57 protein-coding genes, 9 tRNA genes, 1 rRNA gene, 8 pseudogenes and 1 riboswitch (1 of these 76 cut by a window edge) are annotated in these 57517 nt (G+C 40.7%); of the genes and pseudogenes, 16 read left to right on the forward strand and 59 right to left on the reverse strand.

All coding sequences use genetic code 11. From position 1 onward, the window contains the following. The 3 genes from WAX46_RS04405 to WAX46_RS04415 all read right to left on the reverse strand — a co-directional run. Nucleotides 1-123 (reverse strand): 16S ribosomal RNA (locus tag WAX46_RS04405); the annotation flags it as partial. 131 nt (nucleotides 124-254) lie between these two features. Then, nucleotides 255-328, reverse strand: a tRNA-Gly gene (locus tag WAX46_RS04410). 9 nt (nucleotides 329-337) lie between these two features. Continuing rightward, nucleotides 338-414: transfer RNA gene (locus WAX46_RS04415), tRNA-Arg, on the reverse strand. 369 nt (nucleotides 415-783) lie between these two features. Here WAX46_RS04415 and WAX46_RS04420 point away from each other — a divergent pair. Further along, nucleotides 784-1128 (forward strand): annotated as a pseudogene (locus WAX46_RS04420) (cation:dicarboxylate symporter family transporter); the annotation flags it as partial. A gap of 183 nt (nucleotides 1129-1311) precedes the next feature. Here WAX46_RS04420 and WAX46_RS04425 read toward each other — a convergent pair. Next, a pseudogene (locus WAX46_RS04425) lies at nucleotides 1312-2326 on the reverse strand (S66 family peptidase). Nucleotides 2327-2387: 61 nt separating this feature from the next. Beyond that, a pseudogene (locus tag WAX46_RS04430) lies at nucleotides 2388-2603 on the reverse strand (EamA family transporter); the annotation flags it as partial. A gap of 191 nt (nucleotides 2604-2794) precedes the next feature. Here WAX46_RS04430 and WAX46_RS04435 point away from each other — a divergent pair. Beyond that, nucleotides 2795-3520: an AzlC family ABC transporter permease gene (locus tag WAX46_RS04435; RefSeq protein ID WP_336493417.1), complete on the forward strand. Its 726-nt coding sequence runs from the start codon at nucleotides 2795-2797 to the stop codon at nucleotides 3518-3520. Continuing rightward, nucleotides 3517-3837 carry an AzlD domain-containing protein gene (locus WAX46_RS04440; RefSeq protein ID WP_226566655.1) on the forward strand — a complete coding sequence of 107 codons (321 nt, stop codon included), beginning with the start codon at nucleotides 3517-3519 and terminating at the stop codon, nucleotides 3835-3837. Before WAX46_RS04435 ends, WAX46_RS04440 begins: the two co-directional genes overlap by 4 nt. On the opposite strand, the gene WAX46_RS04445 is transcribed toward WAX46_RS04440, so the two are convergent. Both WAX46_RS04445 and WAX46_RS04450 read right to left on the reverse strand, forming a co-directional pair. Next, nucleotides 3781-3993 carry a hypothetical protein gene (locus tag WAX46_RS04445; RefSeq protein WP_226566667.1) on the reverse strand — a complete coding sequence of 71 codons (213 nt, stop codon included), beginning with the start codon at nucleotides 3991-3993 and terminating at the stop codon, nucleotides 3781-3783. The two genes, WAX46_RS04440 and WAX46_RS04445, sit on opposite strands and share 57 nt — an antisense overlap. An 80-nt stretch (nucleotides 3994-4073) precedes the next feature. Further along, nucleotides 4074-4622, reverse strand: a complete 549-nt coding sequence (locus tag WAX46_RS04450; RefSeq protein ID WP_226566654.1) for a dihydrofolate reductase family protein — start codon at nucleotides 4620-4622, stop codon at nucleotides 4074-4076. A gap of 582 nt (nucleotides 4623-5204) precedes the next feature. Between WAX46_RS04450 and WAX46_RS04455 the strand changes: the two genes are divergently transcribed. Genes WAX46_RS04455 through WAX46_RS04465 form a run of 3 tightly spaced genes read left to right on the forward strand, consistent with a single transcriptional unit; the run spans nucleotide 5205 to nucleotide 6051 of the window. Further along, nucleotides 5205-5600, forward strand: coding sequence for a VOC family protein (locus tag WAX46_RS04455; protein ID WP_226566652.1), 396 nt, complete (start codon nucleotides 5205-5207; stop codon nucleotides 5598-5600). Then, nucleotides 5597-5779: a GNAT family N-acetyltransferase gene (locus WAX46_RS04460; RefSeq protein ID WP_226566651.1), complete on the forward strand. Its 183-nt coding sequence runs from the start codon at nucleotides 5597-5599 to the stop codon at nucleotides 5777-5779. The genes WAX46_RS04455 and WAX46_RS04460 overlap by 4 nt, the downstream gene beginning before the upstream one ends. Next, on the forward strand, nucleotides 5767-6051 hold the full coding sequence (locus WAX46_RS04465; protein ID WP_336493418.1) for a GNAT family N-acetyltransferase: 285 nt from the start codon (nucleotides 5767-5769) through the stop codon (nucleotides 6049-6051). The genes WAX46_RS04460 and WAX46_RS04465 overlap by 13 nt, the downstream gene beginning before the upstream one ends. Here WAX46_RS04465 and WAX46_RS04470 read toward each other — a convergent pair. The 16 genes and pseudogenes from WAX46_RS04470 to WAX46_RS04545 form a co-directional block, all read right to left on the reverse strand. Then, on the reverse strand, nucleotides 6011-7210 hold the full coding sequence (locus WAX46_RS04470) for an MFS transporter (protein WP_336493419.1): 1200 nt from the start codon (nucleotides 7208-7210) through the stop codon (nucleotides 6011-6013). The two genes, WAX46_RS04465 and WAX46_RS04470, sit on opposite strands and share 41 nt — an antisense overlap. A gap of 35 nt (nucleotides 7211-7245) precedes the next feature. Beyond that, entirely contained in the window at nucleotides 7246-7848 is a 603-nt protein-coding gene (locus tag WAX46_RS04475) for a TetR/AcrR family transcriptional regulator (protein ID WP_226566648.1), read from the reverse strand. Nucleotides 7849-9097: 1249 nt separating this feature from the next. Then, nucleotides 9098-9301 carry a cold-shock protein gene (locus WAX46_RS04480; protein WP_226566646.1) on the reverse strand — a complete coding sequence of 68 codons (204 nt, stop codon included), beginning with the start codon at nucleotides 9299-9301 and terminating at the stop codon, nucleotides 9098-9100. A 258-nt stretch (nucleotides 9302-9559) separates the two neighbouring features. Next, nucleotides 9560-10249 carry an ABC transporter ATP-binding protein gene (locus tag WAX46_RS04485; protein WP_226566645.1) on the reverse strand — a complete coding sequence of 230 codons (690 nt, stop codon included), beginning with the start codon at nucleotides 10247-10249 and terminating at the stop codon, nucleotides 9560-9562. Further along, on the reverse strand, nucleotides 10246-11349 hold the full coding sequence (locus tag WAX46_RS04490) for an ABC transporter permease (protein WP_226566644.1): 1104 nt from the start codon (nucleotides 11347-11349) through the stop codon (nucleotides 10246-10248). Before WAX46_RS04490 ends, WAX46_RS04485 begins: the two co-directional genes overlap by 4 nt. Before the next feature lie 95 nt (nucleotides 11350-11444). Continuing rightward, nucleotides 11445-12824, reverse strand: a complete 1380-nt coding sequence (locus WAX46_RS04495; protein WP_226566643.1) for a HAMP domain-containing sensor histidine kinase — start codon at nucleotides 12822-12824, stop codon at nucleotides 11445-11447. Then, entirely contained in the window at nucleotides 12821-13495 is a 675-nt protein-coding gene (locus tag WAX46_RS04500) for a response regulator transcription factor (RefSeq protein WP_336493420.1), read from the reverse strand. Before WAX46_RS04500 ends, WAX46_RS04495 begins: the two co-directional genes overlap by 4 nt. A 284-nt stretch (nucleotides 13496-13779) precedes the next feature. Further along, nucleotides 13780-13863, reverse strand: a tRNA-Leu gene (locus WAX46_RS04505). A gap of 49 nt (nucleotides 13864-13912) precedes the next feature. Continuing rightward, nucleotides 13913-13995, reverse strand: a tRNA-Leu gene (locus WAX46_RS04510). Between the two features lie 7 nt (nucleotides 13996-14002). After that, nucleotides 14003-14078, reverse strand: a tRNA-Lys gene (locus WAX46_RS04515). 29 nt (nucleotides 14079-14107) lie between these two features. Further along, a tRNA-Gln gene (locus WAX46_RS04520) sits at nucleotides 14108-14182 on the reverse strand. 20 nt (nucleotides 14183-14202) lie between these two features. After that, nucleotides 14203-14274 (reverse strand) — tRNA-Glu (locus tag WAX46_RS04525). Between the two features lie 7 nt (nucleotides 14275-14281). Next, nucleotides 14282-14372: transfer RNA gene (locus WAX46_RS04530), tRNA-Ser, on the reverse strand. A 4-nt stretch (nucleotides 14373-14376) separates the two neighbouring features. Beyond that, a tRNA-Asn gene (locus tag WAX46_RS04535) sits at nucleotides 14377-14451 on the reverse strand. Between the two features lie 225 nt (nucleotides 14452-14676). After that, nucleotides 14677-14879, reverse strand: a pseudogene (locus WAX46_RS04540) (thiamine pyrophosphate-dependent enzyme); the annotation flags it as partial. A gap of 260 nt (nucleotides 14880-15139) precedes the next feature. Continuing rightward, nucleotides 15140-15613, reverse strand: a complete 474-nt coding sequence (locus tag WAX46_RS04545) for a SprT family protein (RefSeq protein ID WP_336493421.1) — start codon at nucleotides 15611-15613, stop codon at nucleotides 15140-15142. Nucleotides 15614-15712: 99 nt separating this feature from the next. Here WAX46_RS04545 and cmpA point away from each other — a divergent pair, with 99 nt between their 5' ends. Further along, nucleotides 15713-15847, forward strand: a complete 135-nt coding sequence (cmpA, locus tag WAX46_RS04550; protein ID WP_008346893.1) for a cortex morphogenetic protein CmpA — start codon at nucleotides 15713-15715, stop codon at nucleotides 15845-15847. 19 nt (nucleotides 15848-15866) lie between these two features. Here cmpA and WAX46_RS04555 read toward each other — a convergent pair whose 3' ends face one another. The 14 genes and pseudogenes from WAX46_RS04555 to acpS form a co-directional block, all read right to left on the reverse strand. Beyond that, a complete protein-coding gene (locus WAX46_RS04555) occupies nucleotides 15867-18026 on the reverse strand; it encodes a Tex family protein (RefSeq protein WP_336493422.1) in 2160 nt (719 codons plus the stop codon). Nucleotides 18027-18102: 76 nt separating this feature from the next. Further along, nucleotides 18103-18702: a PP2C family serine/threonine-protein phosphatase gene (locus WAX46_RS04560; RefSeq protein WP_226566639.1), complete on the reverse strand. Its 600-nt coding sequence runs from the start codon at nucleotides 18700-18702 to the stop codon at nucleotides 18103-18105. Beyond that, nucleotides 18702-19490: an RNA polymerase sigma factor SigB gene (sigB, locus tag WAX46_RS04565; RefSeq protein WP_226566638.1), complete on the reverse strand. Its 789-nt coding sequence runs from the start codon at nucleotides 19488-19490 to the stop codon at nucleotides 18702-18704. The genes WAX46_RS04560 and sigB overlap by 1 nt, the downstream gene beginning before the upstream one ends. Next, nucleotides 19456-19944, reverse strand: a complete 489-nt coding sequence (gene rsbW, locus WAX46_RS04570; protein WP_226566637.1) for an anti-sigma B factor RsbW — start codon at nucleotides 19942-19944, stop codon at nucleotides 19456-19458. Before rsbW ends, sigB begins: the two co-directional genes overlap by 35 nt. After that, on the reverse strand, nucleotides 19941-20270 hold the full coding sequence (locus WAX46_RS04575) for an anti-sigma factor antagonist (RefSeq protein WP_226566636.1): 330 nt from the start codon (nucleotides 20268-20270) through the stop codon (nucleotides 19941-19943). The genes rsbW and WAX46_RS04575 overlap by 4 nt, the downstream gene beginning before the upstream one ends. 59 nt (nucleotides 20271-20329) lie before the next feature. Beyond that, a complete protein-coding gene (locus WAX46_RS04580) occupies nucleotides 20330-21337 on the reverse strand; it encodes a PP2C family protein-serine/threonine phosphatase (RefSeq protein WP_226566635.1) in 1008 nt (335 codons plus the stop codon). 10 nt (nucleotides 21338-21347) lie between these two features. Continuing rightward, a complete protein-coding gene (locus tag WAX46_RS04585; protein WP_226566634.1) occupies nucleotides 21348-21749 on the reverse strand; it encodes an anti-sigma regulatory factor in 402 nt (133 codons plus the stop codon). Nucleotides 21750-21751: 2 nt separating this feature from the next. Beyond that, nucleotides 21752-22120 (reverse strand): RsbT antagonist protein RsbS, encoded by a 369-nt coding sequence (gene rsbS, locus WAX46_RS04590; RefSeq protein WP_226566633.1) that lies wholly within the window; start codon nucleotides 22118-22120, stop codon nucleotides 21752-21754. Further along, nucleotides 22080-22955 (reverse strand): RsbT co-antagonist protein RsbRA, encoded by an 876-nt coding sequence (locus tag WAX46_RS04595; RefSeq protein WP_264188597.1) that lies wholly within the window; start codon nucleotides 22953-22955, stop codon nucleotides 22080-22082. Before WAX46_RS04595 ends, rsbS begins: the two co-directional genes overlap by 41 nt. A 115-nt stretch (nucleotides 22956-23070) precedes the next feature. After that, entirely contained in the window at nucleotides 23071-23421 is a 351-nt protein-coding gene (ndoA, locus tag WAX46_RS04600) for a type II toxin-antitoxin system endoribonuclease NdoA (RefSeq protein WP_226566632.1), read from the reverse strand. 4 nt (nucleotides 23422-23425) lie between these two features. Then, nucleotides 23426-23704 carry an antitoxin endoai gene (locus WAX46_RS04605; protein WP_226566631.1) on the reverse strand — a complete coding sequence of 93 codons (279 nt, stop codon included), beginning with the start codon at nucleotides 23702-23704 and terminating at the stop codon, nucleotides 23426-23428. A gap of 291 nt (nucleotides 23705-23995) precedes the next feature. Next, nucleotides 23996-25177: an alanine racemase gene (alr, locus tag WAX46_RS04610; RefSeq protein ID WP_226566630.1), complete on the reverse strand. Its 1182-nt coding sequence runs from the start codon at nucleotides 25175-25177 to the stop codon at nucleotides 23996-23998. Between the two features lie 139 nt (nucleotides 25178-25316). Continuing rightward, a complete protein-coding gene (locus WAX46_RS04615) occupies nucleotides 25317-26333 on the reverse strand; it encodes an outer membrane lipoprotein-sorting protein (protein ID WP_226566629.1) in 1017 nt (338 codons plus the stop codon). Nucleotides 26334-26493: 160 nt separating this feature from the next. Continuing rightward, nucleotides 26494-26856, reverse strand: a pseudogene (gene acpS, locus WAX46_RS04620) (holo-ACP synthase). 94 nt (nucleotides 26857-26950) lie between these two features. On the opposite strand from acpS, the gene WAX46_RS04625 reads away from it, so the two are divergent. Continuing rightward, complete coding sequence (locus WAX46_RS04625) at nucleotides 26951-27556, forward strand: rhomboid family intramembrane serine protease (protein ID WP_226566628.1); 606 nt, start codon at nucleotides 26951-26953, stop codon at nucleotides 27554-27556. 57 nt (nucleotides 27557-27613) lie between these two features. Here the strand turns inward: WAX46_RS04625 and WAX46_RS04630 are convergent, their stop codons facing one another. The 6 genes and pseudogenes from WAX46_RS04630 to WAX46_RS04655 form a co-directional block, all read right to left on the reverse strand. Beyond that, on the reverse strand, nucleotides 27614-29116 hold the full coding sequence (locus WAX46_RS04630) for a PH domain-containing protein (protein ID WP_336493423.1): 1503 nt from the start codon (nucleotides 29114-29116) through the stop codon (nucleotides 27614-27616). Beyond that, on the reverse strand, nucleotides 29106-29585 hold the full coding sequence (locus WAX46_RS04635; protein WP_226566626.1) for a PH domain-containing protein: 480 nt from the start codon (nucleotides 29583-29585) through the stop codon (nucleotides 29106-29108). Before WAX46_RS04635 ends, WAX46_RS04630 begins: the two co-directional genes overlap by 11 nt. Nucleotides 29586-29709: 124 nt before the next feature. Further along, a complete protein-coding gene (gene cshA / locus WAX46_RS04640; RefSeq protein ID WP_336493424.1) occupies nucleotides 29710-31206 on the reverse strand; it encodes a degradosome RNA helicase CshA in 1497 nt (498 codons plus the stop codon). Nucleotides 31207-31778: 572 nt separating this feature from the next. Continuing rightward, nucleotides 31779-32345 (reverse strand): annotated as a pseudogene (locus WAX46_RS04645) (alpha/beta hydrolase). A gap of 30 nt (nucleotides 32346-32375) precedes the next feature. Next, nucleotides 32376-33740: a UDP-N-acetylmuramoyl-tripeptide--D-alanyl-D-alanine ligase gene (locus WAX46_RS04650; protein WP_226566624.1), complete on the reverse strand. Its 1365-nt coding sequence runs from the start codon at nucleotides 33738-33740 to the stop codon at nucleotides 32376-32378. Nucleotides 33741-33821: 81 nt separating this feature from the next. Continuing rightward, entirely contained in the window at nucleotides 33822-34904 is a 1083-nt protein-coding gene (locus WAX46_RS04655) for a D-alanine--D-alanine ligase (RefSeq protein WP_336493425.1), read from the reverse strand. A 182-nt stretch (nucleotides 34905-35086) separates the two neighbouring features. Here WAX46_RS04655 and WAX46_RS04660 point away from each other — a divergent pair, with 182 nt between their 5' ends. Together WAX46_RS04660 and fbpB are read left to right on the forward strand one after the other, a co-directional pair. Then, nucleotides 35087-35407, forward strand: a complete 321-nt coding sequence (locus WAX46_RS04660; RefSeq protein ID WP_226566622.1) for a thioredoxin family protein — start codon at nucleotides 35087-35089, stop codon at nucleotides 35405-35407. Nucleotides 35408-35772: 365 nt separating this feature from the next. Beyond that, a complete protein-coding gene (fbpB, locus tag WAX46_RS04665; protein ID WP_226566664.1) occupies nucleotides 35773-35907 on the forward strand; it encodes a Fur-regulated basic protein FbpB in 135 nt (44 codons plus the stop codon). 80 nt (nucleotides 35908-35987) lie between these two features. Here fbpB and WAX46_RS04670 read toward each other — a convergent pair whose 3' ends face one another. From WAX46_RS04670 to WAX46_RS04705, 8 genes are all read right to left on the reverse strand, one after another. Continuing rightward, a complete protein-coding gene (locus WAX46_RS04670) occupies nucleotides 35988-36323 on the reverse strand; it encodes a hypothetical protein (RefSeq protein WP_226566621.1) in 336 nt (111 codons plus the stop codon). Between the two features lie 116 nt (nucleotides 36324-36439). Continuing rightward, nucleotides 36440-37207: an ABC transporter permease gene (locus WAX46_RS04675; RefSeq protein ID WP_226566620.1), complete on the reverse strand. Its 768-nt coding sequence runs from the start codon at nucleotides 37205-37207 to the stop codon at nucleotides 36440-36442. Then, nucleotides 37185-38111, reverse strand: coding sequence for an ABC transporter ATP-binding protein (locus WAX46_RS04680; RefSeq protein ID WP_226566619.1), 927 nt, complete (start codon nucleotides 38109-38111; stop codon nucleotides 37185-37187). The genes WAX46_RS04675 and WAX46_RS04680 overlap by 23 nt, the downstream gene beginning before the upstream one ends. Before the next feature lie 126 nt (nucleotides 38112-38237). Then, nucleotides 38238-39482, reverse strand: a complete 1245-nt coding sequence (locus WAX46_RS04685; RefSeq protein WP_226566618.1) for a dicarboxylate/amino acid:cation symporter — start codon at nucleotides 39480-39482, stop codon at nucleotides 38238-38240. Nucleotides 39483-39561: 79 nt separating this feature from the next. Next, nucleotides 39562-39695: riboswitch (cyclic di-AMP (ydaO/yuaA leader) on the reverse strand. Between the two features lie 62 nt (nucleotides 39696-39757). Next, nucleotides 39758-40780, reverse strand: coding sequence for an AI-2E family transporter (locus WAX46_RS04690; RefSeq protein ID WP_226566617.1), 1023 nt, complete (start codon nucleotides 40778-40780; stop codon nucleotides 39758-39760). A gap of 208 nt (nucleotides 40781-40988) precedes the next feature. Further along, complete coding sequence (gene dctP / locus WAX46_RS04695) at nucleotides 40989-42257, reverse strand: C4-dicarboxylate transporter DctP (RefSeq protein ID WP_226566616.1); 1269 nt, start codon at nucleotides 42255-42257, stop codon at nucleotides 40989-40991. Between the two features lie 124 nt (nucleotides 42258-42381). Further along, nucleotides 42382-43065, reverse strand: coding sequence for a response regulator (locus WAX46_RS04700; protein WP_226566615.1), 684 nt, complete (start codon nucleotides 43063-43065; stop codon nucleotides 42382-42384). Continuing rightward, the gene (locus tag WAX46_RS04705) at nucleotides 43062-44681 is read right to left on the reverse strand and encodes an ATP-binding protein (protein ID WP_226566614.1); all 1620 of its coding nucleotides are present in this window, start codon (nucleotides 44679-44681) and stop codon (nucleotides 43062-43064) included. The genes WAX46_RS04700 and WAX46_RS04705 overlap by 4 nt, the downstream gene beginning before the upstream one ends. A 67-nt stretch (nucleotides 44682-44748) precedes the next feature. On the opposite strand from WAX46_RS04705, the gene WAX46_RS04710 reads away from it, so the two are divergent. The 4 genes from WAX46_RS04710 (at nucleotide 44749) to WAX46_RS04725 (ending at nucleotide 48478) form a co-directional block, all read left to right on the forward strand. Beyond that, nucleotides 44749-45837, forward strand: a complete 1089-nt coding sequence (locus tag WAX46_RS04710; protein ID WP_226566613.1) for a DctP family TRAP transporter solute-binding subunit — start codon at nucleotides 44749-44751, stop codon at nucleotides 45835-45837. Nucleotides 45838-46199: 362 nt separating this feature from the next. Continuing rightward, complete coding sequence (locus tag WAX46_RS04715) at nucleotides 46200-47477, forward strand: Nramp family divalent metal transporter (RefSeq protein ID WP_226566612.1); 1278 nt, start codon at nucleotides 46200-46202, stop codon at nucleotides 47475-47477. A gap of 72 nt (nucleotides 47478-47549) precedes the next feature. After that, on the forward strand, nucleotides 47550-48116 hold the full coding sequence (locus tag WAX46_RS04720) for a GNAT family N-acetyltransferase (RefSeq protein WP_336493426.1): 567 nt from the start codon (nucleotides 47550-47552) through the stop codon (nucleotides 48114-48116). A 98-nt stretch (nucleotides 48117-48214) separates the two neighbouring features. Then, nucleotides 48215-48478, forward strand: a complete 264-nt coding sequence (locus WAX46_RS04725; protein WP_226566610.1) for a response regulator — start codon at nucleotides 48215-48217, stop codon at nucleotides 48476-48478. 285 nt (nucleotides 48479-48763) lie between these two features. On the opposite strand, the gene WAX46_RS04730 is transcribed toward WAX46_RS04725, so the two are convergent. Together WAX46_RS04730 and WAX46_RS04735 are read right to left on the reverse strand one after the other, a co-directional pair. Further along, entirely contained in the window at nucleotides 48764-50950 is a 2187-nt protein-coding gene (locus WAX46_RS04730; RefSeq protein ID WP_226566609.1) for a DNA topoisomerase III, read from the reverse strand. Nucleotides 50951-51013: 63 nt separating this feature from the next. After that, nucleotides 51014-51205, reverse strand: a complete 192-nt coding sequence (locus tag WAX46_RS04735) for a hypothetical protein (protein ID WP_226566608.1) — start codon at nucleotides 51203-51205, stop codon at nucleotides 51014-51016. Nucleotides 51206-51376: 171 nt separating this feature from the next. Between WAX46_RS04735 and WAX46_RS04740 the strand changes: the two genes are divergently transcribed. Continuing rightward, complete coding sequence (locus WAX46_RS04740; protein ID WP_336493427.1) at nucleotides 51377-51673, forward strand: DUF3817 domain-containing protein; 297 nt, start codon at nucleotides 51377-51379, stop codon at nucleotides 51671-51673. A gap of 700 nt (nucleotides 51674-52373) precedes the next feature. Here WAX46_RS04740 and WAX46_RS04745 read toward each other — a convergent pair. The 6 genes and pseudogenes from WAX46_RS04745 to WAX46_RS04770 form a co-directional block, all read right to left on the reverse strand. Next, nucleotides 52374-52787 (reverse strand): pyridoxamine 5'-phosphate oxidase family protein, encoded by a 414-nt coding sequence (locus WAX46_RS04745; RefSeq protein ID WP_226566606.1) that lies wholly within the window; start codon nucleotides 52785-52787, stop codon nucleotides 52374-52376. A gap of 34 nt (nucleotides 52788-52821) precedes the next feature. Further along, nucleotides 52822-52977, reverse strand: a complete 156-nt coding sequence (locus WAX46_RS04750; protein WP_336493428.1) for a hypothetical protein — start codon at nucleotides 52975-52977, stop codon at nucleotides 52822-52824. Next, nucleotides 52955-53116 (reverse strand): annotated as a pseudogene (locus tag WAX46_RS04755) (NAD(P)-dependent oxidoreductase); the annotation flags it as partial. The gene WAX46_RS04750 and the pseudogene WAX46_RS04755, both read right to left, overlap by 23 nt. A gap of 245 nt (nucleotides 53117-53361) precedes the next feature. Next, nucleotides 53362-55429, reverse strand: a pseudogene (locus tag WAX46_RS04760) (BglG family transcription antiterminator). A gap of 228 nt (nucleotides 55430-55657) precedes the next feature. After that, entirely contained in the window at nucleotides 55658-55879 is a 222-nt protein-coding gene (locus WAX46_RS04765) for a carcinine hydrolase/isopenicillin-N N-acyltransferase family protein (RefSeq protein ID WP_226566605.1), read from the reverse strand. Between the two features lie 396 nt (nucleotides 55880-56275). Next, nucleotides 56276-56908 (reverse strand): GDSL-type esterase/lipase family protein, encoded by a 633-nt coding sequence (locus tag WAX46_RS04770; RefSeq protein WP_336493429.1) that lies wholly within the window; start codon nucleotides 56906-56908, stop codon nucleotides 56276-56278. Nucleotides 56909-57306: 398 nt separating this feature from the next. On the opposite strand from WAX46_RS04770, the gene WAX46_RS04775 reads away from it, so the two are divergent. Next, on the forward strand, nucleotides 57307-57517 hold the 5' end (the start) of the coding sequence (locus tag WAX46_RS04775) for an FMN-dependent NADH-azoreductase (RefSeq protein WP_336493430.1). The gene runs 425 nt beyond the window's last position; the window shows 211 of its 636 coding nt (coding positions 1-211); it begins with the start codon at nucleotides 57307-57309; the stop codon falls past the right edge of the window.

Below are 57517 nucleotides of genomic sequence, written 5' to 3' on the forward strand. Positions count from 1 at the left end.
CCACGTGTTACTCACCCGTCCGCCGCTTACATCCGGGAGCAAGCTCCCTTCTGTCCGCTCGACTTGCATGTATTAGGCACGCCGCCAGCGTTCGTCCTGAGCCAGGATCAAACTCTCCGAAAAAGAACAAAACCGAAGTTCTGTTTTTCGTCAGTTTGACTGACTACCTATGAAGTATCATAGGATTTTTTTATAATAACTCGAATTAACAGGTACGTTTTGTCTTGTTTAGTTTTCAAAGATCATTTTTCAAATGGAGCGGGTGATGAGAATCGAACTCACGACATCAGCTTGGAAGGCTGAGGTTTTACCACTAAACTACACCCGCATGATTTATTGGCGCGCCCGAGAGGAGTCGAACCCCTAACCTTTTGATCCGTAGTCAAACGCTCTATCCAATTGAGCTACGGGCGCTTAATCAGGCGACTTAATAATCTTAACATATCATTTTTATTAAGTCAATATCTTTTTGGGATTTGTTTGTCGCATGCGTTTGGACAGCAGTGTTCCAAATGCGTCATCAGCGACGAATAAAAATATACCACGGATCATATAAAAAGGTCAATACATTTTTCTAAAAAAGTTTGATACTTTTTTAGAAGTAATCTTTTCTTAGATAAATAAGGATGCGATAACCCATTTTCTTTTCCTTTTTTCATATTTCTAATGATTCTCAAATAAGATCTTTCTAAATTAAAAGGATGACAAAACATGGTCACCTAGAATTTTTTATTTATTGGAAAATTAAAATATTTACCAATCATTTAAAGAAGGTAGGAGATGATGAAAAAGTTCATCGCTTTTCAAAATCATGATCGATCTTTGGTAATAGGGGCTCTTATCGGCAACTTCTTCCCTGACTTCGGAATGACACTGCGGCCAATTGGTGATGGCTTCATCAGATGGATTAAAATGATTGTTGTTCCTATCGTTTTCTCTACTATTGTTATTGGTGGCAGCTGGAAGTGGCGGGATGAAGAAAAGGGTCAGCCTTGGATTAAAGACAATCATTTGGTTTGAGATCATCACGACCATCGTTCTTGGGATGATCGGTCTATTGGCTAATGTTTTAAAGCCTGGCGTGGAGTTGATTTTTTTAATGTAGCTAAGAAAGACATAGGGGAATTACACAGAAAGTCGTTGAGTATTAAAAATGATTTGAGATTTGTTCATAGTTGCCTTTTCCACCACAAGTGCAGAAGGTGTCGCCATTATCGCTGGTGTTGACAGAATTTTGGATATGACACGAACAGGAAACAAAAGGGGTGTAATGGTTTCTATTCTAAGGAAAGGGTCCGCCCTTTCCTTATCTTATGGTAAAAATGTTTGCTTCAGCATCGCTGTTCCTTCTTGTTGTATCTGCACTTCTGCATAGGCCCCGTTGATGAGGGTCATTTGCGGCGGAACGTGTCCACAATCAATATCGTAAAAAACCGGGATTCGTAATTCCTTGTGTAATTCTTCATATAGATCCGTATATTCATATCCTTCTACAGGAACATCTACTGCGCTTCGACCGAACATGATCCCAGATCAATGATCAAACCAACCTGCTAGTTTTAATTGTACAAGAGATCTCTTCATGCTCGCAGCATTTAATGCGCAGTTTTCGAAGTACCAAAGAATTGGTTCACCTTTCAGAAATGTTTCTTGAAAGGCTTTTACATCTCCAAAAGGCGTTCCTGCTAAGTGGCGTATCACATCAATACAGCCGCCCATCAGTCTTCCTTTCGCCGTCACCTCTAGTTGATCAACAGTACGCCATGCGGTTGGCTCGGTTAAATGAAAGACATGTTTACTTGGATTGTCATGCTGCCATTCCTTTTGATACATATAAGAAAATTGAGTAATGCCCGTCTTCTCTGAAGCAAAGTATTTGTTCCCACATAGCCGTCACCTGATCAGGCTCCTCCCCCCGAAGATCTACAAGGTTCGGTCCATGCGCTGTAGCAAAGCCTGTTTTTAATGTAAAGGCGAGCAAAAGGGCACTCGTATCAGAGTAACCAAGAATCCACTTTTTTTGCATCACTGAAAAATTAAGATGCTCTAGCACTTCAATAAGTAGCTGTCCGCCCCATGGCGGGATGATATGGTCAATCTCACCACATGTCATCATGTATTGGAGCTCGTTTGCTCGTTCTATAGCAGAGGCTGACTTTGCCTTTTCCTGCTGCCATACCGTATCTCCACATGTAACCTCATAGCCTCTTCTTTTCATCCGCTCGCATGACAACTGAAACATTTCATGTAAAGAGGATTGTACACCAGAGGAAGGTGCTGTGACGCCAATCGTCTGTCCCTTTTGCAAATGCGGATACTGGATCATCTTATTCCCCTCCATCATCTATTCAACTCTCATTCTATTTATTGTCAAGAAAATGCCCCTTTAGAAAGAACGCAAACAGCACCATAAAGGCAGGTGTTGCGGACGTGATGACTGCCCTCATTTCGCCGATGTTTCCTGGGTCACAATCCAAAGAAAATTTTCGATCAGCCCAATCGCCAAATGATGATCACAAGAGAGACTCCTCCGACTGCATATCTCATCCATACGAGTTCAAGTGGCGGGACAACCGCTTCTGTTAATTTACAACAACGTACATACCGACCCAAATAATTGCGGCTAAGGCTTCCACTTTTGCAGTCACCTGAATTGTTTTTATTTTCCGATTATTTTATAACAAATTCTGGTTTACTTCAATCCTTTTTTATTTCCCTTTTTCTTCATATAATAGAAGGTAGATGGGTATTGACATGCTGAATTCGTTTTCACGCAGAAAAGGAGAAGAGGTCGTTGAATATTGAAGCTAGGAAACACATTCCCCGTGCGGGACATGAACCGTTTCTCGAGGGGATGAAAGATTGTGTGCCAACCCTGCTCGGTTATATGAGTATTGGGTTTGCCTTTGGGATTGTTGGCATTAGTGCCCAGTTAAGTATATGGGACATTGCGCTCTTATCTATCTTTATTTACGCAGGTGCTTCACAGTTTATCATCTGTGCATTACTTGTAACAGGAAGCCCCCTTTCCGCTATTATTTTCACCACCTTTATTGTGAATCTGCGGCATTTATTGCTCAGCCTTACGCTCGCTCCTCATTTTACACGCTACTCTATAAAGCAAAATATCGGGTTTGGTCTTTTGCTGACAGACGAATCCTTTGGCGTGGCGATGAATAAATTAGCGCATCAAGGAAAGCTGAACAACCGGTGGATGCATGGCCTGAACGTAACGGCTTATTTGTGCTGGATTGCTGCCTGTACACTTGGGGGTATTTTTGGACATTGGATCTCAAACCCAGAGGCGCTTGGTCTTGATTTTGCTTTATCCGCTATGTTTGCTGCGCTGTTGATCCTGTCATTGCAAACAGTTCCAAAAAATAAGTTAACTCATCGCTTGTCGCTTGTTTTGTATATGGTGGTTGCGATGTTTGTACTGCTTCATTTTGTTCATTCACACGTAGCTGTTCTGTTAGCCACCGTGATTATCGCAACCATTGGGGTGGTGACAGATAAATGATCAGCAGTTTTATGATATGGCTGATTCTTGGTTGTATGATTGTGACCGTCATTCCAAGGGTCGTTCCATTTTTATTTGTACGGAGTATTCAGCTGCCTGAAGTGGTACTAAAATGGTTATCCTTTATTCCGATTTGTATATTCACCGCTTTGATTGCAGAGCATCTTTTCATACATACAACAACAGGTGTCACCGTTCACTGGATGTATCTTGCTGTCTTGGTTCCAACCGTGCTGATCGCTATTTGGACAAAAAGCTTGTCAATCACTGTTCTGGTTGGAGTCATGCTGATGGGCACTGCCAGATGGTTTTTCTAAAAAGAAAGTGCTTAACCGTATGCGGTTAAGCTTCAGACCGTAGACAAAATCGATCACTTGATCAATTTTTCCCACAAGATGATCTTCAGGTACTAATTCATCTAAAGCCACTACTTCTAATTGATTTCTTCTTCCTTCTTCAAGTTTCGATAACATGTTCATCTCTTATAATGGTATTATTACCTTTATAATACAAAAAGCTTGTAGGCTTTGTTTCAAGCTGAGACCACTTAGATTCAGTGGTCTTTTCGATCTTCTTTTAAGACAAAATGCATTTCAGCAATCTGCTCGTATTGATGTACTTTTTGTAATGAAAATCTAACTTCCTGTTCCGTTGGAGGAAAAAGAGGAATTCCTTTTCCAATCATGACAGGTGCGATTTGAAGGAAAAGTTCATCGACCAACCTGGCTTTTAATAAAGGCTGAAGCACTTCCCCGCCTCCTACAATCCAGATATGTCTGCCTTTTTCATTTTTTAAGCTTGTGACAAATGATAAGAGATCTTCGCAAATGATGTGTGTTCCTTTATGACTGTCTTGTAAAGTCCGTGAAACGATATAGCATGTCTTTTCTTCATAAGGAAATTCATCAGGTGAAAGCTTAAGAACCTGCTCATACGTCTTACGCCCCATAATAAGCGTATCGACTGACGCATAAAAGTCATCATATCTCGTTTCCTCTTCGCCCTCCGTTCCTATTAGCCAATCAAGACGGTGATCCTCTCTCGCTAAATATCCATCGATACTCATCGCCCCATAAAAAAGCAATTTTCTTTTCTCACTCAATCCCTTCACTCCCCACCTCTAAATAAGAACATATATTCTATTTTATTGTAGCAGAAAGGAAAGAGAAAGGATACATTTTTTCACACTTCTTATGATTCGTGTTCACCTTGACGAGAAGCTCGTACAATTTGTGTGCAAGCTTCTCGGCATCGAATGCCAAGCCTTCATGAATTACTCTAGTACCCCAACGACAAAAGAGGAATCAATCTGTTCATTCTCCGTAATATGACGCTGGTCAAGCTGCCATTCTTTCATGATTTTTTCTCATAAATGCTTTAACTTGATTGGTCGTTGGACCGTTGGGTTTCATAAATAACGTCAGCACTGATTGATTCTCTTTCAAATAACCGATGGTTTTGTTCAAAAACGAAAGCATATCAAGAAAAGCTTCAACATACAACCCGCCAAGCTGGTCCATAGCCAATCGTCATTTCTATCAAAAAAATGGATGGAGTTATGAGAGAGTGCTACGCTAAAGAAATGTTCGTAGATTTATAAAATGGTGATCAATTAAGGTATCCTCTTCAGGTGATGATATAATAGAAACAGTTCAATTAATGATCATACTTGGAGGAGAGACTGATGATACGACGACTTGATCATATCGTGTTGACTGTTCAACATATGGAGGAAACCATTGGCTTTTATACAAACGTATTAGGGATGAAAGAAGAGACTTTTGGAGAAGGCCGTAAAGCTCTTCGTTTTGGTTTACAAAAGATCAACCTTCATGAAGCCGGTCATGAATTTGAACCAAAAGCTGCTCATTCCCTGCCTGGATCTGCTGATTTATGTTTTATCACCGACTTAGATATGGACGATTTATTGCTGCACCTTCGAAAGCAGGTTGTTCCAATTGAAGAAGGTCCGGTCAGGCGGTCTGGTGCATTAGGTCTGATTGAATCCATTTATATCCGTGATCCTGATATGAATTTAATTGAAATCTCCCGATATATAGAGGAGGCTGATCAGCGATGACTCGATTATTTTTGAGACCGATTGAAGAGCAAGATTTTCCTGGTATTCAGAAGGGGTATCAGCATGAAGAAACCATGACTGGAACTCGCAAATCGTTCACACTAAATGACATTCGTTCAGCCTATACCCGCTTTCTTCAAGATGACAGTAGACGAGACTTTGCTATTTGTCCTTGCTAGACACGAAAGAAATGATCGAGGATGCGGCGATTGTGGACATTGATCCAATTAACCATATGGCAAGCTTTCGCATTGCGCTGCATGGTCCAGAGCACTTTCAAAAAGGCTATGGCACTGAGGCTGTTCGGTTGGTTCAAGCATTCGCCTTTGACACATTAGAACTCTTAAAAAAGAAAGAGACCTCAACTGAAAAGTCTCTTCGTCGGTGCTTTTTTATATCTGATTCTTCATCTATTGTGCTGCCTCTTCGGCTGCCTCCCCCTTCCAAATAAAGGTTAAACCTAACCCAAGGAATAAGACCACACCTGCGAATAGAAATGGGAAATGAATATTTTGATCAAATAATATTCCGCCAAGCGCTGGGCCGAAAATCGTACCAAGGCTTGTGTAGGTGGAGTTCATTCCTGCGACAAATCCTTGCTGATTACCAGCAATTTTTGATAAGAATGTCGTTAATGCCGGACGCAATAAATCAAAGGCTAGGAAAATGATACATGTGACGATAAGCACAACCATAAAGCCTGACACGACAGTTGAAACAAAAGCGAGGACCGCTCCGACAATTAAGCATAGCTGAATGACTCGTTTCTCCCCAAGAGCATTCACCATTTTACCAAACACGAGCACCTGGATGATGACTGCTACAATTGAACTAACGGTAATGATGATCGCAATATCCTTCGGACCAAATCCAAACTTATGATTTGTAAACAAGCTGAAGACCGTTTCATATGCAGAGAGTCCAAACGCAAGGACAAACACAATGATAAAGGCGATGAGATAGCTTGGATGGATCGATTTTTTCAAGTCTTTAAAGAAGGTCGATTCCTTTACTTGATCCATTTGTTTCTCTCGCTCTTCTTTTGTTAATGGTTCCTTCAGCATAAACATAGACGAAATGACGGCAATAAATGCAATCCCTGCTGCAAAGAAGAATGGCAGGCGAACGCCATATTCTGCAATAAACCCGCCAATTCCCGGTCCGATGATAAAACCGGTACTAATAGCCGCGGATACATAACCCATTGCCTTTGATCTTTCTTGAACAGTCGTGATATCTGCAACATAAGCGGTGACAGCCGGCATGATAAACGCTGCACTAATGCCGCCAAGAACCCTTGCAAAATAAAGAACGTACACGTGTGTCCCTAAGCCAAAAACAAGTTCTGATAATGCGAATAAAAACAGCCCTGACACAATCATAATTTTTCTTCCATAGCGGTCTACCCATCTCCCTGCAATAGGTGATGCGATGAGCTGCGCAACGGCAAACGCCGCCACAAGATATCCCATCGTACTGCCCGTTAAATGCATGACATTCATAAAGAGCGGCATGACTGGAATGATCAGACCGATGCCTAAAAACGCAATAAATATATTACTTAATAAAATAACGAGTACAGCTTTTTGCTCACGAATCGGTTTTTGCATGATGTTTATTTCTCCTTTACTGACTCACTTATTACTCATGATTGGTTGACTCCGTGAATAAACAATGAGATCGCCTCTTTTTGTAATTCTTTTTTCTGCTTCATCGTGTCATTTTTATACAACACATCTAATCCGTAAAAAACGGAAAGTAATATTTTCACTTTGGACTCAACATGCTCGATCGACCAGCTGCCGTCTTCGTTTCCTTCAAGTAAGATGTCCCTCATTACATCATCAAAGTCGACATCAATCTTGTTCATCCGTTCCATCACTTCATCTGATGAAAATGCACTTGCACAAAATTCCTCACTGGCTCTCATTAAAGGATAGTTAATCGCCATTTGACTCAGCAGCTCTGCAAACCCTTCCAGCTTATCTATGGCTCGATGAATCGTTTGTTTCTCCTCATGCCATTTCTCTATCATGAAGCGATGATCCTCTTCCATGATATGAAGGAACAAAAACTCTTTTCCTTTAAAATGATGATAAAGGTTGCCTTTACTAATCTCAGCAGCCTCTAAAATATCTCGCACGGATGTTTCTGAATATCCTTTTTTTGCAAATAAATCACGTGAAGTGGTGACAATTTTTTGCTTCGTCTTCTCACTCTTTCCAGCCCCACTTTTCGTACTTGTCATGTGTAACAACCCCTTCTACCCTGCATTTCTCCAATAAGATAAAGCAAAACCGACCAGTTGGTTTTTTTTATTATAAAATGATATCGCTTATAATACAATGAAAAAGTCATCTTCATAAGGAGTGGATCAATTGAAACAAAACGGACTTTGTGACAGGACCAAAAAAAGACTTGTTCATTTTTTTATGATCCGGGTGCGGCAACGACAATACCTCTCTCTTTCACCGCTGCATCATCATACAGAAATTTATAATTATTTTGATAGCCGTATAGATATTCACTTGTGGAAGTTCTTTTATTGTCGAAGCATCAAATTCACTGTCAGCGGTATGTGTTTGAGTCGGTTCGTTATAAAAAAAGGGCACTTCTCCAAAAATCCTTGCTCAAGTGATTTGAAGGAATCAGTTGTTATCGTGTCCGTCTTCGTAATAAAGCGAACCGATGCCATTCAGTCATTTAATGTCACCATGACACCTTTGCCATTTGCTCATTGAAAAATTAACCAATTAATGATAAAATATAGTAAAATTTCTCAAAAGGGAGTATACATATTGAGCTCGATTCAACCTTTTCATAAAATCCTAATCACGCTATGTATCAGTTCCATTTTACTTGGCTTATTTGTCGTCTTATATCCACCGATTCAGGGTCATCCCGCCTTTTTGGTATTTTACATCCCAATCTTTTTTGTTTGTTATTTTGTGTTTGCGGTTCCTTTGCAGTTGTTGTTTTCTTTGAAACTAAAGGCCTTTCATCCTCTCAATTTAGCTTCTTATTTACTTATTGCAACGGTTGGGTTGTCATGTTCTTTGTCTTTGATGGAGTAGGGAGTCCGGAATCCGTTCCTGTCATCATCATGAGCAGTCTCATCTACTGGGTATGTGATTCTTTGTTTTATCAAAGGGTTCATGAAAAAAACACCTAATGAAAAAGTGTTTTAGTTGCTCCCATTTGTTGCAGTCAACAACAATTGCCATGACGAGCGTAGAAAAATAAATAAAAATCCTTTTACCATGTGGATAACTCCTTATTCAAGCTTAATTCATGACACATTTTAAGCTTTCACAAAAAGAAAATGAAATAATTTATATAAATTCCTCATATTGTCAATCTAGTATGTTATACTAAACACAAACCTTTGAAGCATGAATTTTTTTCCTTGTACCATCTCCCTACTTGTACGCTGAGTAGGGTTTTTTATTGCAAAAAAAACAGGCTCTCCATAGAGAACCTGTTTTAAGGGAAGTAGATTAAGCTACTTTTTGAACGTTAGCCGCTTGAGCTCCACGAGAGCCCTGCTCCACGTCAAATGTTACTTTTTGACCTTCGTCTAAAGATTTGAAGCCGTCACCTTGGATAGCAGAGAAATGTACGAATACATCGTCTCCTTCTTCACGTTCGATAAAGCCAAAACCTTTTTCTGCGTTAAACCATTTTACTGTACCTTGTTCCATGATTGTTGCCTCCTCGTGCGTTACCACACAATGTATTATACTATCCTTGCCCAAAGTACCCTCAAGACGAAAAGTCGATCTTCATACTATCCCTTACGCCGAACAAAAATAATTACTTTTCATTATAGCATGGATCGGAAATAATTGCAAAATATATTCATTTATATAGCGTATTGTTCATACCTCTCTGTTCCTGTTTTAGCTCTTCGTAGCTGATGAAAAAAACCGAAACCCCTGTAAGAGATTCGGTTATCTTCCTTATCCTTTTTTTGGTATTTCCGAAAGCTGGCCATCTTCCATCATGACAACACGGTCACATAAATCTAACATTCTTTCATCATGAGTCACCATGACAGCAGCTTTTTCTCTGATTTTCACTTCATCTGCTAGCATTTTTACAATTGTACGACCGCGCTCTGAGTCAAGGCTGGCAGTTGGCTCATCAGCCAGAATGATCTCTGGTTCGTTCATCCAAGCCCGAGCAATGGCCGTACGTTGACGTTCTCCCCCTGATAAACTTTGTGGATAACTATCCATACGATGGGTCAATTCAAGCTTTTCTAAAAGGGCAATCGCTCTTTGTTCCGCTTTTCTTTTATCATGTCCCGCTAGCTTCGGAATAAGCAAAAGTTGGTCACGGACGGTTAAATACGGAATTAAATTCGATGACTGAAATACAAAGCCAATTTTGTCTAATCTAATGCGATTCATTTTTTTTTCTGGTAGCTGACTGATATCCTTTCCATCAATGATAATACGGCCTCTCGTTGGAGATAGCAGCGCACCAGCAATCGAGAGTAGCGTACTTTTACCAGACCCAGATGGCCCCACAACAGCAACGAATTCTCCCGCTTTCACTTCTAAAGACACTTGATCTAGAACTTTTACAGTTAAATCACCATCACCAAAAACTTTATCAACATGATCCAGTATCAATTTATGACTCATTGTCCAGCACTTCCAATCGCTTCAATCGCATCAATTTTCGTAACTTTATATAGAGATATGAATGATCCTATCACTGAAACAGCCAGAAAAAGACTTGAGGAACCTAAAACCAATTGTGGTGTAAGATCAAACGGCATGCCGGGTGGTAAAATAGCAGCCACTCCATATGTTAGTGAAATACTAATCACAAGACTTATACATGTTAACAATACAACTTGGAAAAAAATATTACGTGCTAAATAACCGGTTGTTGCTCCCATAGCCTTTAATACCCCAAATTGATTGATTTTCTGTATAGTCATCACATAGAAGAAAACGGCTAACACAAAAGCAGCAATGATAAATAGAAAAACAATCATCATGATCAACGAGCCTTGTTCCTCAGAATAACCCGGAATCCCTTTTAGAGCCTGGCTTTTATCAATTACATCAACTCCGGTTACATCCTTATCAATTTGCTCAGCGACATCTTGACTGATCTTTAAAGCAATTGCGTTAAAAGATAATTCTTTATTAGAAGAATATCGATTGATGTCTCCCCACTCTTTAAAATTGATGTGAATCACAGGTGTGTGGCTAAATGATTCTCCTTTTGAAAACCCCACAATCTCAAACATTTTACCTGAGGACTGCTCTTTTATATAGTCCCCCAATTTCAATCCCTCTTCTTTTAGCGAACGATCTACAATGATTTCATTTGTGGCCTTGTTGTTCATCATCCGGCCCTCAACAACATCAGGTGCCAAAAATCCTTTCATATCTATGGCAAAGAATGTGGTATCAATCTTTTTAGAAGACTCTTTCTGCGTAAATGTCGTCATGTATACGCCTAAAGGTGAAGCTGATTCATTGTTGGTCAAGTGCCGGATGTCTTTCAGCTTGTCCTCAGACAGTATTGAACGAACCAAGCGATGATCTGCTTCTTTTTGAATCACAAAATAGTCTGTATCCATCTTTTGAATTGAAGAAGCATTATCAGCAGATAGTCCTTTTGCAAGTCCAGAAACAAAAAGAACAAGCCAAGCGATGAGCACCATAATTAATCCAATTAGAAAATAGCGTAATTTCGCATATTTAAGTTCTCGTAAAGCAAGAAACACTGTCTATTCCTCCTATCATCATATGTCCTTACAGTTTTTTTGCATGAGATAAATATAGATTGGGAATATGAACAGCACATGAACGAGAAATTACATTACTTTTTAGGGAGGTATATATGGAAAATTGTTCCTTTTCCTAATTGGCTTTCAACATCTATTTGTCCATCATGCAGCTCAATAATTTTCTTGGTAATTGCAAGTCCTAAGCCACTACTAGCTTCTTTACGGCTCCTAGCTTTATCTGCTTTATAGAAACGTGTGAATATATGAGGTAAATCATTTTTCGAGATACCAATCCCTGTATCCTTGAACTGAATGCAATAGCCATTTTCTCTTTTCGACAGATTTATGAAAATCGCCCCACCTTTTTCAGTGAATTTGATGCTGTTCACAAGCAAGTTGGTCCAAACTTGATGGAGCAGTTGCTCATCCGCATAAATCGGTGCAGAAGTAAGGTCCAGTTCCACAGTTAAGTCTTTTTCACGCCAGCTCCATTCAGTCATAAATAACACTTGTTTTATCTGAGTCGCAACATCAAAGGTATGTTGATTTAATATTTCTTTTTCTTTATCTAAGGAAGCGAGTGTTAGCAATTGTTTACTCATTTGGGACAACCGCCGGCTCTCATTTTCTATAATGGATAAGTAATGCTGACGCTTGTCTTCAGATAGTTCCTTAGATTGCAACGTTTGTGAGAATCCCTGAATAGAAGCGAGTGGTGATTGTATTTCATGGGAAACATTAGAAACGAATTCCTGGCGCATCAGGTCCAGTTGCTCTAGATTGTTTGCCATTTTTGTAAAGTGATTGGCTAATTCCCCAATTTCATCACGTAATTTTACGTTTAATTGAATATTATATTTTCCTTTAGCAATTTGTTTTGTAGCTTGAGTTAGTGTAACAATAGGCTTTACAAGATAACGGGTGCTAACCAACACAGTCAGAATACTGAGAAGAACGGTCAAAAAAAGAATCAAAGCAAAAAAGATTCGTAATTCTCCAAATTGAAGCTCCGTATTAGGACGGAAAAATAAGGCATAGTTATTCCCCTTACCCGTCACTGGAACTCCGATCGTATTGACAAGTGCGTTATCAAAAAAGCCAGTGAACAAACCTTTTGAAGAAAACTGAGAAATTCCATGATAGACATGACCATCTAAAACCGATTCAACGACCTGATGACTTAACTCTTTATTTCTGAATGAACCACCAAAAAAAATGCCCTTCCCTTGCTCATCAACTAAATAAATTTGATAGCCCAATTCACCGATATTTGTTAAATAGTCATCTAAATCATCCATTGAGCTACTTTCATAAAAGGTTTTAACCTCTTCAGCCATACGGGTTAATTTTTTATCATTGTAGGGTTTCAGACTGTACTGATAATAGGCATTGGAGATGAGAAAAGCGACTGCACTACTGAAAACCATGACAACAACTGTGGTCATAACAATCTTCAAATAGAGTGATCTCACTTTTTCCCCACCTCCAACTTATAGCCAACGCCCCGAATGGTTTTAATATGAAAGTCATCTGTAGCAGAAAAACGGCTTCGCAGCCTTTTGATATGAACATCTACTGTTCGATCATCTCCTTCAAAATCCGTTCCCCAAACCAAATAGATTAATTCTTCCCGTGTAAAAATGCGATCTGGGTAGCTTGCAAGCTGAGACAATAATTCAAACTCCTTCATAGGTAGCAATAGTAATTTGTTGTGACAATACACTTCATAGCTTTTTCGATTTATGACAGTATTATTGAGATGGATCTTTTCTGAATTCACCATTTTATATCGTCGTAGCAGTGCTTTTATACGAAATATTAATTCTTTTGGCTCGAAAGGTTTGGTCAGGTAGTCATCTGCACCGGCAGAAAACCCTTTTTCCTTATCAACTAGCTGGTCTTTTGCTGTAAGTAAAATAACAGGAAAGTCATAGTACTTCCTGATTTCCTCACACAGTTGCAGACCATTCTTATGAGGCATCATAACGTCAACTATAGCTAAATGAACTTGTTTTTTTGCCAAAATCAAAGAAGCTTCCTCGCCATCTAAAGCCTCAAAGACTCGATAGCCTTCTACCTGTAGGCTATGTGTAAGTAATTCAAGAATGTGTCGATCATCATCAACAATCAGTATATTCAACATGAGAAGACTCCTATCAATCATATCATTTTCTCTAGCTCATTGGTGCTTGTTCACTTACTATCATAGCCCTTAGCTTTTAGAGAGTAAAACTCGGTTATTAGGTAAATAAAGATATCAATTTAATGTAAGTATGTCTTTATTTTATAAAAAACACACCTTCATTTTTCGTGTTTCAAGAAAGCCATCAACAACATATCCATTCTTTACCCAAAAAAACGATAAATCGAGTGAAGAAAAAGAACACACAAAATATACCAAAGGTCTACAACCCTTGGTATCATTGATGCGGCCGAGAGGACTTGAACCTCCACGGGTTATTCACCCACTAGGCCCTCAACCTAGCGCGTCTGCCATTCCGCCACGACCGCATGTATGATGTGCTTATATATCAATAAGTGCACTGTTTGAAAAAAACAATGCGGGTGAAGGGACTTGAACCCCCACGTCATAAAGACACTAGATCCTAAGTCTAGCGCGTCTGCCAATTCCGCCACACCCGCGTGACAATGGTGAGCCATGAAGGACTCGAACCTTCGACCCTCTGATTAAAAGTCAGATGCTCTACCAACTGAGCTAATGGCTCGTCTGCTATGCAGAAAAACATATATAAAATGGCTGGGCTAGCTGGATTCGAACCAACGCATGACGGAGTCAAAGTCCGTTGCCTTACCGCTTGGCTATAGCCCAACGAATCAAAAAACAAAACATGACCCGTACGGGATTCGAACCCGTGTTACCGCCGTGAAAGGGCGGTGTCTTAACCGCTTGACCAACGGGCCAGATAAATGGCGGAGAAGGAGGGATTTGAACCCTCGCGCCGCTTGCGCGACCTACACCCTTAGCAGGGGCGCCTCTTCAGCCACTTGAGTACTTCTCCATTATGGCTCCGCAGGTAGGACTCGAACCTACGACCGATCGGTTAACAGCCGATAGCTCTACCACTGAGCTACTGCGGAATGATAAGGCATGTTTCATTATATCTATGCCAGAAAAATGTGTCAAGAATTTTTAAGCGTTTCATTCCTGCTCCATTTGCGACGGCTTTTATAATTTAACATATACTTATATAACAGTCAAGCCTTTTCCCCTTCCTTTTTGTTTTCTGTTTATATGGAAGAAAGAAAGACCTCGACCTCTTAATGGGAGACCAGGGCCTCCTTGATGGGCTTTCCCATAAATTTCATTCCTTTTAGATCACAGCCTTTAGCTATACAATGCCCGTGAACACAGTGTGTACTTGTGATACTGTCTTTTTCATTCAGATGGGCGCAGACTCCTATAGTGACAGTTTCTTCATCAGCATAAAGAACCCTGGCAAATTTCTTTTGTAAAAAGCGTGTGTACTTGATCTTCAAATGTTCGGATCTCCTGCATTTTGATACATCCATACTGCTTTTTTATCATGCAACTTCCATGGTGTAAAACTTTCTTTCCTTTTTTGCTTGCACTTCCTTTACAAGCAAAAAACGTGCCAACATCATGACATATTGAAACTTCGGCTTTAGACGATTCAAACCGTTTAAAAAAGCGACAAAATGTGACTTGTGTCTCTCTTTGTCTCAATATGTCTACTTCCTCTCCTACATATATGACGATGTTTCATTTAATTGGACATAAAAAAGCATCCCCATAGCGGAATGCTTATCATACTGAATCGATCGTACGATGCCACTTCAATTTCCCTTTGCAGACGCCGCACATATAGCGAGAGGTATCAAACCGTCTTTTCCTTATAAAATGTTGGCCGCATCCTGTACAAACGTAGTCATGTCGTTTCTGCACACGTCGCTTGTTTTGTAAGTCTCTTAACGGTGTACAAAAGCGCGGGGCTCCTACCTGTTGCAATAACTCTTTAAACTCACGATCACGATGCTGATATCCCTTTCCCTCAATATGAAGGTGATAATGACACAGCTCGTGCTTAATGATACCAATCAATTCATCTTTTCCATACTCCTCTAAATACCGACGATTCAGCTCAATGTCATGTGTACCAAGTAAATATCTCCCACCTGTCGTTTTTAAACGATCATTAAAAACAGCCTTGTGGCGAAACTTTTCTCCGAAAAACTGCTGAGATATTTGCTCTGTTAACTGTTGCAATTCCGAGTGGTTCAATCAAGATCGTTCCTTTCTGTAAAAACATCGAACGGGACAATTTCCCCTTTGCATACATTGAAGGTACATCCACTGTTTCGATCAAAGGAGGAATGGGCGATGCCCAACTGGCTGAAAAATCAGATGCAGAAGGCATTTTATGAAAAAAATCATTACCAAATCAAATTGCTGAATCAATGCTGGTACTTCTATAGAAAAAAACATTCAGTCACATCAAGGCACACCCCATCCTAAGGTGCGCCTCGTTTTTTGTTTACTCTGGTTTCAGCATGGAAAGGGCAACGCGGCCTTTTGCTGGGTCAACGGAGTCGACCCAAACGGTTACAATGTCACCGACTGACACAACGTCAAGGGGATGCTTCACAAAACGGTTGCTTAGTTTTGAAATATGGACAAGTCCATCCTGCTTCACGCCAATATCAACAAATGCTCCGAAGTCCACGACGTTTCTCACCGTTCCTTGAAGCTCCATCCCTTGGTTCAAGTCCTCCATTTTCAATACATCTGTTTTTAAAAGCGGTTTTGGTACTTCATCCCGCGGATCACGCTCAGGCCTTGTCAGCTGATCTATGATATCCTGAAGTGTAATTGAACCAATTTGAAGCTGCTCTGCTGCTTCGTCCAGCTTCACCTCAGCGATTTTCTCTTTTAATTGTTCTGTTCCAAGATCCTCTGGCGTCATCTTGATCATATGTAAGAGCTGTTTTGTTTCTTTATAGCTTTCAGGGTGAATGCCTGTGCGATCAAGCGGATCTTTTCCGTCTGCAATGCGCAAAAAGCCAATACACTGCTCATATGTCTTAGCGCCAAGTCTTGGAGTATCTTTCAGCTCTTTTCTGCTTCTGAATCTGCCAATTTCTTCGCGGCGCTTTACAATATTTCCTGCTACGGCTTTTGAAAGGCCTGATACATATTGCAGCAGCGCCTGTGAAGCTGTATTGACGTTCACACCGACTTGGTTTACGACCATCTCCACAACGAAGGTTAACGAGCTGTTTAATTGCTTTTGACTAACATCGTGCTGGTATTGGCCCACCCCGACAGATTTCGGATCAATTTTCACAAGCTCAGCTAAAGGGTCTTGTAATCTTCTCGCGATTGAAATGGCACTTCTTTCTTCTACTTGCAGGTCTGGAAACTCTTCTCTCGCTAGCGCAGACGCAGAGTATACACTTGCCCCTGCTTCATTCACGATCAAATAGGACACCGGCTGATCCAGCTCTTGAATCAGGTCTGCGATGAATTGTTCCGTCTCTCTTGAGGCTGTTCCGTTTCCGATCGCAATGACTTCAATGTTTGATGATTGAATCATTTCTTTTACTTTTTGTTTGGCTTCCGCTTTGTTCTGTACGGGTGGATGCGGGTAAATCACGCCAATATGATGGACTTTTCCTGTATCATCAACGACTGCTAACTTACAGCCTGTTCGAAATGCAGGATCCACTCCTAGTACGCGTTTCCCTTTCATTGGTGGCTGAAGCAGCAGCTTTCTTAAGTTTTCAGCGAAAATATGAATGGCTTGCTCCTCTGCTTTTTCTGTAAGCTCTTTTCGTATTTCACGTTCAATCGAAGGCTGAATGAGGCGTTTATATGCATCATCAATTGCCGCTTCAATATACGGTCTCGCTGTCGTTTGCTTAGCCTTTATGACTTGTTTGTCGAGGTAGAAACGAATATTTTCAGCAGGTGGTGCAATCGTTGCTTTTAAGATCCCTTCTTTTTCTCCTCGGTTGACCGCAAGTATACGATGGGGCACTATCTTTTTGATCGGCTCTTGATAGTCATAATACATTTCATAGACGTTTTTCTCATCGTTTTCAACGTCTTTTCCTGAAGTCACAAGATTGCCCTTTTGGTAGGTTTCACTGCGAATCCATTTGCGCATATCAGGATCATCTGCCAGCTGTTCAGCAATGATATGCTGAGCACCCTCAAGTGCTTCTTCTACACTTGTCACTTCTTTTTCTTCGCTTATAAATGCAGCCGCTTTCTTTCGTATATCATCCTGCGGCAACTTGAGCAAATATTCTGCTAACGGCTCTAGCCCTTTTGCTTTGGCTACATATGCCTTGGTTTTGCGCTTTTGTTTGAATGGTCTATATAAATCTTCGACCTCCTGCAGTTTATGCGCTTGTTCGATCTTCAGTTTTAATTCATCGGTCAATTTGTCTTGGTCAGCGATTAAGCGAATGACTTCTTCTTTTCGGTTCGTGACATTTTGAATATATGTATAGCGTTCGGAAATAGTTTGAATTTGCACCTCGTCCAGTGAACCTGTCTGCTCTTTCCGGTAGCGTGCAATAAACGGGACGGTGTTGCCATCCTCTAATAACTGGATCACACTTTCAATTTGTTTTGTTGAAAGCTTTAATTCTGTCGCAATTTGTTTCAATAAAAAGTCAGATGTCTTCATTCTTTGCATCCTCTCACTGTGTCTTCTCTTTTAGTGTATCAAAAAAACCGGCAAAATAGAAAAAAGGTCAGCTATTTCATATGAGCTGACCAAGTACATAGGTGAGATCGTCCTTCTTTTCTTGTGTATACGTTTCAAGTTGTTGTGCGATGTCTGTCACTGAATGGCTATGCTTTAAACACATTCGCATGTTTGGCACATTCAGTCCGTCTGAATACATAATGAATGTCGATCCTTTTTCGTAGGAATAGGTGTATATTTTATATTTTCTAGGTTTACCTGATAAGTATCCTGATGTCGGAAGTGGATAAATATAGTCGCCAGAAGGTGCATTCAAGATAAATCGGATATTACCAACCGAACAATAGGTAAATTGCTGCTGGAAAAAATTCACCTTTAATATGGCAACAGTGGCCCCGCGTTTATTTTTCATGGCCTGATTGCATCTGTCGATGAGGGTCGTCACATCCTCATGTCCATATTCTTCGACAATTTCGCTGACTAAAGAAGATGATTCATTGGCGAACTGGCCGCTGCCTAATCCGTCTGCTACAGCACAAATTAGTTCTGCATCATCTGCTTTAATAAAAAAACTGTCCCCGCAGCATGATTTCCCTTCTTTATTCGATTGATAGATTATAGTATTCACATGCTCCTGCTTTTCAATCTGCTTCATTACCCTAGCTCCATAGACGCATCTTCTGATAATGCATCTCGTAACTTTTTAACTGCCTTCCGCTGCAGTCTCGATACATGCATTTGGGATATGCCGAGTAAATCGCCTGTTTCTTTCTGACTTTTATTTTGCAGATAAGTGAGGTTGATAATCTCTTTTTCTCTATCAGTCAGAACATGAAGCACACTCTCAAGCATCATTTTTTGGTTCACGCGTTCGTAGCCTTCTTCCTGTGAGCCGACGACGTCTAAAATGGTGACGGTACTTCCTTCAGAATCAGCCTCTACACCTTGGTCAACAGACAGTGCTTGATAGCTTTTGCCCATCTCGATAGTTTCAAGTACTTCTTCTTCTGTCACATCTAGATAATCTGCAATTTCTTGTACTTTAGGTGACTTTTGTGTTTCTGTTGTCAGATGATCGACTGCCATTTTGATTCTCGGTCCAAGCTCTTTAATCCGCCTTGGTACATGGACACTCCATGTCTTGTCACGTAGAAAGCGTTTGATTTCCCCGATAATGGTTGGAATCGCAAAGGCTTCAAATGATTTACCGACAAGCGGGTCGTATCGCTTAATTGCGCCGAGTAAACCAATCATTCCAACTTGCCTAAGGTCCTCATGAAAGCTTTTCCCTTTAGAATATTTCTTTGCCAGCATATCAACGAGGTTTGTGTAGCATTTGACAAGCGTAAGCTGCGCCTGCTCGTCTTGATTGGTTTGATAGCTTTGGATGAGGCGATCCACTTCATCTTTAGTTAGTTTCATAGTTTTGGATGGTTGCGTCATGGTCAACTCGCTCCCTGTTTAAAAACTTTGTCATTACCACGGTAACTCCCGAGTTTGCTTGCACCTCGACTTCATCCATTAATGTTTGCATTAAATATAAACCAAGACCTCCTTCTGCCAATTGATCCACCGTATGAGCAGATGTGTACGGCCCTAGGTCTTCCTTCTTTTGTTTAAAGTCAAAGCTACCGCCTTTATCAGCGACAATGATTTCTATACGATCCTCATAGACAAGAAAGCGAACTGCTACCTCTCCATCCTCGCCATTTTCATCTTTGTAGGCATGCTGAACTGCATTTGTACAGGCCTCACTGACGGCAATTTTTAAGTCCTCAATCTCTTCATAGGCATAACCCATTCGGCTTGCTACGCCTGAAAGGGTCAGACGAATGATGCCTACGTATTCTGGTTTCGCCGGTATTTTCATCTCGATTAGATCTACTGATTCGTTCATTGTACCCCACCCTCTGACTTTGCAGAAATGTCAATAATGTCCTTTAATCCAGTAATTTCAAACAACCTTATCAGCCGTTCCGACAAGTTCTTAAGCTTCAATGTTCCACCTGCTTTTTGAGCCGCTTTGAACAGCCCAACAAATACACCTAAACCTGTACTATCCATATAAGAAACATCCTTCAAACAGATTTCAAGATGCTCCCCTTGCTCTGCTTTAGGCATAAGCGTTTCTCTTAGCTCAGGAGCAGAGTACACATCGATTTCCCCGCTGACACTAATTCTTGCCCTATGATCTATTTGATGCTCTTTTACAGACATATTCATTATGCATTCACCTCGAAATTCTTGTTTCCTAAAGTTTTACATACCCGCATATTCAGTTTCTAAACTTTTCTTTTGAGAACAAGTAAAGTAAAGTCATCGTGAAGCTGAAAGTCTTGCAGTTTGAGTAAGCTCGCATAGATGGCATCCACCATTTCCTGAGCTGAGTAGGATAGGTGCTCTGATATGAGCGCTTTGATATCTTCCCGATCTAAGAAGCCGTCCTCTGACTTGGATTCTGTTACACCATCAGAGAATAAGATGACCATATCTCCTACGTCCAAATGCTTCTCATACTGCCTGTAATCAAATTCTGGTGCGATTCCAAGGACAAGTCCTTTCGCATTTAAATCGTAAAGTTGATTCTCTTTTTTGCAATAGAAAAAGCCCGGCTCATGACCAGCCGATGCATATTTAAATTCATGCGTTTCTGTATTATAACTGCCATAGAACATGGTGATAAACATACTTGGGTCTACGTTTTGCTCGACAACACGATTAAGGGTTTTCAGCACTTTTGTTGGACCGCTTCCTGACTCAGGCAAGGAATCCATCGCATATTTAATCATCGACATACAGAGCGCAGCCGGAATTCCCTTTCCAATGACATCTGCGATCGCGATATTGATCGTATCGTGATCAGCAACAAAGTGGTAATAGTCTCCACTCATCTGTTTGGCCGGCACACTAATTGCACCGAGATCAAATGTGTCTCCTTCTGGAATTTTCGTTTCCAGAAGGGTTTGCTGAACATTTGCAGCAATTTCAATTTCTGATTTTATTTCTTGCTGGATACCTCTAAGTGTTAAATGTTCTTGATAGGCTAGTCCGTACCCGATCATGACTTCAATTAAGAAGTCTAGTGAATGAAAGACATCTTTCGGCAAATCAGGGTAAAGTTCCTGAATCACTTTTCGGTGAACACTCACTATTTCTTCAGGAGGTATTTGATGCTCAATGGTTTTTCGGCTGAATTTTTGAGCTTGATAAAGCGATGTTTCAGTTAAATCACTGATATAACGACTGAGCAGCTGATGATATCGCTGCTCCATTACCTCCTTAAAGTCCATAGTTTCCCTCCTAGCGAAGCCACTTGACAGCTTGTATCTCCGTTCCTTGTTCTGGTGCAGAATCTAATGTAAAATCATCCATCAGCCTTTTGACTCCCGGAAGACCTGCTCCGAGACCGCCTGATGTAGAAAATCCGTCTTCCATGACCTTGCGTATATCTATAATGCCAGGCCCCTCATCGGCTGCGGTGACTTTGAGTCCATGCTTTCCACGCTCCATCACTTCTTCTATACAAACCTGACCCTTACCAGCGTATAAATAGATGTTTCGAGCTAATTCTGAAATGACCGTCGTAATTCTTGCTTGATCAACTGTTCCAAAACCAAGCTCTTTTGCAACATTTCGCCCTAATTGTCTTGCGGCGACTATGTCCCATTCCGTCAATATTTTTACACAGGATTGGTCTTTCATATCTATTCCCCCAATTCCCGCTTCAGTGTCTCAAGCCCTTGTTCAAGATCTAGTGCTGTCTGAATTTCTTCCAGCGATATACCAAGTTCTATGAGCGTTACAGCGACTGCAGGTTGTATTCCTGTTAATACAACCTTTGCCCCCATGAGCTTGGACATCGTGATGACATCCCCTAATACTTTTGCAATAAATGAATCAATCATATCAACAGACGTTAGGTCAATGACAACACCATTTGCTCCTGTTTCGTGGATTTTGTTCAGCAAGTCTTCTTGAAAGTGAAGAGCTGTTTGGTCATCAAGCTCCCACTGTATTGAAACCAGAAGACAGTTATATAGTTTTAAGATCGGAATCTTCGGGTGATTTCTCACTAGGTGATCCCTCCAATGAAACAATTTTTCGATTTGTCATTTCTAAAGCCGTTTGAATTCCTTTTTGAAGGGTATTCTTTGTTGTAACCTGAGATAAATCAATTCCGAGGTTGACGATGGTTTGGGCGATTTCTGGACGAATCCCGACCAACAAGCACTTCGCACCTACTAATCTCACAGCCTCGGACGCTTGAATGATATGGTGTGCGACCATAGTATCAACGACAGGGACACCCGTAATATCAATCAAGACAACCTGTGAACGATGTTTCACGACACCATTTAACAGGTTCTCCATAATTTTTTTCGCACGTTCTGTATCAATTGTTCCAACTAGTGGCATGACGGTGATGTGCTCAAATACCGGGATCAGCGGTGCAGAAAGTTCCTGCAGCGCAATTTTTTGAAGGTTCACAGTTTTCTCCCATGAAATGGAATATTGATTCAATATCTCGTGATGAATCGGTGTGATGAAACGATCAATTTGCCAGATGAGGTCATGACTCTCTTCTGATGTATCTTTATCATTGTTCATTTTTTGATATAAGTTGGTTCGGATTTCCGTTAGACCATTTGCCAATAACTTAAGTGACATACCCATTTGAACAATTTTTAAAGCAAGAGTTTGCACGTTTTCTTCAAGATCCTCTGCATACCTATCTGAAAGGGATGTAATGATCAACTGAACATATTCCGCAGAGATGGTTTCGTACATTTTGTCGTTTAGCATCATGTCCGTTTCTTCTTGTCCGAGTCGTTTAAAAATGTCCGTCCACTCTTTTTCTAATTCCTTTTGATGCTCTCTTGCGAAAGCTAACACGATATGATTCGACATGATTTACCCCCTACGTTCCTATAAAGCACTACTTTTATTCTCTCTTCATTATAGCGTTAATAAAAAATGAACACAAAAAAAGTTGCTCACAAGAGAGCAACCAAATCTCATCATATTAAAAATCAATAAGAGCCAAACTAACTTGTAAGGCTTCATCTACCTTCTCCATCATTTCATCATCAAGATGTGTGATTTTATCTGTCAATCTTTGTTTATCGATCGTACGAATCTGCTCCAAAAGAATGACAGAATCTCGTTCAAAGCCGTAGCGCCTTGCATTAATTTCGACGTGAGTGGGTAATTTCGCTTTTTGTATTTGGGCTGTTATGGCTGCAACGATAGCAGTCGGGCTAAAGCGATTTCCAATGTCATTTTGGATCACCAATACTGGGCGAACCCCGCCCTGCTCAGAGCCAACAACAGGAGATAAATCAGCAAAGTAAACATCACCGCGTTTAACAATCAAATGTTTAACCCCCGCTGACTAATCGCTCAACTGTATTCTCAGCCTCAAATTCTGCGTATTGTGCCTCTGAAGAGATATTCAGATTAATTTTCGCCATCTCCATGTAGCCGCGTCTCATCGATTCACGATTTTGTCGAATATTACGTTCACGAATATACGTTTTTGTCGCTCGGTAGATCAATTCATTTCTTGTTACCTTATCCTGCTCTGCTACTCGTTCGATTTCAGACATTAAAGCCTCCGGTAGTCTAATCTTCATTTCGTTTGCGCTGGATTCAGACAAAAAACATACACCTCCACAAAACTTACGGATACCGTTTCGATCCATTCCAAGACTAATCATACCATTAATCAATGCACAAGCAAAGCTGTTTTTTCATGATTTCTTATTAAAACATGAAGCAGTCGGCCACCCGTAAATCAAGGTGATAATGGAGTTCTCTTTCCCATTATACGCTTTTTTCCGAAAATCATACGGTATTTCCAAAATCTCTAAAAAAGGGAGAATCTTTATTCCTTCTCTGTAGAATAAAAGAGAACAATGTCAGTATTGGACATCGTTCCGACAAACCACTTATAAAAAGCTTGGCCCGCCTTGAAGCAGTGGATTGCGCACATGAACCCTTTTGCCGTCTTCCATATAGACTCTTGGGACCCGGTGACCAATAGAGCATGTGACCTCATAATTAATGGTATCTAGCCTTTTGGCCACTTCATCAACTGATACCTTTTCTCCGCCTTGTGCACCAATAAGAACAACTGGCTCACCTGCTGGAGCATCCTCTTTCAATTCAACCATGAATTGATCCATACATATCCTTCCGGCGATCTTCCGGCGCTTTCCACCAACTAGCACTTCCGTTCCCGCCAGCTTTCGGATCCAGCCGTCTGCATAACCAACTGGAACCGTGCCAATCCATGTATCCTGATTGGCTGTATAGGTCGCTCCATAGCTGACACTTTCACCCTTTTGAATGAGCTTCACATTCGCCAGCTTCGTATGAAGAGACAATGCTTCTTCCAGTTTAAAAGGCAATTCATCTTTGATTTCCTCTGACGGTGACAGCCCGTACATACTGATCCCAAACCGAACCATATTAAACAAGACTTCTTTGAACCGCAATCCCGCTGCACTGTTGGCACAATGAACGAGCAGTTTGTCCGTATGAAGCGGCTGAAGCAATGTTTTAAAGGTGTCTACCTGCATATCAAAGTAGTCCTCATCCTTTTCATCCGCTGTCGCAAAGTGAGTAAATACACCTTCCAGCTGTAAATAAGAATGATTGATGGCTAGCTCTTTTACTTCGTTCACTTGCTCTAACGTTTTAACACCTAAACGATTCATTCCGCTATCAATTTTCAAGTGGAAACGAATAGGTTGTCCAATATGCTCTTTCACTACTTTGACGACTTCCCTCAGCCAATAGATGGAGTAAGCGGTTATGATCACATTGTATCTGACGGCGACTTTGACATACTCTGGCGGCACTGCACCGAGCACAAGAATTGGTGCTTTGATGCCTCTATTTCTTAAAGAAATGGCCTCATCTAAAAAGGCTACGGCTAACAAGTCTGCACCTGTTCTGAGGGCAGCTCTTGCCACTTCTATATCACCATGTCCATATGCATTGGCTTTCACAACAGCCATTAATTGAACTTTTTGACCGATATGGTCTTTCATATGTGAAACATTATGCTTAATTGCTGTTAAGTCAATTTCTGCCCATGTGTCTCTATAAAAGGCATTTGTGTCCATCAGTCACACTTCCCTATTGAATGATTCAATCCCTTCATTATGATACTAAAAATCAAGAATAATGTGAAACGAATCAAAGAAAATCAGCCCTGCACAGGGCTGATTTTTCCATTTTCAAGGCCTCCCATGAGATATTCATTTATTTGGCTGACTGTCCTTCTACACTTTTTGCGACCATTAAGAGTTCTTCCTTGGATAAATCACTTGAGGAAATTAAATAGTCGACTCCGTCAGATGTCCATGAGAGAGATTGATCCGTTAGAACACCAACTGTCATGCCAAGATCAACTGGCTCCCCGTTCATCGTCACAGGCGTAGACGCTTCTGCCACTCGCGCTTTTTCCTGAATGAGTGTGAAGGATTTCTTCCCGCCATACGTAATCACATATCGTTTCCCAGCGTCTGTTGTCATTTCTTTCTCTTCCATCTTCTTCACGCCCTCTGGCATATCAACTGGTGTTTTCATAGCAAAGCTATCAGATGGGTCTGCACTTGTGGTGACATCCATTTGGGAGAGCGTCATGTTTTTCTTCTCATCAAATGCATCTTTGTCAAAAGATTTATTGAATTCAAAGTGAGAGAATTCTACTTTCACCATTGGCTTTTTGTCGGTATCCAGTACTTTCACACTGGCAGGCGCCATTGTTTTTTTATGAAAGGTAATCTCTTGAGTAGGCAGCATTTGATTGTGCTGATAATTGGTTTTCGTTTCGAAAATATACTTTGACTCTTTCGCTTTGAACTGAGCTGTACTATCATTTTTAATGTCTTTCACTAGTGATTCAAACAAATAGACCTGACTGCTATTATTCGGCCAATCACTATGGAATCGGAAACTTTTGTTCAATGAAGGTGTCAGCACAAACACACCATTACCATTTCTTAAAATGACTTGCCTCTGATCCTTTTGTGGATTTTCTAAATAGACACGGTAAAGCTCCGGCTTCTTGTACCAAATTTCTACCTGGTACTCCTGTGGATCATTTCCTGTCTCAATGGTCATTTTTGCTTTGGCTTTGTATGATGTCATTTCCTCTGCCTTTTTGTTTAAGTTTCCAACGATATCCTGCTGGGATTTTTGACCGCATGCGGAAAGAATCAGTACAAAAAGGATCCCCGTTACAAGCAAAACAAAGCTTTTTCTCACCCTTTTCAACCCCTTCGTTAATTGTGTTAAAAGGAAGAAACCGCTTGTTTGACTTTAACAGTACGCCTAAAGAGTCAACTGCGTACCGCGAACCATCAAAGCCTGTTAGCAACTCGCCCTTCCTTATCGCACTACCCAATATATGAGGGAGGGACAAACAATATGCAGACTAGCTTGACAACCTTTCAATTAAAACTTGCGCAGAAGCATATTCCTTTGTGTGTGTAAAGGATACATGAACCTTGTCTTCCTTCGTTTTCTCGCTTTTGATGAAAGGTTGTCCGTTATCGTCTTTTTGTATCTCTATGTCATGAAAGCTTAAATACTGACCGATCCCCGTACCGTACGCTTTTGAGAAATCCTCCTTAGCCGCAAAGCGTCCTGCTAAAACTCCAACTTCTCTTTTCACTTAGTTTGCGAAACACATCCTGTTCACTTAAAGTCAGAATTCGTTCTGGAAACGAGACTTTCTACTGAGCACTCGTGACAGCCGGTCGATCTCTACAATATCAATGCCAATTCCTATGATCATGAGGTACCTCCTATGATACTCGTACTATTTTGGATGTTCGCTTCATAAACGTGTTACTATAAACTTACCATTATCTAGTCAAAAGGGGTTTGTTATGTTTATTCGAACGGAGAGCTTTCAACAATTTATTAGATCGTATCCAATCGTAACAGCGATCCTTGTATTGCAAATAGGCTCTTGGCTTTTATTTGCTATACCTATTCCTATTATACAGCTTGGGCAAGACCATCTTGTCGGTTTCAATTATGGTGTAGCAGAAGGAGAATGGTGGCGGCTCATTACCCCTATTTTTCTCCACGGGAGTCTGACGCACATTTTGTTCAATTCAATGTCACTGTTCCTATTTGCTCCAGCACTTGAATATTTGGTTGGTAAGGTTCGGTTTCTGATTATTTATCTTGGTGCAGGGTTCATTGGTAATCTCGGAACCTATTGGGTTGAGCCTTTAGAATATGTACATGTCGGAGCTTCTGGCGCCATATTTGGTTTGTTTGGCGTTTATCTGTATCTTGTCCTGTTTAAACCTCACATGATGGACCGCGGCAATTCTCAGGTCATCTTAACGATTCTAGGTGTCTCTGTCATCATGACGTTCGTCAATTCGAACATTAACATCATGGCTCACTTATTTGGATTAATTGGCGGCATGATTCTAGCCCCAATCACCCTATTCTTCCATTCCAAAAAGAGACGCTATTAATCTCATAAAAATGTCGATCACTCCTTTTGATGGGAAGCTGATCGACATTTTTTCGTTTTAAGAAGATTTGTTTGTTTCATAGGAATACCAATCAAATATACGTGCAGCATCTTCTTCTTCAAGATGATGTACACCAAAGGAATCAAGCAGTGCAGAGGATTTCACAAAGGTGTGAATACTCGCCACTCGGCCTTTCTTCTGGAAGTAAGATTGGGTTATCGTATAGTTTTGCATTCGTTTTCTCAATACAATTCCGGTGGTTTTGCCGATGCCTCTTGTCGTTAACTGAATCAATTGATCTTTGATCACATACCCTGATTGCTTATAGGCTAAATACCCAAAGAACAAGGCAAATGGTAATGGAATCAGCGCCAAATAACCCCATGGCGGAAAGCGTACTGACAGAATCACACCTACGAGTAATGGAACAAATCCATATGAGATCAGGTAGCGTTTGAGCGAACGCTTGGGGACCTTTTTCAGCTCTGCTTCTGGTTTTAGATGATATTGATCTGTAAATTGAGATAACAATTCATTGATGTTTTTCTTCCGTATCAGTGGAAATAAGACAGAAGAGGTTTCTTTATCTGTAATAGAGCCTCCTGCACTAACAAGCATCACCGTCGCAAAACCAAAAGGTTCACGGAGAATGTTTTCTTTGATTTTCACTGCTTGAATTCTCCCAAGCGGAATGGTCATTTGATGCCTCTCAATGAGTCCTCTTGTAATGATGATGTCATTCCCTTTTCGTTTTGCAGCAAAATTCGCATATTGGAGCGCTGTCAACCCAATACTGAGTAGCCACGCAATCAATACCACCAGAAAAATGAGAATGGCGTAAATTTCAATACTCGCATGACTTAAAAAGGAGAATTGCTTCGCGAACCCGTCCAAAGGAAGAAGTTCATCTATTTGTGTGTAGATAGCGAGACAACCCGAAATAATCACACCGATTCCGCTGGAAGTCGTAGCCGCCAAAAGAAGCTCTGGCACACCCATAAGATAGGAAACATTCACTTCTCCCTCCACAGGTTTATGCGAAGTCAGATGATCATGCGGTACATCACTATTTTCATCTGCTGCCTCTCCTTCTTGCTGCAAGCTTTTCTTCCGGTTAAAAATCGACTCTTTCAATTGTTCTGCTTCCGCTTTTGTAATCGCCGTCAGGCTCACTTCTGGACCATCCGTCCCGCCTGCCGTTTCAATTTGAACTCGCATTAAACCGAAAATCCGCTGAAAGATGCCTTCACTTGTATTGACCGTTTGAATTCGTTCTAACGATATATATTTTTTCTTTTTCGTGATAACACCTGATTCCACTCGAAATTCATCGTCTTCCATTCGGTAAGTAAATCGTCTCCACTCTAAAAGGGTTAAAACAGCTCTCCATAAAAGGAGCGCACCAAGAATGATAAATGCATAAAAGCGAATACTCGAATTCGAGTTTACAAAAATAAGCACGAAAAAAGGGATAATGAAGTTTTTGATCATGGATACGGCATCTGATATAAAATCAATGAACATCGAGATAGGATGTACACGTTTTGGTTCAGACATCATCTTCAGTCACCCTTGCTAAACGAGATATGTAATCACAAAGCTCATCTGCCTCTTCTAATTCTAGTGCTGGAATATCGTGAACTGTAGCAGCAGTAGAGATTTGAACAGATGCCAAACGGTAGCGTCTTAAAAGCGGTCCTTGCGATGTATCGACGTGCTGGACACGAACCATTGGCACAATCACACGTGTGACACGAATCAGCCCATGCTGTATTTCAATTTCATTTTCGAATACTTCATAGCGCCAGATGTGATGACGAATTTTCGGTATGATCCAGATTCCGAAAATGACCTGTAATATCCACACTCCAATAAGGATGACACCAATCCAATATGGCCAGTGGAAATAATAACTAGCAAAAAACACCCCAATCATGATGAGTAAGAATATCAATGAGATAATTCCATTTTGAAGGCGCCATACCTTTAATCCATTTAAACTAATTTGACGTTGCGGCTGTTTTCTCACATTCTTCCCCCATTCTCTTACTTTTCTATCAATATATTACGAAACAAAGCCTAAAAAGTTTCAATAAACCTGTTAGATAAACCTGTTAAAAAAGCGAACCCTGCAAAGGATTCGCTTTTGTATGTTAGTTGTTATAAGATTTCTTTTGACGACGATCGTTAGAAGAACGATTGCGGTCATTTGAAGAACGCTTTTTATCACCGTAAGATGAACGGCTGTTCTTACCTTTTCCACGGTAACCTCCACCACCGCCGTCTCTACGTTTAGAAGAGCTACGGTTGTTACGATGACGTTTTGAAATCATTGGTGCTTCATCTGTTAAACGAACAGGCGTTGCATCTGGTTCTTTTGTCATCATTTTGATGGCAGCCGCCACCACTGTGACAGAATCATGATCTTCTAGCAATTCAGCAGCCGCTGTCATGTAGAAGTTTAAGTTGTTTTCACTAATGATTGTGCGTAGACGGTCAACCGTTACTTGCTGTTGTCCTTCAATTGCCTCGTCTAACGTTGGCTCTTTCATACGATCCATTTTACGTTTAGTCGTTTGCTCAATTGCACGAAGCATATCTTTTTCACGTGGTGTGATAAATGTCATTGCCATTCCTGTACGTCCAGCACGGCCTGTACGTCCAATACGATGTACGTAGCTTTCTGGATCCTGTGGCACGTCGAAGTTATACACGTGTGTAACGCCTGAGATATCTAGTCCACGTGCTGCAACGTCTGTTGCCACTAGTACATCGATAGAACCTTCTTTGAATTTACGAAGAGCAACCATACGTTTCGCCTGAGTCAGGTCACCATGAATTCCTTCAGCTGTGTAGCCTCTAAGGTTAAGTGCTTCTGTCAATTCGTCAACACGGCGCTTGGTACGGCCGAATACAATTGAAAGCTCTGGTGATTGAATGTCAAGAAGACGTGTCAATGTATCAAACTTTTTACGTTCGTGGATATCCAAGTAGAACTGTTGGATGTTAGATACTGTCATTTCTTTCGCTTTTACTTTTACATGTTCTGGGTTTGTCATGAAACGCTCTGCAATGCGCTTAATTGGTGCAGGCATTGTCGCAGAGAATAAAAGTGTTTGGTGTTCACTTGGTACATTTGAAAGGATCGCTTCAATATCTTCGATAAAACCCATGTTTAGCATTTCGTCTGCTTCATCAAGCACAACGGTTTCAACATTTTGAAGACGCATTGTACGACGGTTAATGTGATCGAGTAAACGTCCTGGAGTTCCTACGATGATATGAGGATTTTTCTTGAGCGAACGGATTTGGCGGCAGATATCTTGTCCACCGTAAATCGGAAGTACACGTGCACGCTTGTCTTGGCCGATTTTATATAGCTCTTCGGATACTTGAATAGCTAATTCTCTTGTTGGCGCAATGATAATCGCTTGGATATTAGGAGACGCTGGGTCGATTTTTTCAACCAGAGGAATACCAAATGCTGCGGTTTTTCCTGTTCCTGTTTGTGCTTGTCCGATGACATCTTTATTTTGAAGACCGAGAGGAATCGTTTCTGCTTGAATCGGTGTTGCTTCTTCAAATCCCATGCGGTTAATAGACTTCATGAGACTTTCGCTTAATTGAAAATCTTGAAACGTTATAGTCAATTTATTCAAACTCCTTCTAATTGCTGTTTCAGTAATCTCGTGAATGATCATTAAAAACTGCCCTTTTCTGAAAGGACAGGTCCATTATATACAAAGCCCGAATTACCCTACATTATATCTTACCATTACACTATTTGTTTTTCAACAAGACAGAAATGGATATATCTACTGCTCCACAATGACAGATTCACCTTCGCTCTAATCTCAATCCATCCATTTCCACTTTTCTAACCATTTGATCTTTCCGTTATCCAATATTCGCAAGACCCGCTTCTCATACTGCCGCCTTGATATGGCTCGTTAAAATATTCCCGTCCTGACGATATTGAAATAAGGATCCTTCCGATAATTCCCCATTGCTGGAATTAGACTGGAGATAAAGGTTTTACCATCATATTGAAACAACCGAATCGACCAACTTTTCTTCCCTATTGTAACATAGGCCTGTCACTCATTCGACAAAATTGTTGCAGATTTTAACAAGCGGGGTTCGATTTATATTAGTTTAACCACATTCTACTTTTCTATATACTAAATTGCTTTTAAAAAAATGGTTCTACCTTCTCAAACAATTACTGTGCACAGGGCTCATGACAGACATGATGTTTACAATCACCCAAATACAACTTTTCTTTCTGACGAGACGGGATTATAAATTCTGCACTAGGGGCGGGAATAATCCCATCGCTTTCACCTTGAAACGATTAAGACCGGTATATGAAGCTTCTCAAGGACAGCAGCTGATAGCGGCGTACTCGATAGCTTATGACGATACCGATCATACAAAGCCTAAAAAGGACTCTTGTGTCTTGAATCATTTGTTTTCGGTTCACATATTTGGCCGCTGCACTTAAAAGAACAAGGCGGCAATAAGATAGCTAAGTAAGAGGCAATCACCCCGCCCATTGAAAAGCCGACCAAGTAAATGGTGTCACATGTTGATAGAGGGAAAGGATTTCTAGTTTAGCTGTCGAGATCCACTCTTGATAGAGATACCTTTTAGCTGAAGCTCCTCACCATGACCCGGAAGCGTGACAGAATGCAAAATCCAATCTGTCGTCCTCCTTTAAATACTGCGCCAGTGGTTCTACTTTATAAGGGACACCTATAAAAACGTGAATACATAGACAGCCAATCATATTCTGTATCACCTTCTTTGCCGAACTCTTTTATAGTACAGGAATGACTTCTTCCAATCTCATGCCACGGGAAGCTTTGACTAGAACCACATCATTAGGCTCTGCCACTGCAGCTAGTTTTTTCTTCAAGTCTTCTTTGTCCATATAAGAGCACACACGCGCGTCTCCAAATGCTTTTTTTGCTCCTTCAGCAATGAATGCACCTAGACGTCCATACGTTAAAACATGGTCGATAAAATCAGGCTTGATGTACTGACCTAATTCATAATGATATGTTTCTTCTTCGCTACCCATCTCCAACATATCTCCGAGTACTAGAATACGATTTGCAAAGCCGTCCATATCCCCTACAAGGTCAATCGCCGCTTTCATGGATGTAGGACTCGCATTGTACGCATCGTTTATCACCGTAATTCCTTGATCTGTTTTAAAAAGCTCAAGACGCATCCCTGTCAATTTCGTTTGCATCAGTCCTTGGGCTATATGTCTTTCAGTCAGCCCAAAGTGCTCGCCAATGGCAATAGCGGCAAGCGCATTCTTCACATTATGTTTCCCTAATACAGGAATGAGAAACGCCTGGGCATATCCTTCCACTTGAAATTTAGTTCCTTCTGCAAGCTGGTTGATGTGAGTTACCTTGATATCACAGTCCTCTGCTTCTCCAAAAGTCTTTACTTTGTGTGTCAGTGTATTCGCTCTTTCGCGAAGCAGGGGCTCATCTCCTAAGTAATAAAAGATGCCATCCTCTTTTAACCCTTTTGTGATCTCACATTTTGCATCTGCGATGGCTTCTCTTGATCCTAGGTCTTGCATATGAGATTCTCCAATATTGGTGATAACCGCTGCATTAGGTTCAGCAAGATTTGATAAAAACTCGATCTCTCCTTTTGCACTCATGCCCATCTCCAAAACAGCGATTTCTGTTCCTTCGGGCATCGCAAGAATAGTGAGAGGAAGGCCGATGTGATTATTAAAATTGCCAACTGTTTTATGGGCTTGATATGCAGTTTGTAATACAGAATGAATCATGTCTTTCGTTGTTGTTTTCCCATTACTTCCTGTAATACCTACAACACGAGGATTTTCCTCTATTAAGTAGGATTTAGACAGTTGTTGAAGTGCAGTCAGTGTATCCTCTACAAGAATGACTGGAACACCTTCGGGTGGATTGGTTTCTTTTTGATTCCAAAGAACAGCTGCGGCCCCAAGCTCCACTGCTTTTGAAGCAAATGTATGACCGTTAAAATGTTCTCCAATAAGCGGGATAAACAGTGCGCCTTTTGAGACTTGTCTTGTATCTGTGGTGACTCCGTGAATCTGCTCTTCCCCAAAAGCTTGATTAGATAATGTTCCACCAGCCATTTGGGAGATTTGTTTCACTGTACGTTTGATCATGATTTTTCGCCTCTCTTTCTTATTACACGTTTGAAGGAAAAGAGACACTACCTGTTGGATAGTGTCTGCTTGTTGCTCTGATTAAAAAGTTGTTTTAATGGTTTGTTTTTCTTGATGGCGTTCAACGGCAAGTGACACCAGCTTTTCAATCAACTCAGGATACTCTACACCAGTATGTTTCCAAAGGAGCGGGAACATACTGAATGGTGTGAATCCAGGCATTGTATTCACTTCATTAATTAGCACTGTACCTTCCTCTGTGAGGAAAAAGTCTGCACGCACAAGACCAGATCCATCAATGGCTTTAAATGCTTTAATCGCCATATCTTGAATCGTCTTGTATTCATCCTCTGAAACACTCGCAGGAATGATCAAATCTGTATCGCCATCTTCATATTTTGCTTTGTAATCATAAAAATCTGTTTTAGGTGCAATTTCACCAACAACAGAGCATTTCGGATCATCATTTCCTAATACACCAATTTCGATTTCTCTTCCAATGACGCCTTCTTCCACGACAACACGACGATCATATTGAAAGGCTAAATCAAATGCGGCCTGAAGCTCTTCTGTGCTGCGACATTTAGTAATCCCAACACTTGATCCCATGTTGGCAGGTTTCACAAAGCAAGGGTAGCCAAGTACTTGTGCCACCTGCTCTAAGCTGTCTGCTTTTGTTTTCTCATAGTCTTTTTTATTGAAGGAAAGGTGTTTTGCTTGTGCAAGACCTGCTTGAGCAAAAACATCTTTCATCATGACTTTATCCATACCTGCAGCAGAAGCGAGAACGCCGTTGCCGACATACGGGATATTTAATAGTTCAAGTAATCCTTGCATTGTTCCATCTTCACCATTTGGGCCGTGCAGTAATGGAAAGACGACATCAATCTTCTCATCTGCTGATGAAGGCTGTGGAAACATGCTCTCATTTAATGAAGTTGGTAAAAACGTCTTTGCATTTTGTTCAAATTGAAGCATTTTGACGTTTGAGACTGGTTCAGTGAGTTTTTCTCCTCTTAGCCATTCGCCCTCTTCTGTAATATAAATTGGATGTATATCAAACTTCTCAGTATTCAGTGCTTTTGTAACTGCAAGGGCTGTTTGCAGTGATACATTATGTTCGGCTGACTTTCCGCCGTAAACCAATCCTAAACTTATTTTCAATGGATACTCCCCCCACTAAAATTCATCTTTACTATCTTATCACTTTCAAGTGAAAATGCTCTAATTAATTTTTTGTTGTCATGGAATCGAAGTGATTTGTAAAGGTTGTCAGCCCCCCAAGCTTTGTATGTCAATTGCCTTTATTTTATATTAAAATGACATTGAAAAGGAGTTGTGACAAATTGAAAAAAATCACAAGTACTAAACAATTCAATGAAATCATTCAATCAGACAAAGAAGTCCTCATTAAATTCTTTGCGACATGGTGTCCTGATTGTACGAGAATGGACATGTTCATTCCAGACATTATAGAGTTTTATGCTCAGTATGAATGGGTTGAGATAAACAAGGATGACTTCCCTGAATTAGCGGAAACGTATCAGGTGATGGGTATTCCAAGCCTGTTAATTTTCAAAAATGGTGAAAAAACAGCGCACTTACACAGTGCGAATGCAAAATCACCTGAAGAAGTGACAGAGTTTCTTCAAAAACACGTTTCATAATTGGTTGAATGAAGGACATCAGCAAACTCTTGCTGGTGTTTTTTTCATCTCTTCTTCTAGGTCCTCTATAATCAAATCTCTACATAAGACGATATGTGAGGCCAAAACGTTTCAACGAAAAAAGAATGTTTTATCTGATTTCACGACAAGAATTGACAGCGAATTATTTCCTGGGAAAGAATTTATCGTCGATATGGAAGTGAATATGTCAGTTGTTTGAATTTTCTAAATCGAATCTTTACTTCTGACATTTGACTTTGTATAATGGAGTCGCTAATTGAAAATGATTATTAATTTCATCCGAGTGAAATTATTATAGATACCCATTCTGATAAAGGAGCGATGATTCACATGTCTAAAAAAAAATCAAAACATACCAGCAATTGATTGAGGAAAACAAGAAGACGATCCTGCGTGATCCTAAAATGATGGAGAGTATATATGAAACCATCGACAAAAAGCATCAGAAGCAGCTTGCGGCTACTGGACGTGAATCATAAACACAAAGTAGCCAGGCATTTGTCTGCCTCAACCGTGAAAAGCCGATAAAATCTGCTATTCCATTTTATCGGCTTTTGTTTTAATGTGATTTCGCTACACGGTCTTGCTTCATTCCTAAGTAAATGAGCATATACGTAAGATAACCCATTGTCATCGTTAAACCACCGAAGAAAAATTGAGAAAACACAGGCTCCTCAAATGTTGTGACCGCAGCAAGAATGATCCAGCTCACATATAAATAGACCATGAACCATTTCAAATTTCTTTTAAGTGTATAGAGAAAGAAAAGACCGGCTAATGAAAAGATCCCTAGCGCTAGTCTGAAATAAACAAGATGATCAAATTGGAAGGCAAAAGACACGAACGAAAACGACAGCAGCAACAAAATTGGTAAAGCTGTAATGAAATTTTTCAAGATAGTGCCACCTCCATGACTCCTCCTATTATAAAACAAAATCAGCCGTTTATCGTGATATCCAGACTGATTTTCACAAAGTTGCCACGAATTTTTCTTGTTATTTTACTTAATTTTCACACATTTACGTCACGCTTCCAAAAAAGGAACCAAGCAGTGCCAACAAAGAATACAAAATGTGCTCCTACAATCAATAGAGATAACATAGGACTCATTCCATTAAAGGGTGGCGGTCCTTGGAAGCTGTATTGCCAGAAATCCGTATTAGCAAAAAGCAGGATTTTCCCCCACTGAATTTCTAAGAGTGACATGATGGGTACGATCGATTTAGCCGCATACAACACAAAAAATGAAGTGACGAGTGCGATCATGCTGTTCCTAAACAAACTAGAACACATCAACGCAAAGCTGGCCATCATGATTACTTCCACCCACTGAGATCCGATGACTGCAAACGTAAGGAGGAATAACCGTTCAGTTCCTGCATCAAATTCAGTACCAAAAAAAATAAGACCAAAAAGAAAGGATAACACATAATAATAAAGAAACAGGTATGTGACTGTCAGCACAAGTGTTATGTATTTTGACAGGAAAATATGCAGTCTTGTCTTTGGCCGGATCAATAAAAACAAAATCGTTCTTTTTTGAAACTCTGTTGAGATCAGTGTTGCCCCAATAACGACAGCAAGTACTTGTAAAATAAGCACCACATTCGTGGAGTAGGCAAAATAGTTCGCGACAGTGTCCTGTCCACCAAGATTGGATATGACTCGTTTCATCACTAAAACCATCGTCATTTGAAAGACAACGATCAATCCAAGTGCAATGAGTGTGATTTTTTGTCTCATGATTTTTCTATGCTCATTCTTGATGAGTTGAAGCATCTGCTGTCCCGCCTTCCGTCCATTTCATAAAGGCCTCTTCAATTGATCGTTTTTGAGGCGTCATTTCAAGTACATCAAACCCTGCCAACACAAGCTGTTTGTTAAGCTCTGGCACACGGTCTTTGTTCAGTTGAAGCATCACACGCTGCCCATTTTGTTCATATGTATATCCATGTTCATCGAGCCATGAAGCTGCCTTTTCTACAGGTTGAATATTCATCAACACCTGCTCCTGTCCACCAATGCCCCGAAGATTTACATCGGCTTTGATCTGTCCTTTTTGAATAATGATCATGCGGTCACATAACTCCTCTACCTCGTGCAATAGATGTGTGGCAAATAATACAGAAGTCCCTTCTTCTTGTACGAGCGTTTGCAAATGCTCACGAAATTCCTTCATTCCTGAGGGATCAAGTCCATTTAGCGGTTCATCTAATATAAGCAGGTTTGGTTGATGTAAAATAGCTTGTGCAATCCCAAGCTTTTGTTTCATCCCTAATGAATACGTCTTGACCTTCTGATGAATGGCGTTCTCCAGTCGAAGTCTTTCCACCACTTCACAAATGCGCTTCTCGGATATCCCATCATGCATGACCGCATACAACTCAAGGTTTTCAAATCCTGTTAAATACGAATAAAATTCAGGGTTTTCTATGATAGCACCAATAGATGCCATCGATTTTTGACATTCATCATCTTGAGAATATCCATTGATCATGATCCGGCCTTTGTTTTTTTTCATCAAGCCAACAATTAATTTAATCAAGGTAGTTTTCCCCGACCCATTCGGTCCGAGTAAACCGACAATCTCCCCTTGGCCAATTTCCATAGAAATATCTTGCAAAATCATATGCCGACCAATTTCTTTATCGACTTTCTCTACTTTTAGAACAGCAGACTGCAAAGTGATTCCTCCTTCTGATTTAAAGCCTATGACGGCAGTTAAGGCCGCTCATTCTGTTAAGAGTATATCACGCAAGACAAGGAGCTCCATGAAAAAAAGGCTGACCTAGTCAGCCCTTCTTGCCTATTACATCGATAGGTTAGGTGATGATGATGTGTCCTTCTCATGTTTCTTCTCGGTCTCAGAAACAATGACGGCACATGCTGCGTCACCTGTAATATTGACAACGGTTCTTGCCATATCTAATAAGCGGTCTATACCAAGGATGAGCGCAATGCCTTCAACAGGAAGCCCCACAGAATCCAATACCATTGCGAGCATAATCAAACCAACCCCAGGCACACCTGCTGTCCCAATACTTGCTAATACGGCAGTTAAAACAACTGTTACCATTTGCAAGAGCGTCAATTCAACACCAAATACTTGTGCAATAAAGATCGTTGCGACTCCTTGCATAATTGCCGTTCCATCCATATTGATCGTGGCCCCTAATGGCTGCACAAAGCTAGAAATAGGCTCTGGTACTTTAAGCTTCTTCTGAGCTGTTTCCATTGAAACCGGAAGAACTGCACTACTGCTTGACGTACTAAATGCCACGACCATCGCAGGTGAAAAATCTTTAAAGAATGTAAAAGGATTTCGTTTTGCAAATAAAGCCAAAGTTGAACCATATGTGAGAAAGAAATGGACAAATAGCGCTACTAGAACCACTGAAAAGTACAGTCCCATGGCTTTAATTGCATTAAGACCTTGGCTCCCAATAGCAGTTACTATTAAGCCAAAAGTTCCGTATGGGGCAAATTTCATGACAACTCCCACAAGGTACATCATGAGTTCATTGCCTTGATTTAATATTTTTAGTAACCCCTCTGTTTTTTTACCTAATACTGCAATACCTAGACCTAAGAATACACAGAACACAATAATTTGTAACATATTTCCTTCAACTAGAGATTGGACTGGATTTGATGGAATGATGTTTAATAATGTGTCAACCGTAGATGGTGCTTCTTGAGGTTCGTATTCTGCCCCCTTTGTATCGAATGTACCAAAAGAACCAGGTTTAATTAATAATGCTAAAGACATTGCAATGATAATAGCGAACGTTGTTGTAAGTAGGAAATATAAGATGCTTTTCGCGCCGATTCGACCAAGCTTTTTCGGATCACCAAGCCCTGCCACGCCAAGTGTGATGGAAAAGAACACGATTGGCACAACTAACATTTTAATTAGATTTAAAAAGATTTGACCTAGAGGTGTGAATAGATAAGGATCTAACACTTTGAATACATTTGGAGCAAAAATGTTAAGCAAAAGTCCCGTGATTGCACCTACAATAAGGGCAATAATAATTTTTGTAGACAGCTTCATAAAATCTCCCCTTCCTCGTCAAAAAGACCCACGAGGAGAGTTTTCTCGTGGGCCTGCGTGTCCTTACATGTACCACCGTTTTTACTCTCTTCACGCTGATGAGGTTAGCTGACGGGTTAGGACGAAGAGATGTCCTTTTTTCTATTCATAGAAAAATTCACCCCCAAATAGTGGGTCCCCCATTCCTTTAGAAGGATTAAGCGTGTGGTTATTATGATATATTCATACTATTTATACCTTATTTTTTGAAAATTGTAAAGGTTCAAATAGACTTTTTAACTACTTTCCTCCTTGTTTGTGACCTCCAAAATATCTAGGATAAACACAAAAATTGGAATACCAATAATGAGCCCCCAAATGCCAATATAGTGTTCAGAAAAAATGAGCACAATAAACGTAAAGAAAATAGGGAGTTCTGTTTTAGCTGACATGAGCTTTGGATTTAAGAAATAGGCTTCAATTGCATGGATGATCACGATTACTAGCACAATATAAATAACGTATATTCCGCCTCCAAGTGTGTACGCAATAATGCTCAACGGAATGAGAGAGATGACCACACCTGCTACAGGAATTAAGCCTAGCAAGAAGACCATCACGGCTAATCCAAATAACTGCGGGAATCCCATAATCCCAAGAGCAATTGTCGTTAACACACAGTTAACAGTTGCAATAATAAACTGTGCTTCGAGTACCTTTCCAAACGTTCTGGAGAATTTACGTCCAAAGAAGGCAATTTCATGATAGAACACGGAGATTTTACTCGTTTTGAATTTTTTCATAAATTGAATGAGGCGTTCCTTTTCAAACAGGAAGAACATGCTTAATATTAAGGACATTATGACCTGGATACTGAACGTGCTGAAATCGGTTAAGTATGCATAGAGGAAATTAAACCCTTTCTCAAAGAAAGCTGATATTTTGAAATCTCCGAATACGTTGGTGATGACGTCAAAGAAGGGTAAATCTTGTGGATGATCTGCAATTTTCTTCCCTAAATGAAATAGCTGCTCCACCTGTTTGGCGATGATTGGCACAAAAACAAATCCGCCAAACGTCAATCCACCAGCGAGAAGAATGTACAAAATGGTAATGACCGATTTCTGTCCTATTTTAAGGAATCGATTTAAAAAGCCTCTAATAACCCCCTCTAACCGATTCATCAAAAAGGTAAATATGAAGGTCAGGAGAATTAAATTCATCATTCCTCTTAATAGATATAATACTGTGGCTAATACTACAAATACTGAAAACCGCTTAATACCGGGTTTTTCGAACAATTTTAAAAATGCCGCCATTACGTTACACACCTGCCAGGACTAAAGTCTATTTTTCATCGTATCTGATATACATTATATCGGATCTTTCTGTAAATTATATAACAAATGGTCAATGAGGTCTTACGAATCGTACTATTTTTATGTAGCTTTCATGTTTTTTCTTTTCATCACAAGAAAAAACCGAACCCCATGTAGAACATAAGGTTTCGGTTTTTGGTTATTTATACTATACAGCCTGCTTGATATTCCGCATTTCCTGAAGCGCTGTTTTGCTTTTTGCTTCGTCAAATTCACCTTCACTTTTCGCTACAACAATTGTTGCAATTCCATTTCCAATCAAATTTGTAATAGCTCTTCCTTCACTCATGAATCGGTCAACTCCTAGCAGCAGTGCAAGCCCTTCAAGCGGAATCACCTGAAGCGCAGCAAGTGTAGATGCCAGCACGATAAATCCGCTTCCTGTCACCCCAGCTGCTCCCTTTGATGTGAGCATAAGAACAAGGATAATGGTGATCTGTTGACCGATTGACAAATCAACACCAAACACTTGCGCTAAGAAGACCACGGCCATTGATAAGTATATAGAGGTTCCATCTAAGTTAAAGGAATAACCTGTTGGAATGACAAGACCCACAACTGACTTAGAGCATCCATAACGTTCCATTTTATCCATCATTCTTGGCAGCACTGATTCGGAAGAACTTGTACCAAGAACAATTAAAATTTCATCTTTGATAAAACGTAGATAACCGAACAGGCTAAAGCCATACATTTTACAAATGATATTCAGTACGACGAAGATGAACAGGAACATGGTCAAATAAACTGAGAGCATCAGACTCGCCAGCGGTTTAATCGAAGCCAAACCAAAGTGTCCGATCGTATAGGCCATTGCCCCAAATGCACCTAATGGCGCTGCACGCATGATATAGCCAATGATTTTGAAAAAAACAAGTGATAGCTTATCAAGCCATTCGATGATTCCTTTCCCCTTCTCCCCAAGTGAAGCAAGCGCAACACCAAATAAAATAGAGAAAAATAAGACCTGTAAAATATCGCCCTTCGCAAAGGCATCTACCATGTTAGATGGCACAATGTGTGTGACAAACTCCATCCAGTCAATACCCTGTCCTCCATTTTGGATATACTGTGAGACATCCCCTTTTTCAAGCTTACTATAGTCAAGACCTGCTCCCGGCTTCATGATATTGACAACAAAAAGGCCGATGACAAGTGCAAGTGTTGTGACGACTTCAAAATAAATAAATGCTTTCCCCCCAACTTTCCCCACCTTTTTCATATCACCCATCTTGGCAATACCAAGAACAATGGTTAAGAAAATAATTGGAGCAATGACCATTTTGACTGCATTAATAAATGTGTCACCAAGCGGTTTCATTTCCTTCCCGACGTTTGGCCAGACCATCCCAACAATGATCCCGATGATAACCGCTGCAATCACCTGGAATGTCAGGTTATTAAAAAGCCTCTTCATAAAAAATCCACTCCCTCACCCTTTGATGTAAACGCTTAACTATTATCTGAAGATAAATGATAGCGATTTCATTAAAGGCTGTGAAGCTTATGAACATATCGTACATTTTGGTCTTTTTGGTCTCTTAGTCAGAATGTTTGATATATTTATTCACAGGCCGTCCTACCCCGCCATATTGCATATCTAATTTCAACTCGCCTTCTTTTACAAGAAAATCTAAATAGCGGCGGGCCGTGACACGAGCGATACCAAGTGCATTGGCTACTTCCTCTGCGGATTGCGCTCCTTCTTGTAAACTCATATATGCTTTAACTTCGTTCATCGTATGCACATTCAGCCCCTTAGGGAGCCACGTATCTTCCTGCTTAACGGCGGGCTTTCTTATGATATCGTCCAGCATCTCCTGAGAGAATTCGGCTGCAGTACGAATTTTCGATTTAAACGCTTTATAACTTTCAAGAGATTCTTTCATTCGTCTAAATTTGAACGGTTTGATGATATAATCTCGCGCACCATTTTGAAGCATAACACCAATTGTCTCTTTATCCTTCGCTGCAGAAATCACGATCACATCCACCTTCATCTTTTGCTTTCTAATGTCTTGCAACGTTTTGACTCCATCTTTCTTTGGCATATAGACATCAAGTACAACAAGGTCTGGGCGAATGTCTTTGATGAGCTGGATGCCCTGTTCTCCATTCCCTGTTACAGCCACTACTTGAAAGCCAGGAATACTCATAATGAACTCTTTATTGACCTCTTGCACCATTGGATCATCTTCAATTAATAGCACCTTAATCTGAGTCATCTGTCTCTCTCCTCTATGATCATTGGGAATTCGATTGAGAAGGTGGTACCAATGCCGATGCTTGATGTGACTTCTACATTTCCCATCCCTTTGTCGATAATCGTTTTTACAATATACAGGCCATAGCCTGTTCCGTTTTCTTTGCCGTGTGTGAAGCCTTTATCGAAAATATGAGGAATCATTTTCTCTTCTATTCCCAAGCCATGATCCTCAATCAAAATGGCAAGAACATCCTCCGTTTGATCAATACTAATGGAAATCAGCTTTGTTTCTCTTTCTACAGAATCAAACGAAGCAAAGGCATTTTCAATAAGATTACCAAGAAGCTTCGTCATATCATGCTGATCTAGACGCTCTGGAAAGCAACGCAGACAGCTATTTTCATCTACCTCCACTTTTATGCCTAGCTCCTTGCCCCTTCTCATCTTGCTCATCAAGAGGCCTGCGACTGCATCGTGCTGAATGACCCGGTGAAGAAAGTCCGTGACATGTTCCTGTTCTTCAGTCGTTTGAAACGCAAGGTCGAGTGCCTGATCGGCTTTACCAAGCTGAATCAGCCCCGCAATGGTATGCAGCTTATTCATATGCTCGTGATTCTGCACCCGCAGGCCGTCAACGAAGTTCTTGACCCCAGTTAGTTCCTCCGCCAATTTGGCAGCCTCTGTCCGGTCTTGAAAAATAGCGACTGCTCCGATGATCTTCTTTTTCATCACAATTGGAATCCGGCTGCTCATAATCCGCTTTCCGCTCATATGAATTTCTTCATTGTAGACTGGTTCTGCTCGATCAATAATTTCAGGGAGTCTAGTATCTGACAACACATCCCAAATATTTCGTCCCACTACATCACCTGTCACCACAAAAATTTGCTTCGCCTTTTCATTGAAGATTGTAATCATATGCTGATTATCGATGGCGATGACCCCTTCATTAATAGAGTGAAAGGTGGCGGTGCGTTCCTCTAGCATCCTGACAATCTCATGCGGCTCAAGCTTAAACATTTGCTGCTTTATATGGCGGGCAAGCAAAAATGAACCCACAAGTCCAAAGCTGAGCGTCAGCAGGAGGAGCATGAGAATATCCTGCTTCATTTCTCCTAATATATCTACCATGCTTGGCAGCGTTCTCCCGACAAGTACAACCCCTGTTTGGTTAAATTTTTCATCCTTCACTGGATAAAAAGCTCTAATGGCTGTCCCAAGCTCTCCCTCTGCTTCTGAGAAATAAATATGCTCTGCAAAAGCCGGCTCTTCATCTGTCCCCTCTGAGCGCTGACCAATTCTTTCCTTCACTGGATGCGTTAATCTCATATGATCCATATCCATGACAACAATATAGTCAGCGTCTTGAATAATACGAATCTCTTCAATCGCATGCTGTAATCGAGAACGTTCCTTTGTCTGATCGGCTAACGCCTGCTTCACCTCATTCATCTCAGCCACTGTTCTCGCTGTGTTCATGAGTCTTTTTCTCAGCTCTCGTTCCTCCGTTTGTTGAATTCCCCCGACAAGGACAATTCCTCCGATTAAAAGGGCGAAAATGACAACAAAATATGTCAAGATGGTGAGTTTCCACCTAATAGATAATTGTTGTAATTTTAAGCGATTTCTTATCATTTTTTCACCTGTATCTTTACGAATTCTTCTTCTGTCAAGTATGCTTGACAGAAGGGGGATCTGACGCATGAAGAATTTATTCGCCTATACGCTATTGCTGATCATCGGTTTTGTAACCGCTTTATACTTTGGTTTTTATCATATGATGCCAAAAACAGCGACGATCTTTGATGATGAACAGACAGGACTGAAGGATCAGCTTGTGTTCAAATTTAGCCATGTCGTAGCCGATAATACACCAAAAGGACTGGCTGCAAAGAAATTCGCTGAGCTGGTGCACGAGAAATCCGATGGAAAGATCAGCATTCAAATTTTTTCAAACGGAAGCCTTTATTCCGATATTGAAGAGATGAATGCACTAAAGGAGAATCAAGTTCAATTTATCGCCCCGTCTACCTCTAAGCTAGGCATGCTGTCTCTAGAATGGCTGGCACTTGATCTTCCCTTTGCCTTTTCTAATTATGAAGCTGTTCAAGAAGGATTACATGGTGCGATTGGACAGAGATTGTTCGGTACGTTGCAAAAAGACGGACTAAAGGGAATGGCCTACTGGACAAATGGCTTTAAACAACTCACCTCTAATAAAGGACCAATTAAACAGCCTGGCGATTTAAAAAATCAATCTCTCCGCATTATGCAAAGCGACATGATTGAAAAACAATTCAAACTTCTTGGAGCAAAGCCCTATCAAGAATCATTCAATTCGACGTTTCAACTGTTGGAAACAAAAAAAGTAGACGGTGAAGAAAATACAATTTCAAATATTTATTCAAAAAAATTCTATCATATACAAGACTTTATGACGATTAGTAATCACGGGTATTTAGGGTATGTTGTCTTAACAGATCAATCATTCTTTGATCGCCAGACTCCTGAAACAAAGCGAATTTTACTTGAAGCGATGGAAGAAACAACGGTCTGGAATGAAAAACATGCGGAACAGCTAAATAAAGATCAGCTGGAGGACATTAAACAGGAATCTCCAATTGAGATCCACGAATTGACACAAGAAGAGAGGCAAAAATGGATGAAAGCCCTTGATCCTTTGTATGATGAAGCCGAAAAAACCATCGATTCCACCTTGATCAAACAGATCCAGGAGCTTCGGGATCGTTATGAACTTTCTCCTATGCATGCTTTTCAAGAAGATCAGTAGATAAATAAAAAACCCTTTTTAGGGATTTCTGATTGTTGCTATACAGATTCAGCTCTTTGTCTTATTCGACGTCATTTGAAAATCCTTAAAGTCTCGGAAAGACGGAGTATCGGAACGACTTTTGACATTCGTGAGCACCGGACTGCAATGAATGTAAGGGTTTGTCTTCACGCTGGCACCGCCTAAGAGGCGGTATTTTTTATGTTTTGATTGACATTACCTTTTTCCACTTACATATGATAAACAAACCTATTAGTTCAGATAGTTGACAATTCATGAAGTTGGGCATATGATGATTGAAAATTGCATCGAGGGAACTTTTTGTGCCAAAGCAAAACTTTGTAGAATCTAGGTGATGACATTTGACAAACAAATACATCGAGGCACAGGCCCACATGTCAGTGGCAGCTGAGCGTGCACTTGAAGGGAAGGTAAAAGGGTTTAGAAGGCTCCTTCCTTTTCTCGGGCCTGCTTTTATTGCAGCCATTGCATATATTGATCCAGGCAACTTTGCTACCAACATTGCGGCTGGCTCAAAATATGGTTTTCTGCTTTTATGGGTTATTCTCATATCAAATCTAATGGCTTTGCTCATTCAGTCCTTGTCAGCAAAGCTTGGAATCGCAACAAGTAAAAATCTACCTGAAATCGCACGTGAAGAGTTTCCAAAGCCCGTCTCCATCGGTTTATGGATTCAGGGCGAGCTCGTCATTATCGCCACAGACTTAGCTGAATTTATCGGTGCTGCACTTGGCTTGTACTTGCTCTTTCGAATCCCACTTCTTGAAGCATCAATTATTGCAGCCATCGGATCCTTTGCGATTTTAGAACTCCAAAGACGCGGATATCGAGCATTAGAAGCAGGTATCACTGGTATGCTGTTCGTTGTGGTGATTGCTTTCGCTGTGCAAACCTTTGTCGCAAAGCCTGATATCGCAAGTGTCACTGGCGGACTTTTCATTCCAAGGTTTGATGGGACAGATAGTGTGCTGCTTGCAGCTGGAATTTTAGGTGCCACTGTGATGCCGCACGCGATCTATTTACATTCAGCTTTAACCCAAAGAAGAGTCGTCGGCAGAACGGAGAAAGAGAAAAAACAAATTTTCCGCTTTGAGTTTTTAGACATTATTATTGCCATGCTAGTCGCTGGAGCCATCAATGCCAGCATGTTGATTGTGGCAGCTACTTTATTTTATAAAAATGGTCTCTTTGTTGAAGATTTGGACATCGCATTTCAGCATTTTGGTACAATCGCAGGTCCTATGTCGGCCATCTTATTTGGTGTAGGTCTGCTTGTAGCCGGACTTTCCAGCTCTTCTGTTGGTACTTTGTCAGGCGATATTATTATGCAGGGATTTATTCAGTATCGCATCCCATTGTATGTACGCCGGTTAATCACCATCGTCCCCCCTATTGCAATCATTGCATCTGGGGTCAATCCGACATCTGCGCTTGTGATGAGTCAAGTGGTATTATCCTTTGGTATAGCCTTTGCTTTAATTCCGCTTATTTTGTTTACAAGCAAAAAACGAATTATGGGCGATTTAACGAATGCACGCTGGGTGACAGGAATATCTTGGGTGATAGCAGCTCTTGTTGTAGCACTCAATCTCTTTTTAATTGTGGATACCTTTATGTAAAAGACAGTGATGAGGCTGTCTTTTTGTTTCCATTTGATTATGGTAGAATTCACCTTGAGAGGATGTGGGCACATGTTTTTTTATCAGGACCAAGATGTATCCATGCGGCTACTTGAGCCAAGAGACGCAAGAAGTTTGTTTTTGCTCATCCAGCGGTCAAGAGAGCATTTACGTGAATGGATGCTTTGGGTGGATACCACGCAAACAGAAGAGGACAGCATGGCGTTCATTCAAGGTGCAATGCAACAAGCTTTCCAGAACAACGGCTTTCAAGCGGGCATTTGGTCACATGGAGAACTCGTCGGTATCATTGGCACCCACCAGATTCATTGGGTCGACCGAACCGTTTCCATTGGCTATTGGCTCGGAGAAGGCTATCAAGGAAAAGGCATCATGACAAAAGCGTGCAAAGCGGTCATTCACTATTTATTTCAAGAGTGTGGACTGCATCGCCTTGAAATAAGAGCCGCTGTTGATAATCAGAAAAGCAGACGCATCGCAGAGCGATTATCCTTTTCTCTTGAAGGCATTCTCAGACAATGTGAATGGCTAGGCGACCATTTTACCGATCATTGTGTCTATGCACTTTTGCAGCCTGAGTATAAGCAAAAAGCGTATTCAATGGATCAGACCACTTAATTGTGTCGATTGCATAAATTACTTTACAAAGTGAATCTTTATGGTATCCATTGTGATCAGCATCTGATAAAATAGAAGGAAAAATCGAGGTATGATGTATGTCTCTAATTATTTTATTTTACTTATGGATTTTCCCTTTATTATTTGGCATTTTCTTCTCATTCCTAACAAAGAAAGTCACATACAAACGCCGCTTTGTCCCATCATACAGCATGGCAGGACTCAGCTTCGTTTTTCTTATTCTGGCACTTGTCTTTTCAGCCAGCCATTTCCTATTCATTTGCGGTATGTTCCTTTTTGCCACTACACTTGTCGGCACAGGCATTCCTTTATTCTTAGCCTTTGCAAAAACACCATCATAAACAAAACCACCTTTTCTGGATAAGAAAGGTGGTTTCTCTTTTTATTGATCAGGCATTCGGTATGTAATGGACGCACAACAAGAAGCCCGTGAGAAGGGAAAGCAGTTGGTTATCATTAAACACATTTTCATCGTAAATCCCAGTTCTCTCAGCATCCAACGATTTAGAACGTTTCTGTTTAAATTTAAATCAATATTTTATACCAAATTACGAGTCTTTTCACACGCATATTCATACTTGAACACACTGAAAAACCCATGCGATTCTGCATGGGTTTTTACACAACTATTGATCTAATTTTAATTTCTTTAATTGTTCAGCTAGTGCGTTATTGATTGGTTCTTCCACTTTTTTTTGTTTCTTCATATATTTAGACACATCGTGCTTACTAGCTCGTTTTTGATTGGATTGTGCTTTGCGCTTTTCAAAAACAGACAGCTTCTCTCTATGACCGCACACACAGGCAAAGATTTTGCCATCTCCTTCCCCTCGCAGCTCGAGCTTTTTATGACAGTTCGGGCAGCGTGCATTTGTTTTCTTCGCGACATTTTTGCGATGACCGCATTCCCGGTCCTGACAAACGAGCATTGTGCCATTTTTCCCGTTCACTTTCAGCATGAGTTTTCCGCAGTCAGGACAATGGGTTCCCGTGATGTTGTCATGCTTAAATGTTTGGTTTGTCTGCTTGATTTCAGTTACGGCTTGTTTTGCATATGCCTTCATTTCACTCATGAATTGAGAAGCTTTCAATTGACCTTTTGCAATTTTAGTAAGCTTCTGTTCCCATTCCGCTGTTAAGGCAGGAGACTTTAAGTCTTCAGGTACTAAGGATAATAGCTGCTTCCCTTTCGATGTGATGAAGATGTCTTTGCCCTTTTTCTCAATTAAGAAGCTATTAAACAGTTTTTCAATGATATCGGCTCTTGTTGCCACTGTCCCTAATCCACCCGTTTCACCAAGGGTTTTCACTAAGTCCTTTTCTTCGTTCTGCATAAATGCAGCAGGGTTTTCCATGGCAGATAAAAGGGTCGCTTCATTAAATCGAGCAGGAGGCTTCGTTTCTCCTTTTGTTTCTTTCAGCAGTCTTACTTCAAGAGACTGGCCTTCTGTCAGTGCCGGCAGATGCTGATCTGCTTCGACTGATTCCTCGTCTTCATAGGAATCATCGTATACGGCTTTCCAGCCAGTTGATTGGACGGTCTTCCCTTTTGCTGTGAACAGTTCACTGCCTATCTTGGCGATAACAGTCGTTTCCTCGTATTCAAAAGGTTTCATGAGGACAGCAAGAAATCGTTTGGCAATCAAGTCATATAATTTACGCTCTTTATCACTTAATGCACCAGGATACAGCTCTTCCTCAGTTGGGATGATTGCATGGTGATCTGACACTTTGGCATCGTTGACGAAGGATTTATGTGCCTTAATACCTGATTGTAAAATACGGTTCACATAATGCGCATATGGTCTGACGTTCATTCCTTTTAGTCGATCCTTTAATGTGGGAACGATATCCGTTGAAATATAACGTGAATCTGTACGCGGGTAAGTGACGAGCTTATGCTGCTCATACAACCGCTGAAGAGTAGACAGTGTTTCTTTCGCTGAAAAACCGTAGCGTTTATGAGCATCACGCTGCAATTCTGTCAGGTCATACAGCCCTGGAGCAAAGGCTTTTTTGGCTGTTTTTTTCAGTGCATCAATCACTGCAGGTTTTCCTTTACAGCTTGCCAAGCGTTCCTTGATTAGATCCTCTTGGAATGTGCGGTTTTGCTTTGTTTTTGCATACTGCCAAGTCAAGGTGAGTCCGTCTACTTGTGCAGTCAGCCCAAAGAACGGCTTCGGCTGAAATTGCTGAATGTCTTCTTCTCGCTTTGCGATCATCGCAATGGTTGGGGTTTGCACCCGTCCGCAGGAGAGCTGTGCATTAAATTTAGTTGTTAACGCTCTTGTCGCGTTTATCCCTACAACCCAGTCTGCCTCTGCACGTGCGACCGCTGAGCGATACAGGTTGTCATATTCTCTACCGTCTTTTAATCGTTTGAATCCTTCCTGAATCGCTTTGTCAGTGACAGAGGAGATCCATAGTCGTTTCAGGGGCTTTTTCACATGAGCTTTTTCAAGAATCCATCTCGCCACAAGCTCTCCTTCACGTCCAGCATCTGTTGCAATGACAATGTCTTTCACATCTTTTCTAGCAAGCTGCGCTTTTACCGCTTGGAACTGTTTGCTTGTCTTTTTCATCACCACAAGCTTGAGCGGCTCTGGAATGATCGGCAAATCCTCTAAACGCCAGGATTGAAATTCTTTTCCGTAGCCTTCTGGATCAGCCAGTGTGACCAAATGACCAAGCGCCCACGTCACAATGTATTGATCTCCTTCTAAAAAGCCGTTTCCTTTTTTATGACACTTCAGCACGCGCGCAAGATCGCGTCCTACTGAAGGTTTCTCTGCTAATACAACTGTTTTTGACACTACATTTCACATCTCTTTCTTCTATCCATCCTTTTATTATAGCAGACGTGAGGAGATGCGGTTCTAATGGCGGATTATTTTCTTTAAACGTTTGATGATTTCATTTGTGACCTCTTGTGTTTGATAGGCTACGCCGATGTCTACAGTTAAAAGGACTACCCAGAGGTTACAGCAGACTAGCCGCATATTGATGCCCTCTCCAAAAAGCATCGTATGAACGATGCCATGCCATTTTGTTGCAATTGTTACAGTCATGATGTGACGCACTTGAAGCAAGTACTCTCTAAATAACTGATTTTCATTTTCCCTATTTTTTAAGCATTACTTGAACATATTTTGAATTTTTCATAGATTTTAGCATGTCCAGACGATCTTTCGTTTATATTAGAAGATGAGAAACTAGCTTTTATACAGGAGGATTTGTATATGCATACAAGTATTAGCCGTCTTCGACAGGCGGGTTTTATTGAGGGTATGTCTCTTTTAACCCTTCTTTTAATTGCCATGCCACTGAAATATTTTGCAGATATTCCAATGGCAGTCACCATTGTAGGCTCTCTTCATGGCGCATTGTTTGTCATCTATATGCTTATGTTGGCATATGTGACATTTAAAGTTCGTTGGCATTTGAAATGGTCGATCGCCGGTTTTTTTGCGGCATTCATTCCTTTCGGCAACTTCGCCTATGATAAGGTGCTCCGCCAATTTGATACGAAAGCGTAATATGAAAAAGCAAGCGTTCCAACAAGAAACGCTTGCTTTTTTATGTTGTCTAGGCTTGTGAGATCTGGGTGTAAGATATCACAGTTTTTGCAGTCTTTCCTGTTCTTTTTCCTTCATACTTAAATTGGAGAAACAAGCTGACAAATGATACGGCCCCCTTTCATAACATATTGTGTATCTTCTTCCCTTTTCTAGGTATCATTAGTCTCTGCATTCTATTGTTTGACGAACATAAAAAGGCTGCCAAATAGATGGCAGCCTGCTTCTTACTCTTTTCATGCAAATAAATAATCAATTTCTGATCTCCGTTGCGGAGTTTATGAATTAAGATTCGATCATATCAGTGTGTCATATGTGTTCCGAGTGAACCTACGTTTGAAAGTAAACGCCATGGAAGTTCTGGTAACAAGACAACGAAAGCCCTACCTCTCATTCGTCCTTACGGCTCCGAAGCCGCGCCAGTGTGAATTGTAAATCAAAACGTCTTTTTTCCATTCTTCCGCTTTTATAGGGGGCGGATGCAAAGGGAAAGAATAAGTTTGTTGCTTTGACAGCGTCTCGTTCTTATCAAGTAGAAGCTCTATTGCTTCTTATGATGTCATAGAAAAAAGAAAGTTTACTTTCTTTATTTATTTGCTTATTTCAACACTTAATATAGAAGTATAACACGTTCCCCCAACTTACGCAAGCGTTAAAGTGATCATTCTGCTGGTGTACGACTTCCCTCATTCATATAACGGATAGAGGTTGAGTCAATCTTTAGGATGACTAGGTTTGGATCGTCTTTTCCTTTAAACCATTTCTCCATATCCTCTGACCAAATTCGGTCAATCAGCTCTTGATCATCTGTTAATGTAGCGGTGCCTGTAATTTCTGCATAAGTGTCACCGAACCCTTCGCCTGTATATCCAATTAAGATATGGACATTCGGATTTTTCTCAATTTCGTCTACTTTATGTGTTTCTTTGCTCGTTGGGGTATATAGCGTCAGCCCATCATGGAAAAAGGTCATATAGCGGGTATGCGGCTGATCCTGTTCAACGGTCGCTAGTGTTCCGACCTTTTGCTCATCTAATAAGTTCAATACCTTTTGTTTTAACTCTTCTTGTGACATGTACCTTCACTCCTTCAAAATTTCATCCGTATTTTTAGGTTGCCACGACAATCCATTCATTAAACAAAGAAATGTGTTTTTCATAAAAAGAGATCTTATAGCTGCTGCCGTTGATGGCTCCTTTTGTCGCTATGTAATCAAGTGCCTTCTTCGTAAAATAAAAATTGGCTAACAAAAACGGCATGTCCAATTCCGCTGTCTCCACCTGTAATCAGTGCTACTTTTCTTTTTAGCTTGCCAGACCCTTGATACGACTCATCCTCAAAGATCGGCGCAGGATTCATTTCTCTTTCACTACATGGCTGCTGATCCTGTGTTTGGGGCGGAATGCCGTTTGTTTAGTATTCACGTAAATCCATGTGTAAGCTCCTAAATGGAAAAAATAGGTTAAATGATCATCAAAAAGGAGCGTTCTTATATGCTATCAACCCTTTCAAAAAATTTAGCAGACCAAAAGGCTGGCTTGGAAGCATTGCAGGCTTCATTATGGCAACTGAAAATAAAGCATTGAATCAGTAGTTATTTCCACTGTCTACTTGACAGGCAACACATCAATAAACTCTCGGCCTTTTTCTTACCATTTTGCTTCTTTGACAAATTGATAGAAAAGCTGATTTAATTTCTGCTCAATGTCTTCCTTTGTTCCGTGTCCATAAAGCGCCATGCTTTCTTCACTTTCAATCATAGATGAACTGATTAGACTAAACATTTCAGACCCTTCCTTGCCAAGTTCTAGCGGTGCCAGCATCATGAGCGTTCTTGACATCAGCTGCTGCCCGCCATCCATGCTTTTCACCTCGTATGCCTCATCAAGATCATAGATATGAAAAATCGGTTCCTTGATGAATTCATGCTTTAAGTGAAAAAGAGCAAACTCGGTACCCGGAATTCCTAAACCGCCTTGCTGTTCACGCTCAAGTAAACCGGCCGCCACATCGTCTGCACGATCTAAATATCCTTGGCTTTCAATCTGACGCATCAGCTCTCTGATCGTTTCCTCATGCTGCTCCATCGTCTTCTTTTTTTCTATTGTAAAATGGGACAAGATGCTGCGAATCACGGACATATAATTTGTTATCTGCTCTGCCACCGCCATCATATCAACCGTTTCCTGCACCGATTCTTTTACAGATTCTTTTGCTCTTTTTTTCTCGATGATATAAGGAATCTTCCGTTTAATATGAGACTTTACAAGTATGGCGTCATCCTCGTTTAAGAGCGGACTGACCATAATGTAATCGATATGCTCATATGGGATCGGAACCGTTGATACAATCATGTCATAGCTTGTAGCGTCGATTTCCTTTAGCTCCATTAAGGAAGATAGATCGAATTTAGCGATCTCTGGCAATTCTTTTTTTAACCGTGATGCGAGCATTTTGGACGAACCGATTCCGCTTGAGCAAACAACCAATGCATGAATCTTTGTTTCTTCTTTTTTAATTTCAAGCACTGAGCCAAAGTGAAGCACAATAAAGGCAATTTCATCCTCAGAAACGCTCGACTCCTTCTTCAATCGCCATGAACAGCAAAAAGTAGTCTTTTTTGATTTGTTGTTTGAGCGGGTTATAAATCCTCATCTTTTCCTTTAATCGGTTCATGGCAGGTTCGAGGTGAGACACGAGTCCCTCATACAATGAATCATTTTCATTTAAATGGTAGCCTGTTTTTTTAGAAATAAAATCGATGAGTTTTTTCGTTCTTAGCGCTATATCCAGTTCAATCTCATCAATGCGATATTCTGCCTTAAAGCTTCGGTTTGCACTGCGCAGGTGGATGGTCATATATCCGACCTCTGCTTCAGGAATCTCCACATTAAACATGCGTTCTAGTGCTCTTGCGATTCGCTGTGAAGATTCAAATTCTTTCGTCCGCTTTAATTCAAGCAATTCTTCCTCTTCCATTCGAATGGTTTCGCCAATTTGAATGCGTTCGATGGCATAGGTTAAGTGAACGACAAGAGCAATATAGGCACTATCAGACAATGAGAGCGACAGTCGGTTTTTCAAATGAAAGAGCAGCCTTTCTACCTTGAGTAGCTGTCCCCTGCTGACAACCCCAAACACCTTTTCAGACGCTTTCGTTCGATGTTTAATATTCATTTCAATCGTTTCTAAAAATAATTGAATGTCGAGCCGGTCGACAATGAGATTGCCGACAATTTTTCGTTTTGCTTCTTCCGGTCCTTTTAATTCAATGCCATACCCGCGCTTTCGGATGAGATGTAAACCGTAATGAGCGATCCATTCTGTCAGTTCATCTAAATCGTAGCTGATTGTCGCATTTGTGACCTGCAAGTCGGATGCAAGTGTATATAATTTCACGGGTTCCTTTGCTTCAAGCAACGCACACAGGATTAAGAGCTTCCGTTCATCAGAACTATATTCGATTTGATCCTCATTTGAAATATGAGACAGAAGCCGCTGTTTGTCTTCCTGTTCACCGACCGCCTTCAAGCCCTTCCCCGGCTGTTTATCAAGTGATAGATTGTAATTTTTTAAAATAGGTTTAATGGATTTGAGTTCTCTATGAATGGTTCTTGTACTTACCTGAACAGAATCGGCTATCTCACGAATGGTGACATAACGATTTTGCTGAATCATATATTTGATGACTTTCTGTTCTCGTGCCGTTATGTACATGAAATGCCTCCTTCTGCTTATATAGGTCTATTATCACAATTTAATATAAAACGCTTTCACTAAACGATGCAATCTTAAGTTGATCTAAATTTGGCACACGGGCCGTGACAGAATGAAAGACCATGTCCTGATCACACGTTTTCCCAAAATGACGGTTCATAATCCTTTTGATGAAATTGAACCTTTGTTTATGAAAAGGTTATGTGCCTCCTGCTTTTATTGAATATTTTATACTGGGGAGTCAAAGCAATGATCCATCGTTCCTTCCTCCGGTCGGAAAAGAACAGTTCGCATCGTACCAAACAGCTCTTCATAATTGTGCACAGTCAGACCATCAGGATATTCTGTCTGGAACAGTTTCTCTAAAGCCTGAATTAACATTTGGTATCTGACAGATTGATGTTTAGTCAACCCTTTTGCAATTTTTTGCCCATCAATCATTTCGATCACAGCCGCCTCTCCTTGTCGATCGGCAAGCATGATTTTGAACATTTGAGGCGACAGACATTTCCTGTATAAAACAACCGGCCTCCTCAACCGTTTCACAGTATTCCAGAACAGATCGAATCACATGATATACTTGCAAACCTGCAAAGGCTGGGGCTTTAAACCTAGTTTATTGCAAATAGGCGACTCGCATGCAGAGAACGTTACGAAACATGACCGTTTGTTGATCGGTTGTCTTTTTTCCCTGCATCACACAATGGGAGCATCTTGGCCGAAGATGTAATGAGTGGTAAAAGGTCAAATAGGTTTCATCTAATTGCAGTTCATCATCTTCGTTTCTTTTATCATATCGAAACAGTCCTTCATTTAAAAGGATGAAAAAACGGCAATCCCACCGGATCACAGTTGTTTAGCGGATTGTTGAAACAGCGCTTCTGCCATTGCTTCATATCCTTTGTGGTTCGGATGAAATTGATCAATCGATAAGTACTCTCTTTCATGCCCTTCAAACATGCGGTAAACATCGACAACTTCTACATGCGGATTGGCTGCAAGTAAACGAAGATGTTGATTATATTGCTGCAGCCATCGCTCTGCTATTGGAATTTCAGGAAAAGGATTATATAAATTCATGAGATACACGCTGTAAGGCTGATGCTGCCCTCTTTTGATCTGAGCGATTTCTTGAATCATCTTGCTAAAATTCGCCTGACAATGCATGGACGCTTGCAGCAGTTTCTTTTCATCTTCACCTTTTTCATACTGCAGAACAGCTTGAACAAGATCATTCCCGCAGCCTGTGATGGTGATGATGTCAGCATGAGCAATCGCCCGTCTTACATCAGACCGCTGAAAAAGCTGCAAGATCTCTTCCGTTGTTAACCCTGATTTCGCATAAACAGACAGCTTTACAGGCGAATGCAGCTTTTTTTCAACCATCGCCGCATACCACTCAGCAAAGCCTCCGCCAAATAAACGTGCCCCTACCCCAACCGTTAAGGAATCTCCAATCGCAACATAAGATCGTCCCACTTTTATCCCTCACTCTCTCCTGCCTTCTCTTATATATACGAAAAATCAGAACAGATGCTTGTAGCAGATGGCTTAAAGGCATCCACCTTTTTTTCAAGCCAAAGGTTCAGATGAATTTACAAACTCTTTACTTGCGATATGGATCGGTGTAGGCTTTTTATGCTTAAATCCTTGCTTCAAAGCATTCCAGAAAAATTCACAAACTTTTTATCTTGATTTCAAGACTTTATATCTTGACTTCAAACTATATTGTGATTACAATGAAAATATCAGTTTTTATGTAACTGTTATTGTTACATCTTTTTCATACCATTCCAATATGAATAAAGATGATAAATATTCAGTTTATTCTTAGGATACGCTAAAAAAACACTTAAACAGAAAGGATTGAATAAGTTATGGCAAAAGTTTTATACATCACTGCACACCCGCATGATGAAACCGTTTCTTACAGTATGGCTACTGCCAAAGCATTTATCGAATCTTATAAGGAAGCAAATCCAAGTGACGAGGTTGTACATATCGATTTGTACAAAGAAAACATTCCTCACATTGATGCAGATGTATTCTCAGGCTGGGGCAAGCTTCAATCTGGTGCTGACTTTGATA

The organism is Bacillus sp. FJAT-53060, assembly GCF_037104745.1.
GTDB classification, from domain to species: domain Bacteria; phylum Bacillota; class Bacilli; order Bacillales; family Bacillaceae; genus Bacillus; species Bacillus stratosphericus_B.

Excerpts from the sequence above, each read along its gene's own strand:
- WAX46_RS04675 (WP_226566620.1), bottom strand. The coding sequence starts at position 37,207 with ATGCTTCAACTCATCAAGAATGAGCATAGAAAAATCATGAGACAAAAA.
- alr (WP_226566630.1), bottom strand. The coding sequence starts at position 25,177 with ATGGACACAAATGCCTTTTATAGAGACACATGGGCAGAAATTGACTTA.
- WAX46_RS04705 (WP_226566614.1), bottom strand. The coding sequence starts at position 44,681 with ATGATAAGAAATCGCTTAAAATTACAACAATTATCTATTAGGTGGAAA.
- WAX46_RS04585 (WP_226566634.1), bottom strand. The coding sequence starts at position 21,749 with ATGAAAGACCAATCCTGTGTAAAAATATTGACGGAATGGGACATAGTC.
- WAX46_RS04735 (WP_226566608.1), bottom strand. The coding sequence starts at position 51,205 with ATGACTGTAACAATTGCAACAAAATGGCATGGCATCGTTCATACGATG.
- WAX46_RS04725 (WP_226566610.1), top strand. The coding sequence starts at position 48,215 with ATGTCTCTAATTATTTTATTTTACTTATGGATTTTCCCTTTATTATTT.
- WAX46_RS04575 (WP_226566636.1), bottom strand. The coding sequence starts at position 20,270 with ATGAATATGTCTGTAAAAGAGCATCAAATAGATCATAGGGCAAGAATT.
- WAX46_RS04720 (WP_336493426.1), top strand. The coding sequence starts at position 47,550 with ATGTTTTTTTATCAGGACCAAGATGTATCCATGCGGCTACTTGAGCCA.
- WAX46_RS04470 (WP_336493419.1), bottom strand. The coding sequence starts at position 7,210 with ATGCAAAAACCGATTCGTGAGCAAAAAGCTGTACTCGTTATTTTATTA.
- WAX46_RS04475 (WP_226566648.1), bottom strand. The coding sequence starts at position 7,848 with ATGACAAGTACGAAAAGTGGGGCTGGAAAGAGTGAGAAGACGAAGCAA.
- WAX46_RS04740 (WP_336493427.1), top strand. The coding sequence starts at position 51,377 with ATGCATACAAGTATTAGCCGTCTTCGACAGGCGGGTTTTATTGAGGGT.
- WAX46_RS04455 (WP_226566652.1), top strand. The coding sequence starts at position 5,205 with ATGATACGACGACTTGATCATATCGTGTTGACTGTTCAACATATGGAG.
- WAX46_RS04745 (WP_226566606.1), bottom strand. The coding sequence starts at position 52,787 with ATGTCACAAGAAGAGTTAAAACAAAAGGTATTGAACTTATTAGATGAG.
- WAX46_RS04500 (WP_336493420.1), bottom strand. The coding sequence starts at position 13,495 with ATGTTGAATATACTGATTGTTGATGATGATCGACACATTCTTGAATTA.
- WAX46_RS04685 (WP_226566618.1), bottom strand. The coding sequence starts at position 39,482 with ATGAAGCTGTCTACAAAAATTATTATTGCCCTTATTGTAGGTGCAATC.
- WAX46_RS04440 (WP_226566655.1), top strand. The coding sequence starts at position 3,517 with ATGATCAGCAGTTTTATGATATGGCTGATTCTTGGTTGTATGATTGTG.
- WAX46_RS04595 (WP_264188597.1), bottom strand. The coding sequence starts at position 22,955 with ATGTCGAATCATATCGTGTTAGCTTTCGCAAGAGAGCATCAAAAGGAA.
- cmpA (WP_008346893.1), top strand. The coding sequence starts at position 15,713 with ATGCCCAACTGGCTGAAAAATCAGATGCAGAAGGCATTTTATGAAAAA.
- rsbW (WP_226566637.1), bottom strand. The coding sequence starts at position 19,944 with ATGAACGAATCAGTAGATCTAATCGAGATGAAAATACCGGCGAAACCA.
- WAX46_RS04560 (WP_226566639.1), bottom strand. The coding sequence starts at position 18,702 with ATGAAGCAGATTGAAAAGCAGGAGCATGTGAATACTATAATCTATCAA.
- WAX46_RS04710 (WP_226566613.1), top strand. The coding sequence starts at position 44,749 with ATGAAGAATTTATTCGCCTATACGCTATTGCTGATCATCGGTTTTGTA.
- WAX46_RS04630 (WP_336493423.1), bottom strand. The coding sequence starts at position 29,116 with ATGATGTCTGAACCAAAACGTGTACATCCTATCTCGATGTTCATTGAT.
- WAX46_RS04690 (WP_226566617.1), bottom strand. The coding sequence starts at position 40,780 with ATGGCGGCATTTTTAAAATTGTTCGAAAAACCCGGTATTAAGCGGTTT.
- WAX46_RS04580 (WP_226566635.1), bottom strand. The coding sequence starts at position 21,337 with ATGGACTTTAAGGAGGTAATGGAGCAGCGATATCATCAGCTGCTCAGT.
- WAX46_RS04625 (WP_226566628.1), top strand. The coding sequence starts at position 26,951 with ATGTTTATTCGAACGGAGAGCTTTCAACAATTTATTAGATCGTATCCA.
- dctP (WP_226566616.1), bottom strand. The coding sequence starts at position 42,257 with ATGAAGAGGCTTTTTAATAACCTGACATTCCAGGTGATTGCAGCGGTT.
- WAX46_RS04445 (WP_226566667.1), bottom strand. The coding sequence starts at position 3,993 with ATGTTATCGAAACTTGAAGAAGGAAGAAGAAATCAATTAGAAGTAGTG.
- WAX46_RS04700 (WP_226566615.1), bottom strand. The coding sequence starts at position 43,065 with ATGACTCAGATTAAGGTGCTATTAATTGAAGATGATCCAATGGTGCAA.
- WAX46_RS04480 (WP_226566646.1), bottom strand. The coding sequence starts at position 9,301 with ATGGAACAAGGTACAGTAAAATGGTTTAACGCAGAAAAAGGTTTTGGC.
- WAX46_RS04555 (WP_336493422.1), bottom strand. The coding sequence starts at position 18,026 with ATGAAGACATCTGACTTTTTATTGAAACAAATTGCGACAGAATTAAAG.
- WAX46_RS04460 (WP_226566651.1), top strand. The coding sequence starts at position 5,597 with ATGACTCGATTATTTTTGAGACCGATTGAAGAGCAAGATTTTCCTGGT.
- WAX46_RS04485 (WP_226566645.1), bottom strand. The coding sequence starts at position 10,249 with ATGAGTCATAAATTGATACTGGATCATGTTGATAAAGTTTTTGGTGAT.
- sigB (WP_226566638.1), bottom strand. The coding sequence starts at position 19,490 with ATGACGCAACCATCCAAAACTATGAAACTAACTAAAGATGAAGTGGAT.
- WAX46_RS04650 (WP_226566624.1), bottom strand. The coding sequence starts at position 33,740 with ATGATCAAACGTACAGTGAAACAAATCTCCCAAATGGCTGGTGGAACA.